This is a genomic window from Paraburkholderia acidicola (assembly GCF_002362315.1).
Classification (GTDB): domain Bacteria; phylum Pseudomonadota; class Gammaproteobacteria; order Burkholderiales; family Burkholderiaceae; genus Paraburkholderia; species Paraburkholderia acidicola.
In genome coordinates this window covers 1254020-1310936 of record NZ_MTZV01000004.1, presented here as the reverse complement: position 1 = coordinate 1310936, position 56917 = coordinate 1254020, and the positions used below count along the sequence as shown (strand labels likewise).

At 63.5% G+C, this 56917-nt stretch carries 54 protein-coding genes and 1 tRNA gene (2 of these 55 cut by a window edge); 23 read left to right on the top strand and 32 right to left on the bottom strand.

The annotated features are described in order from the left end of the window. The 8 genes from BWP39_RS16215 to BWP39_RS16180 all read left to right on the top strand — a co-directional run. A protein-coding gene (locus tag BWP39_RS16215; protein WP_096721779.1) for a sensor histidine kinase crosses the window boundary here: on the top strand, positions 1-677 show its 3' end. The gene continues 1738 nt to the left of window position 1, outside the view; only the last 677 of its 2415 coding nucleotides appear in the window; the start codon falls outside the window, past its left edge; the stop codon is at positions 675-677. Beyond that, positions 678-1370: a response regulator transcription factor EsaR gene (esaR, locus tag BWP39_RS16210; RefSeq protein ID WP_096721777.1), complete on the top strand. Its 693-nt coding sequence runs from the start codon at positions 678-680 to the stop codon at positions 1368-1370. 71 nt (positions 1371-1441) lie between these two features. Continuing rightward, positions 1442-1517 (top strand) — tRNA-Phe (locus tag BWP39_RS16205). Between the two features lie 387 nt (positions 1518-1904). Then, a complete protein-coding gene (gene queC, locus BWP39_RS16200) occupies positions 1905-2636 on the top strand; it encodes a 7-cyano-7-deazaguanine synthase QueC (protein WP_096721775.1) in 732 nt (243 codons plus the stop codon). A gap of 120 nt (positions 2637-2756) precedes the next feature. Then, positions 2757-3389, top strand: a complete 633-nt coding sequence (gene queE, locus BWP39_RS16195; RefSeq protein ID WP_096721773.1) for a 7-carboxy-7-deazaguanine synthase — start codon at positions 2757-2759, stop codon at positions 3387-3389. Positions 3390-3398: 9 nt separating this feature from the next. Further along, on the top strand, positions 3399-3842 hold the full coding sequence (gene queD, locus BWP39_RS16190) for a 6-carboxytetrahydropterin synthase QueD (RefSeq protein WP_096722659.1): 444 nt from the start codon (positions 3399-3401) through the stop codon (positions 3840-3842). Positions 3843-4022: 180 nt separating this feature from the next. Then, positions 4023-4805, top strand: coding sequence for an HpcH/HpaI aldolase family protein (locus BWP39_RS16185; RefSeq protein ID WP_096721771.1), 783 nt, complete (start codon positions 4023-4025; stop codon positions 4803-4805). A 23-nt stretch (positions 4806-4828) separates the two neighbouring features. After that, positions 4829-5530, top strand: a complete 702-nt coding sequence (locus BWP39_RS16180; RefSeq protein WP_407944799.1) for a tetratricopeptide repeat protein — start codon at positions 4829-4831, stop codon at positions 5528-5530. Between the two features lie 46 nt (positions 5531-5576). Here BWP39_RS16180 and rodA read toward each other — a convergent pair whose 3' ends face one another. The 5 genes from rodA to BWP39_RS16155 form a co-directional block, all read right to left on the bottom strand. Then, a complete protein-coding gene (gene rodA, locus BWP39_RS16175; RefSeq protein WP_091019390.1) occupies positions 5577-6725 on the bottom strand; it encodes a rod shape-determining protein RodA in 1149 nt (382 codons plus the stop codon). Positions 6726-6735: 10 nt separating this feature from the next. After that, positions 6736-9060 carry a penicillin-binding protein 2 gene (mrdA, locus tag BWP39_RS16170; protein WP_096721769.1) on the bottom strand — a complete coding sequence of 775 codons (2325 nt, stop codon included), beginning with the start codon at positions 9058-9060 and terminating at the stop codon, positions 6736-6738. 136 nt (positions 9061-9196) lie between these two features. Further along, a complete protein-coding gene (gene mreD, locus BWP39_RS16165) occupies positions 9197-9709 on the bottom strand; it encodes a rod shape-determining protein MreD (RefSeq protein WP_091019395.1) in 513 nt (170 codons plus the stop codon). Next, the gene (gene mreC / locus BWP39_RS16160; protein ID WP_096721767.1) at positions 9706-10827 is read right to left on the bottom strand and encodes a rod shape-determining protein MreC; all 1122 of its coding nucleotides are present in this window, start codon (positions 10825-10827) and stop codon (positions 9706-9708) included. The genes mreD and mreC overlap by 4 nt, the downstream gene beginning before the upstream one ends. 153 nt (positions 10828-10980) lie before the next feature. Beyond that, the gene (locus tag BWP39_RS16155; protein ID WP_004189550.1) at positions 10981-12024 is read right to left on the bottom strand and encodes a rod shape-determining protein; all 1044 of its coding nucleotides are present in this window, start codon (positions 12022-12024) and stop codon (positions 10981-10983) included. A gap of 376 nt (positions 12025-12400) precedes the next feature. Between BWP39_RS16155 and gatC the strand changes: the two genes are divergently transcribed. The 5 genes from gatC (at position 12401) to BWP39_RS16130 (ending at position 17586) form a co-directional block, all read left to right on the top strand. Then, the gene (gene gatC, locus BWP39_RS16150) at positions 12401-12700 is read left to right on the top strand and encodes an Asp-tRNA(Asn)/Glu-tRNA(Gln) amidotransferase subunit GatC (RefSeq protein WP_091019398.1); all 300 of its coding nucleotides are present in this window, start codon (positions 12401-12403) and stop codon (positions 12698-12700) included. A 123-nt stretch (positions 12701-12823) separates the two neighbouring features. Next, on the top strand, positions 12824-14329 hold the full coding sequence (gene gatA, locus BWP39_RS16145) for an Asp-tRNA(Asn)/Glu-tRNA(Gln) amidotransferase subunit GatA (RefSeq protein ID WP_096721765.1): 1506 nt from the start codon (positions 12824-12826) through the stop codon (positions 14327-14329). Beyond that, positions 14326-15804 carry an Asp-tRNA(Asn)/Glu-tRNA(Gln) amidotransferase subunit GatB gene (gene gatB / locus BWP39_RS16140; RefSeq protein WP_096721763.1) on the top strand — a complete coding sequence of 493 codons (1479 nt, stop codon included), beginning with the start codon at positions 14326-14328 and terminating at the stop codon, positions 15802-15804. The genes gatA and gatB overlap by 4 nt, the downstream gene beginning before the upstream one ends. A 93-nt stretch (positions 15805-15897) precedes the next feature. Then, the gene (locus BWP39_RS16135; RefSeq protein ID WP_096721761.1) at positions 15898-16737 is read left to right on the top strand and encodes a PPK2 family polyphosphate kinase; all 840 of its coding nucleotides are present in this window, start codon (positions 15898-15900) and stop codon (positions 16735-16737) included. Between the two features lie 69 nt (positions 16738-16806). Next, the gene (locus tag BWP39_RS16130; RefSeq protein WP_096721759.1) at positions 16807-17586 is read left to right on the top strand and encodes an exodeoxyribonuclease III; all 780 of its coding nucleotides are present in this window, start codon (positions 16807-16809) and stop codon (positions 17584-17586) included. A 30-nt stretch (positions 17587-17616) separates the two neighbouring features. On the opposite strand, the gene BWP39_RS16125 is transcribed toward BWP39_RS16130, so the two are convergent. The 7 genes from BWP39_RS16125 to argB all read right to left on the bottom strand — a co-directional run bounded on the left by BWP39_RS16125 (position 17617) and on the right by argB (position 24601). Then, positions 17617-18801 (bottom strand): M48 family metallopeptidase, encoded by a 1185-nt coding sequence (locus BWP39_RS16125; protein WP_207556846.1) that lies wholly within the window; start codon positions 18799-18801, stop codon positions 17617-17619. After that, on the bottom strand, positions 18798-20192 hold the full coding sequence (locus tag BWP39_RS16120) for an AmpG family muropeptide MFS transporter (RefSeq protein ID WP_096721757.1): 1395 nt from the start codon (positions 20190-20192) through the stop codon (positions 18798-18800). The genes BWP39_RS16125 and BWP39_RS16120 overlap by 4 nt, the downstream gene beginning before the upstream one ends. Positions 20193-20200: 8 nt before the next feature. After that, positions 20201-20815: a methionine biosynthesis protein MetW gene (gene metW / locus BWP39_RS16115; RefSeq protein ID WP_091019414.1), complete on the bottom strand. Its 615-nt coding sequence runs from the start codon at positions 20813-20815 to the stop codon at positions 20201-20203. Beyond that, positions 20812-21957, bottom strand: a complete 1146-nt coding sequence (gene metX / locus BWP39_RS16110) for a homoserine O-succinyltransferase MetX (protein WP_096721755.1) — start codon at positions 21955-21957, stop codon at positions 20812-20814. The genes metW and metX overlap by 4 nt, the downstream gene beginning before the upstream one ends. Positions 21958-22207: 250 nt before the next feature. Beyond that, entirely contained in the window at positions 22208-22903 is a 696-nt protein-coding gene (gene slmA, locus BWP39_RS16105; RefSeq protein ID WP_096721753.1) for a nucleoid occlusion factor SlmA, read from the bottom strand. Beyond that, a complete protein-coding gene (locus BWP39_RS16100; RefSeq protein ID WP_096721751.1) occupies positions 22881-23660 on the bottom strand; it encodes a pyrimidine 5'-nucleotidase in 780 nt (259 codons plus the stop codon). The genes slmA and BWP39_RS16100 overlap by 23 nt, the downstream gene beginning before the upstream one ends. A gap of 41 nt (positions 23661-23701) precedes the next feature. Next, positions 23702-24601 carry an acetylglutamate kinase gene (gene argB / locus BWP39_RS16095; RefSeq protein ID WP_096721750.1) on the bottom strand — a complete coding sequence of 300 codons (900 nt, stop codon included), beginning with the start codon at positions 24599-24601 and terminating at the stop codon, positions 23702-23704. A 275-nt stretch (positions 24602-24876) separates the two neighbouring features. Between argB and BWP39_RS16090 the strand changes: the two genes are divergently transcribed. From BWP39_RS16090 to BWP39_RS16080, 3 genes are read left to right on the top strand one after another with little or no spacing between them, the layout of a single operon-like run. Then, entirely contained in the window at positions 24877-25119 is a 243-nt protein-coding gene (locus tag BWP39_RS16090; RefSeq protein WP_096721748.1) for a cysteine-rich CWC family protein, read from the top strand. Positions 25120-25157: 38 nt separating this feature from the next. Continuing rightward, positions 25158-26477, top strand: coding sequence for an ATP-binding protein (locus BWP39_RS16085; RefSeq protein ID WP_096721746.1), 1320 nt, complete (start codon positions 25158-25160; stop codon positions 26475-26477). After that, entirely contained in the window at positions 26474-27016 is a 543-nt protein-coding gene (locus BWP39_RS16080) for a response regulator transcription factor (protein ID WP_096721744.1), read from the top strand. The genes BWP39_RS16085 and BWP39_RS16080 overlap by 4 nt, the downstream gene beginning before the upstream one ends. Before the next feature lie 150 nt (positions 27017-27166). On the opposite strand, the gene hslU is transcribed toward BWP39_RS16080, so the two are convergent. From hslU to BWP39_RS16035, 9 genes are all read right to left on the bottom strand, one after another. Beyond that, complete coding sequence (gene hslU / locus BWP39_RS16075) at positions 27167-28510, bottom strand: ATP-dependent protease ATPase subunit HslU (RefSeq protein WP_091019430.1); 1344 nt, start codon at positions 28508-28510, stop codon at positions 27167-27169. 9 nt (positions 28511-28519) lie between these two features. Next, a complete protein-coding gene (gene hslV, locus BWP39_RS16070) occupies positions 28520-29056 on the bottom strand; it encodes an ATP-dependent protease subunit HslV (protein WP_091019433.1) in 537 nt (178 codons plus the stop codon). A gap of 360 nt (positions 29057-29416) precedes the next feature. Continuing rightward, positions 29417-29836: an RNA polymerase-binding protein DksA gene (dksA, locus tag BWP39_RS16065; protein WP_091019435.1), complete on the bottom strand. Its 420-nt coding sequence runs from the start codon at positions 29834-29836 to the stop codon at positions 29417-29419. Between the two features lie 542 nt (positions 29837-30378). Then, entirely contained in the window at positions 30379-31485 is a 1107-nt protein-coding gene (locus BWP39_RS16060; RefSeq protein ID WP_096721742.1) for a CobW family GTP-binding protein, read from the bottom strand. Positions 31486-31651: 166 nt separating this feature from the next. Further along, a complete protein-coding gene (locus BWP39_RS16055) occupies positions 31652-32848 on the bottom strand; it encodes a class I SAM-dependent rRNA methyltransferase (RefSeq protein ID WP_096721740.1) in 1197 nt (398 codons plus the stop codon). A gap of 73 nt (positions 32849-32921) precedes the next feature. Continuing rightward, positions 32922-33845, bottom strand: a complete 924-nt coding sequence (gene xerC / locus BWP39_RS16050; protein WP_096721738.1) for a tyrosine recombinase XerC — start codon at positions 33843-33845, stop codon at positions 32922-32924. A 14-nt stretch (positions 33846-33859) separates the two neighbouring features. Then, positions 33860-34573, bottom strand: coding sequence for a DUF484 family protein (locus tag BWP39_RS16045; RefSeq protein WP_096721736.1), 714 nt, complete (start codon positions 34571-34573; stop codon positions 33860-33862). A gap of 51 nt (positions 34574-34624) precedes the next feature. Beyond that, complete coding sequence (gene dapF / locus BWP39_RS16040) at positions 34625-35488, bottom strand: diaminopimelate epimerase (RefSeq protein WP_096721734.1); 864 nt, start codon at positions 35486-35488, stop codon at positions 34625-34627. Positions 35489-35569: 81 nt separating this feature from the next. After that, positions 35570-36454, bottom strand: coding sequence for a lipid A biosynthesis lauroyl acyltransferase (locus BWP39_RS16035; protein WP_096721732.1), 885 nt, complete (start codon positions 36452-36454; stop codon positions 35570-35572). Positions 36455-36729: 275 nt separating this feature from the next. Between BWP39_RS16035 and metK the strand changes: the two genes are divergently transcribed. Further along, positions 36730-37917 (top strand): methionine adenosyltransferase, encoded by a 1188-nt coding sequence (gene metK / locus BWP39_RS16030; protein ID WP_096721730.1) that lies wholly within the window; start codon positions 36730-36732, stop codon positions 37915-37917. A 126-nt stretch (positions 37918-38043) separates the two neighbouring features. On the opposite strand, the gene BWP39_RS16025 is transcribed toward metK, so the two are convergent. After that, a complete protein-coding gene (locus BWP39_RS16025; protein WP_096722653.1) occupies positions 38044-38403 on the bottom strand; it encodes a hypothetical protein in 360 nt (119 codons plus the stop codon). Between the two features lie 418 nt (positions 38404-38821). On the opposite strand from BWP39_RS16025, the gene BWP39_RS16020 reads away from it, so the two are divergent. After that, entirely contained in the window at positions 38822-39583 is a 762-nt protein-coding gene (locus BWP39_RS16020; RefSeq protein WP_096721728.1) for a phytanoyl-CoA dioxygenase family protein, read from the top strand. On the opposite strand, the gene BWP39_RS16015 is transcribed toward BWP39_RS16020, so the two are convergent. Next, the gene (locus BWP39_RS16015) at positions 39580-39783 is read right to left on the bottom strand and encodes a DUF3185 family protein (protein ID WP_091019454.1); all 204 of its coding nucleotides are present in this window, start codon (positions 39781-39783) and stop codon (positions 39580-39582) included. The genes BWP39_RS16020 and BWP39_RS16015 overlap by 4 nt on opposite strands. A 231-nt stretch (positions 39784-40014) precedes the next feature. Between BWP39_RS16015 and mgrA the strand changes: the two genes are divergently transcribed. Continuing rightward, positions 40015-41058, top strand: a complete 1044-nt coding sequence (mgrA, locus tag BWP39_RS16010; protein ID WP_096721726.1) for an L-glyceraldehyde 3-phosphate reductase — start codon at positions 40015-40017, stop codon at positions 41056-41058. Between the two features lie 166 nt (positions 41059-41224). Further along, positions 41225-42247 carry a fatty acid desaturase gene (locus BWP39_RS16005; protein WP_207556844.1) on the top strand — a complete coding sequence of 341 codons (1023 nt, stop codon included), beginning with the start codon at positions 41225-41227 and terminating at the stop codon, positions 42245-42247. A gap of 31 nt (positions 42248-42278) precedes the next feature. Here BWP39_RS16005 and BWP39_RS16000 read toward each other — a convergent pair whose 3' ends face one another. The 5 genes from BWP39_RS16000 to BWP39_RS15980 form a co-directional block, all read right to left on the bottom strand. Further along, positions 42279-42464 (bottom strand): hypothetical protein, encoded by a 186-nt coding sequence (locus BWP39_RS16000; RefSeq protein ID WP_091019462.1) that lies wholly within the window; start codon positions 42462-42464, stop codon positions 42279-42281. 270 nt (positions 42465-42734) lie between these two features. Continuing rightward, positions 42735-44000: an MFS transporter gene (locus BWP39_RS15995; protein WP_096721724.1), complete on the bottom strand. Its 1266-nt coding sequence runs from the start codon at positions 43998-44000 to the stop codon at positions 42735-42737. 217 nt (positions 44001-44217) lie between these two features. Continuing rightward, positions 44218-45744, bottom strand: coding sequence for an efflux transporter outer membrane subunit (locus BWP39_RS15990; protein WP_096721722.1), 1527 nt, complete (start codon positions 45742-45744; stop codon positions 44218-44220). 47 nt (positions 45745-45791) lie between these two features. Beyond that, on the bottom strand, positions 45792-47030 hold the full coding sequence (locus BWP39_RS15985; RefSeq protein ID WP_096721720.1) for an efflux RND transporter periplasmic adaptor subunit: 1239 nt from the start codon (positions 47028-47030) through the stop codon (positions 45792-45794). Positions 47031-47042: 12 nt separating this feature from the next. After that, complete coding sequence (locus tag BWP39_RS15980; RefSeq protein ID WP_096721718.1) at positions 47043-50240, bottom strand: efflux RND transporter permease subunit; 3198 nt, start codon at positions 50238-50240, stop codon at positions 47043-47045. Between the two features lie 384 nt (positions 50241-50624). Between BWP39_RS15980 and BWP39_RS15975 the strand changes: the two genes are divergently transcribed. The 3 genes from BWP39_RS15975 to BWP39_RS15965 all read left to right on the top strand — a co-directional run bounded on the left by BWP39_RS15975 (position 50625) and on the right by BWP39_RS15965 (position 52962). Then, positions 50625-50837, top strand: a complete 213-nt coding sequence (locus tag BWP39_RS15975; RefSeq protein ID WP_091019471.1) for a hypothetical protein — start codon at positions 50625-50627, stop codon at positions 50835-50837. A 73-nt stretch (positions 50838-50910) separates the two neighbouring features. Next, on the top strand, positions 50911-51942 hold the full coding sequence (locus tag BWP39_RS15970) for a serine/threonine protein kinase (protein ID WP_096721716.1): 1032 nt from the start codon (positions 50911-50913) through the stop codon (positions 51940-51942). A 267-nt stretch (positions 51943-52209) separates the two neighbouring features. Next, positions 52210-52962 (top strand): PepSY-associated TM helix domain-containing protein, encoded by a 753-nt coding sequence (locus tag BWP39_RS15965; RefSeq protein ID WP_096721714.1) that lies wholly within the window; start codon positions 52210-52212, stop codon positions 52960-52962. A gap of 74 nt (positions 52963-53036) precedes the next feature. On the opposite strand, the gene BWP39_RS15960 is transcribed toward BWP39_RS15965, so the two are convergent. The 4 genes from BWP39_RS15960 to rqpR all read right to left on the bottom strand — a co-directional run. Then, positions 53037-54059 (bottom strand): XdhC family protein, encoded by a 1023-nt coding sequence (locus tag BWP39_RS15960; RefSeq protein WP_096721712.1) that lies wholly within the window; start codon positions 54057-54059, stop codon positions 53037-53039. Next, positions 54032-54619 (bottom strand): CoxG family protein, encoded by a 588-nt coding sequence (locus BWP39_RS15955; protein WP_096721710.1) that lies wholly within the window; start codon positions 54617-54619, stop codon positions 54032-54034. The genes BWP39_RS15960 and BWP39_RS15955 overlap by 28 nt, the downstream gene beginning before the upstream one ends. Positions 54620-54795: 176 nt before the next feature. Then, entirely contained in the window at positions 54796-56193 is a 1398-nt protein-coding gene (locus BWP39_RS15950; RefSeq protein WP_096721708.1) for an amino acid permease, read from the bottom strand. Positions 56194-56359: 166 nt separating this feature from the next. Then, positions 56360-56917, bottom strand: partial view of a response regulator transcription factor RqpR gene (rqpR, locus tag BWP39_RS15945; RefSeq protein ID WP_096721706.1) — the 3' portion only. It continues 99 nt past the right edge of the window; the window shows 558 of its 657 coding nt (coding positions 100-657); the start codon falls outside the window, past its right edge; the stop codon is at positions 56360-56362.

Genomic DNA, 56917 nt, shown 5'->3' with positions numbered 1-56917 from the left:
TGAAGCGTGGCGCGACCACGATCGTCAACCAGGTCGCGGCGATGAAGCAGATGGTCGACAATTTCCGCGACTACGCACGCACGCCGCCCGCGGTACTGGCGAACCTGCAGCTCAACGATCTGGTCAGCGAAGTGATGACGTTGTACGGGATCGAGGAAGGCAAGAGTGCGATTGCGGTGGAGCTGGCGGAGTTGCCGGTCATTCGCGGCGACGCGACGCAATTGCGGCAGGTGATCCACAATCTGCTGCAGAACGCGCAGGACGCCGTGGCCGAGATTGCGGAGCCGCGCGTGTTGCTGGAGACGAGGACAGTAGAATATGGCGACCCCGACGCGGAAGGAAAGGTGCGCATCGCGGTTCGGCTGACCGTGACGGACAACGGCTCGGGGTTCCCCGCGCGCATACTGACACGCGCATTCGAACCTTACGTGACGACCAAGGCCAAAGGGACAGGGCTCGGTCTCGCGATGGTCAAGAAGATCGTCGATGAACACGGCGCGCGTATCGACATTCGCAACCGGCTCAAGGCAGGCGATGTGATCGAAGGCGCGCAGATCTCGATCCTCTTTCTTCAACTCGCAGACGATACGGCAGCGCCCGACGCAGGACCGCAGACGACGCACGGCGCAGCGTTGCAGGGAACGACAAAAGCAACAGTGCAGACAAGGGCAGCGTAAATGGCAACCATCCTGGTGGTAGACGACGAAATGGGCATCCGGGAATTGCTCTCGGAGATCCTGAGCGATGAAGGGCATGTCGTGGAAGTGGCGGAGAACGCGCAGGAGGCGCGCGAACTGCGGCAGCGTCAGGCGCCCGATCTGGTGCTACTCGATATCTGGATGCCCGATACCGATGGCGTGACGTTGCTGAAAGAGTGGGCCGCGCAAGGGCAACTCACGATGCCGGTCATCATGATGTCCGGCCACGCCACGATCGACACCGCGGTCGAAGCGACGAAGATCGGTGCACTCAATTTTCTTGAGAAGCCGATTGCATTGCAGAAGCTGCTGAAAGCCGTCGAACAGGGTCTCGCACGCGGCGGCAATGCGGTGCCGGCAGCCGGCGGCGCTGCAGCAAAGCCCGTGGCGCCTGCTGGCGGGGCGACGGTGGCCTCGGCGGCGGCGCTGCCTGTGCTCGCGAGCGATGGCATTGGCGGTAGCACCCTGCCGAACCAGACAGCGGCGATTTCGTTCGACATCCCGTTGCGCGATGCACGCGATGCCTTCGAGCGCGCGTACTTCGAGTATCACCTCGCACGCGAAAATGGCAGCATGACGCGCGTCGCGGAAAAGACCGGGCTTGAGCGGACTCACCTGTACAGGAAGCTGAAGCAACTCGGTGTCGATCTCGGCAAGAACAAGGGCGAATAGGGCCCAGCGGGATAAATCATCAAGGGGCTTGAGCTGCGTCGAGTGCTTTGCTATACTCTCGCTTCTTCGTTGGCCCGGTAGCTCAGTTGGTAGAGCAGCGGATTGAAAATCCGCGTGTCGGTGGTTCGATTCCGCCCCAGGCCACCAGAATTTAGCCCCAGGAAATCGCAAGATTCCTGGGGCTTTTCATATGCTGGTCCGAAATGCAGTGCGTTGCTGCCAGCCGGAGTGGCGGCCCGCAAGCACCACTTCGGCCCCGATGATAAAATCACGCGTTTTCAAGGACTTGCTGGCCTTGCCTGAATCGTGCCGCAAGTCCTTTTCGTTTCTGGGTGTCGAGACCACACAACGCACGAATGTCGCGCGAACGTCTCCGTCCAACGATCAGCGGTATAAGCGCCCAGCGACTCTGCGTGCGGAAGGCGCGGCCTATACTGCTTGAGCCGGCGCGGTGCCGGCGCGCGACGCTGCATTGCCGATGGGGTACGGCACAGCAATACAGCGGCGCGGCACCCATCTTCACGGAGTTTCACGGTGACCCGCAAAGACGCGAAAAGCAGCGCACTAGTGCTGTTTTCAGGCGGCCAGGATTCGGCCACATGCCTTGCCTGGGCGCTCGAACGATATGAAACGGTCGAGACGCTAGGCTTCGATTACGGTCAGCGGCACCGGGTCGAACTCGAATGTCGCGAAGGTTTCCGGCAGGCCATGGTGCAGCGCTTTCCCGCGTGGGCAGCGCGCCTCGGCGACGATCACACGATCGATCTGTCGGTGCTCGGTGCGATCAGCGAAACCGCGATGACGCGCGAAATCCAGATCGAGGCCACCGCCAACGGTTTGCCGAACACGTTCGTGCCGGGCCGCAATCTGATGTTCATGACGATCGCTGCGGCGATTGCGTATCGACGGGGTTTGCAGGTCTTGGTCGGCGGGATGTGCGAGACCGATTTTTCGGGCTATCCGGACTGCCGCGACGACACGATGAAAGCGCTGCAGGTGACGCTCAATCTCGGCATGGCTACACGTCTGCTGCTCGAAACACCGTTGATGTGGCTCGACAAGGCCGATACGTGGCGGCTCGCGCACACACTCGGTGGTGATGAGCTGGTCGAGCTGGTGCGGGTCGAGACACACACCTGCTACGTCGGCGAACGTGCGGAGTTGCATGCGTGGGGATTCGGTTGCGGCGAGTGTCCGGCGTGCCGGCTGCGCAAACGCGGTTACGAGGCATATCTCGTGGGCGAGAAGGTGACGGCGCCTGCGTGACGGGCGGTGAGAGCGCGATGACGCGCACGGTTGGGTAGTTCAGTCCATATAAGCGCAGCACCGGCATGGCAGAGGCCACACCGGTCAGACAGTGATCTGGAGTCTTAGGCGAAAAGCAGCATGGCGTACGCAGTCAAGGAAATCTTCTACACGTTGCAGGGCGAGGGCGCGAACGCCGGGCGCCCGGCTGTGTTTTGCCGGTTCGCCGGCTGCAATCTGTGGTCGGGCCGCGAGGAAGATCGCGCGGCTGCCGTGTGCCGCTTCTGCGATACGGACTTCGTCGGTACCGACGGCGAGAACGGCGGCAAGTATCGCAGCGCCGACGAACTCGTTGCAATGATCGCCGCGCAGTGGCCGCAGGGCGAAGCCAACCGCTTTGTTGTGTGCACCGGCGGCGAACCGATGCTGCAGATCGACCCGCCATTCGTCGACGCACTGCATGCCGCAGGCTTCGAGATCGCGATCGAGACCAACGGCTCGCTGCCGGTGCTCGAGACGATCGACTGGATCTGCGTGAGCCCGAAAGCCGATGCGCCGCTCGTCGTGACGAAGGGCAACGAACTGAAGGTCGTCGTGCCGCAGGACAACCAGCGCCTCGCCGATTACGCGAAGCTGGAGTTCGACTATTTCCTCGTCCAGCCGATGGACGGTCCGTCGCGCGACATCAATACGAAACTCGCGATCGACTGGTGCAAACGCCATCCGCAGTGGCGCCTGTCGATGCAGACTCACAAGTACCTGAATATTCCCTGATTTGCCGTGCTGACTATTACCCGAAAACTTGAATTCGATGCGGGCCACCGCATCCCCGATCACCGCAGCCAGTGCCGTAACCTGCACGGGCATCGCTACGTGCTCGAAATCACGCTGCAAGGCGACCTCGTCGAAACCGAAGGCGCGCCCGATCGCGGCATGGTGATGGATTTCGCCGAGGTGAAATCGCTGGCTATCGAGCATCTCGTCGACAAGTGGGATCACGCGTTTCTCGTCTTCGAAGGCGATACGCGCGTGCGCGGGTTTCTCGAATCGATGCCTGATCACAAGACGGTCGTGCTCGATCGCATTCCAACCGTCGAAAACCTCGCGGCAATTGCGTTCGATATTCTTGCCAACGTCTACGACGCACACTACGGCGTGAATCTGCGGCTGCATCACGTGCGCCTGTACGAAACCCCCAACTGCTGGGCCGACGTGGTGCGCGACTAACGCGTTATTGTCACGGTATGATCGCCTCGACAACCACACGGAGCGAGACATGCCGGTTACCACGCTACGCGGCGCACGCCATCTACGCCGGGCCGTTCCTGGCCCGGTTGAGCGCCCATCCCTCCTGCTCACGCATCGTTCCAGCGAAGGCGCCGCAGCGCGCTGGCGAGGAGCGCCGCGATGAGCACGTTCACGAATCCCCTGAAGCAACGTCTGCACGAATCTGAATCACTGATCGGCCTGTGGCTGTCGCTTGGCAGCGATGCCGCGGCGGAAGCGCTCGCGCACGCCGGCTTCGACTGGCTGCTGATCGACATGGAGCATTCGCCGAACGACAGCAGCGATGTCACCGCGCAGTTACGCGCGATCGCCGCCGCGCATCTGCCGAGCGAGCCGGTAGTACGCGTGCCCACGAAGGAAGGATGGCTCGTCAAACGCGTACTCGATGCGGGCGCGCGCACGCTGATGTTTCCGAACATCGAAACCGCGGATGACGCTGCGCATGCGGTGCGCCTGACACGCTATCCCGACGCCAATACACCCGATGGTCTGCGCGGCGTGGCCGGCGCAGTGCGGGCGGCTGCGTACGGAATGCGGCGCGACTACGTGCAGAACGCCAATGCGCAGATCGCGACGATCGTGCAGATCGAGTCGGCGCGTGCAGTGCAGGAAGTCGAGCGGATTGCGGCGACACCGGGTGTCGATTGCCTGTTTATCGGACCGGCCGATCTTTCAGCAAGTCTTGGTCATCTCGGCGATCCGAAGCATCCGGAGGTGCAGGAAGCGATCGCGCACATCTGCGATGCAGCAAACCGCGCCGGCATCGCGACCGGTATCTTCGCGCTCGATGTCGCGGGTGCGCGGCAGTATCGCGCGGACGGTTTTCGCTTTATCGCGCTTGCCGCCGATGTCATGTGGCTGTTGCGCGCGACGCGCCAGGCGCTGCAGGAGGCGCGGTCATGAAGCGCTGCATTCGAGGTCGAGGGATGACACGCGCGGTGCGCATGGCGATCGTCGCAGTGTCGGCCGTGCTACTCGCGGCCGGCCCGGCGCATGCGCAGATCGAAAAACCGAAAGCGACCGATCTCGCTACGCAGACAGCGGTCGCCGACTACAACGCCGGCAACATGAGCGTTGCGCTAGTCGAGTTTCGCAAGGCTGCCGAACACGGTAGCCGCCTCGCCGAATTCAACTACGCGATGATGCTGCTCAATGGCGAAGGCGCTAAAGCGAATGTCGATGAAGGCAAGAAGTGGCTGCGCAAGGCCGCGGACGCCAACATGTCGCATGCGCAGTACGTGTACGGAAAAATGTACGACGACGGGGAGTTCGTCGGCCGCGATCCGGTCGAGGCGCATCGCTGGTTTCTGAAGGCTGCGCACCAGGGGCACGTGCTGGCGGAACTCGCGCTGGCGAACCAGTTCCTCGACGGGCGGGGTACCGCGCGCGACAACCGGCAGGCATTCGTCTGGTACGAGAAGGCCGCTGAGGGTGGCGACATGACCGCGCAGTATGTGGCCGGCTCGTTCTATGAGCGCGGTGGCGACGGTGTCAAACAGAACCTGAACGTGGCGCGCGCGTACTACGCGGCGGCTGCGGCTCAGGGCGATCCGGCGGCGCGTCTGAAGTATCAGCAACTGTCAGCGCAGTTGCTCAACGCCGCGCCGAAATCGCCGAAATCGCCATAGCGCAGGCGCCCGCTGCAACTGCGGGCTTGCCCTGCGCGTTCAACCTTCAACTCTGCATCAAACGCTTCTGGCGCCCCACACTCATGATCAGACCGATCGCGACACCGAGTGTGGTGAGGGCCGTGCCGCCGTAACTCATGAACGGCAACGGCACGCCCACCACCGGCAGGATGCCGCTCACCATGCCGATATTGACGAACGCGTAGGTGAAGAACGCCATCGTCAGTGCGCCGGCCAGTAGCCGCCCGAACAGCGTCGCGCCGTTCGCCGCGATATACAGTCCGCGCGCGATCAGCGCCATGTACAGCACCAGCAGCACGATGCCGCCGGCCAGCCCGAATTCCTCGGAGAACACCGCGAAGATGAAGTCGGTGTGTTTTTCCGGAATGAATTCCAGATGCGCCTGCGTGCCCTTCAGCCAGCCCTTGCCGAGCTCGCCGCCGGAACCGATCGCGATCACGGCCTGGATGGTGTGGAAGCCTTTGCCGAGCGGATCGGAGGTCGGATCGAGCAACGTACAGATGCGGTGCTTCTGATAATCGTGCATCAACGGCCAGGTGACTTCGGGCTGGCAGATCCGGTCCTGGAATGCCGCAATCGATGCCACCGCGATCGTCGCGGCGATCAGCACCGGCACGATCAGCTTGAAGCTCAGGCCCGCGAAATAGATCACGAAGAAGCCCGCGGCGAACACCAGTACGGCGGTACCGAGATCGGGTTGCTTGGCGATCAGTCCAACCGGCACCAGCAGGATCACGAGGCCGACCAGATAGTCCCACCAGCGCACCACGCCTTCGCGTCGCTGGTAATACCAGGCGAGCATCAACGGAGTGGCGATCTTCAGGATCTCCGACGGCTGGATCACGACGCCGACATTGATCCAGCGTTTTGCGCCCTTGCGCGTGAGCCCGAATAGCGCGACCGCCACGAGCATCGCAATGCCGAACGTGTAGAGCGGCACCGCGAAACGCATCAGCGTGGTGGGCGGCACATTGGCGAGCGCCCACATCAGCACGAACGTCAGCATGATGTTGCGCAACTGGTCTTCAACGCGCCCCGGCACATCGAGACTCGCGCTGTACAGCGTGACGATGCCGACGCACAGCAGCAGAAACACGGTCAGCGCGAGCGGGCGGTCGAAGCCCGCAAACATCCGCTTGATGCGGTCGAGCCAGGCGCGCTTGTCGAATTGCATGCCTTTCTCCTTACTCGTCGATGCCGCCGCTAGCCGGCTGGGCCGGCTGCGACTCTTTCCCGTCGTCGCGCGTGGGCGCGACGGCAGCGGGCGTCGTGCCGCTGCCTGGACGGGGGCTGTGAGGACCGCCGGATTTGCGCGGCACGAGGATTTTGGCGCGCGGCGCCGCTGCGATGGCCGCCGATGCAATGCTGGCGGGTTCTGCGGCGGCATCCGGAGTTGCACTTGAAGGGGTAGCTGGCGCTTCCACTGCCGAAGCGGTCACCGCTGTCGATGCCGCACCAGGCGCAGAGGCCGCACCCGGCTCCGGCAAAGCGGTAAAGCCCGTCGCAACAGGAACCGGCAGCGCAGCTTTGACGGGCGCCGATGCGCCGCCTATGACAGGCGCGGAAGCATCTTCAGTGGCCGAGGCCGCCGCTGCGACGGCTGCGGCTTCGGCACCCGGCTTCTGCCGGTCGACCAGATAGAAGTCGAGCACCTTGCGCGCGATCGGACCGGCCGCTTCGGCGCCCCAGCCGCCGTTTTCGACGATCAAGGCTACTGCGATCTTCGGATTGTCCGCCGGCGCGAATGCGGTAAAGAGCGCGTGGTCGCGCAGCCGCTCGGGGATCGCATGGCCCTTGTAGTTCGCGCCCTGCAGCGAATAGACCTGGGCCGTACCGGTCTTGCCCGCTGCCTGATACGGTGCGCCGATAAACAGCTTCGATGCCGTGCCGCCGGTCACCACACCGACCAGCGCGCGCTTGATGATATCGATGTCCGATTGCGGCACGTTGATGCGACCGTCGTCTTTGGGCACGGTCAGATGCGTATCGCGAGTGATCGGATTTTCGATTTCCTTCACGAGGTGAGGCTTCATCAGCACGCCGTTGTTGGCGAGCGTCGCGACCGCATGAGCCAGTTGCAGGATCGTGAACGAGTTGTAGCCCTGACCGATGCCGAGGCTGATCGTTTCGCCTTCGTACCAGCGTTGCTGTTCCGGTTTGCGGTAGGCCTTGCGCTTCCATTCGGTCGACGGCAGGATGCCGCGCGCTTCACCGGCGATGTCGATACCGGTGATTTGCCCAAAACCCCACGGCTTCATGAAATTGGCGATCGCGTTGACGCCGAGGTCGTGCGCGAGCATGTAGAAGTAGGTGTCGTTCGACACGACGATCGCGCGGTTCATGTCGACCCAGCCCTGACCGGAGCGCACGTCGTTGCGGAACGTGTGACCGCCGAACGTGTAGTAGCCCGGATCCTGGAAGCCCCAGCCCGGTGTGCGCTTGTGCAGCGCCAGCGCGGCGAGCGCCATGAACGGCTTGTAGGTCGAACCCGGTGGATAGGTGCCGTGCAGCGGCCGGTTCAGGAGCGGATGGTCGGGCGAGTTGTTGAGGTCGTCCCAGGTCTGCTGGTCGATCCCGTCGACAAACGAGTTTGGATCGAAGCTCGGTGCCGAGACGAACGCGAGCACGTCGCCGGTGGCCGGTTCGATCGCGACGAGCGCGCCGCGCCGGCCGGCGAATGCCTGCTCGGCGACCTGCTGCAAACCGATGTCGATCGACAGCACGAGATTGTTGCCCGGCGTGGCCTGGGTGCGCGACAGCGTGCGTACCGGCCGGCCGCCCGCGGTCACCTCGACTTCCTCGAAACCGGTCTGCCCGTGCAGTTCGGTTTCGTAACTCTGCTCGACGCCGATCTTGCCGATGTAGTCGGTGCCCTTGTAGTTGTTCGCGTCGAGGCGCGCGTCGTAGTGCTCGGGATCGCTGTTGTTCTGATCGCTGGCGTCGTCGATGCGGTCCTGGTCGCGCTGCGAGATCCGGCCGATGTAGCCGATCACGTGCGCGGCGGTCGGCCCGAGCGGGTACTGGCGGAACAGCCGCGCGCGCACCTCGACGCCGGGAAAGCGGAAGCGCTGCGCGGTGAAGCGCGCGACTTCGTCGTCGGTGAGACGGGTGCGGATCGGCAGGCTTTCGAAATTCTTCGAGTCTTCCTGCAGCTTCTTGAAGCGGCGCCGGTCGCGCGCATCGATAGAGATGACGGTGGCGAGACTGTCGATCACGTTGTCGAGCGTGTCGTTGAGCTTCGATGGTGTGATTTCGAGCGTGTACGCCGAGTAGTTCTTCGCGAGTACGACACCGTTGCGGTCGGTGATGATGCCGCGGTTCGGCACGATCGGCGCCACCGAGATGCGGTTTTCGTCGGCCTGCAGCGAGTACTTGCTGTAGTGCCACACCTGCAGGTACAGGAAGCGGAACGTGATCAACCCGAAGCAGACGAACACGAACAGACCCGCCGCCGCGACGCGCAGGCGGAACTTCGAGAGCTGCTGCTGGGTGTCCTTGAATTCGGTCATGCGATGGCAAACAGGGCCGTCTGGCGGCCGTCACGAGGTGCGCGAACCCGCGGGCCGCGAACCGGAAGAGATAACGTGCGCGGACCGGGCCGGCGGGATGCAACGAGGTTCAAGGGCGGTCCCGGTGAGCGCTGGACTAGATAGGACGCGTGTCGTCCGGATCGGCCGGACGGCGTTGCGGCATCAGCAGTATCACGCTGGCGAGCGGCCACAGCACCGCTTCGACGAACCCGTCGATCAGATAGCCCCAGCCCGGAAACGCCGCGCCGGCCAGAAGCCGGATCACGAACGGCACGATCTGCGCGATCACGAACAGCGGCATCACGGCGAATGCCTGCACGCCGAGCGACATCCACAGCACCCGCCGATGGATCGTGATCGCACCATACGACAGCAGCGTATAGGCCAGCGCGTGCTCGCCGAGCAGGCTCGCGTTGTGGACGTCCATCAGCAGGCCGAGCAGGAACGCGATGCCCATGCCGACCTTGCGCGGCTGGTGGACGTTCCAGAACAGCAGCACCAGTGCGACGAAGTCGGGTATGCCGATCAGACGGCCCCAGGGCATCAGGTTCAGCAGGAACGCAGCGGCCAGGCTGAACGCGATGAAATACGGATTGACCGGCTGCAGGATGTATTGCGGGCGGTTCATGGGTTCGCCCCCTGGCCGGCGGCTGGTGTGGCGGGTTTCACGGGGGCGGCGGGCGCAGTGGGCCGGGTGCTATGAGCGGGCTCTTTGCCGGCGGGTTTCGCCGCGGGTTTTTCAGCGGATTTCGCCGCAGGCTTCTCAGCGGGTTTGTCCGCGGTTTTTTCCGAACCCTTTTCAGCAGCCTTGTCCGCGCCCTTCGCGCCTGCCTTGTCCGCCGCAGGCTTCTTCGCCTTCGCCGCTTTCGCGGAATCGGCTGCCGATTCCGCTTCTTCCGGCCGCGGAGGCACATCGTTCTGATAGTGCAGCACGAGCAGCTGGCGCGCACCGCGCACCGGCGCGACCGGCACGCAGACGACGCGTGCGAATGCCGTATCGGCCTGCTTGTCAACCCGCACGACCTTCGCTACCGGCAGCCCCGGCGGATAGACACCGTCGAGACCGCTCGTGACGAGTTCATCGCCGGTCTGCACATCGGCGCTGATTGGCACGAAGCGCAGATCGAGCGAGTCGCCCTTCGGCGTCCCGTAGATCACGCTGCGCAGCCCGGTCCGCACGATCTGCACGGGCACGGCCTGGTCCTTATCGGTGAGCAGGGTGACTTCGGCCTGCAGCGGGAACACGCGCGTGATCTGGCCGATCACGCCGTCTTCGTTGACGACCGGCGAGCCGTTCTGGATGCCCTGCTGCGAACCGCGGCCGATCACGACTTTCTGCGTGAAGGGGTCGCTGGTGTCGTACTGGATTTCGGCGGGAATCGACTGGATGGTCGCGCGCTGCGACAGTTGCAGCAGGCTGCGCAGGTGCGCGTTCTCCGCGCCGAGCAGTGCCGATTGATTGGCTTGTTGCGATAGTTGCAGATTGCGCTCGCGCAGCTTCGTGTTTTCGGCGCGCAACGTGGCGCTCGTGACGGCGAGATCGGCGGCGCCCATGAACAGGTCGCGCGGCACAAGCGCCGCGCGCTGCAGCGGATACAGGCCCGCGCCGAGCACACCGCGGACGATTTCGAGCGTCTTGAAGCGCGCGTCGGAAATGAGCAGTGCGAGCGCGAGCACGACGAAGAAGATCAGCCGGGCGAGTGCCGATGGACCTTGCTTGAATAGGGGCGGCGGACTGTATTCCATGGTCGGCGCCGGGCGCGTGAGCGGGTGAATGAAGCGGTGTGCGGCGCGGCGATCGCGCTCAGCGCGCGGCGGCCGGACGGGCCGCCGGGCAACGCGCCAGCCCTGAGGGAACTGGCCGTGCCGTCCGCGCTGCGGTCATGGAGCAGGACTCGCTTACTCGTAAGAGAAGATACTGCCGAGCTTGTCCATGCGCTCGAGCGCCATGCCCGAACCACGCACGACGCACGTGAGCGGGTCTTCGGCGACCAGCACCGGCAGACCGGTTTCTTCCGCGAGCAGGCGGTCGAGGTCGCGCAGCAGTGCGCCGCCGCCCGTCAGCATCATGCCGCGTTCGGCGATGTCGGCGCCCAGTTCCGGCGGGGTTTGCTCGAGCGCGATCTTGACCGACGACACGATCTGATTGAGCGGATCGGTCAGCGCTTCGAGGATTTCGTTGCTGGAGATCGTGAAGCTGCGCGGAATGCCTTCCGACAGGTTGCGGCCCTTCACTTCCATTTCCTTCACTTCGGAACCCGGGAACGCGGAACCGATTTCCTTCTTGATCGCTTCGGCGGTTTGCTCGCCGATCAGCATGCCGTAGTTGCGGCGGATGTAGTTGACGATTGCCTCGTCGAACTTGTCGCCACCGACACGCACCGAGCCTTTGTACACGATGCCGCCCAGCGAGATCACGCCGACTTCCGTCGTGCCGCCGCCGATATCGACGACCATCGAGCCGGTCGCTTCCGACACCGGCAGACCCGCGCCAATAGCGGCTGCCATCGGTTCTTCGATCAGATAGACCTGCGAGGCGCCTGCGCCGTGCGCGGCTTCCTTGATCGCGCGACGCTCAACCTGAGTCGAGCCGCACGGCACGCAAATGATGATGCGCGGCGACGGCGAGAACATGCGGGATTCGTGAGCGGTCTTGATGAACTGCTTGATCATCTGCTCAGTGACGGTGAAGTCGGCGATCACACCGTCTTTCATCGGGCGGATCGCCTCGATGTTGCCCGGCACCTTGCCGAGCATCTGCTTTGCTTCCTTGCCGACTGCCTGAATCGTCTTCTTGCCGTTCGGGCCGCCTTCCTGGCGGATGGAGACCACCGACGGTTCATCAAGGACGATACCTTTGCCACGCATGTAGATAAGCGTGTTGGCAGTGCCGAGGTCAATCGCCAGATCGTTGGAGAAGTAGCTGCGCAAAAAACCGAACATTCAAAATCCTGTCTCGCTGGGGGCCGGGCCTCGCACCGTATGCGTAGGGCGGCAGCGGAAAAAATAGCAGTTTCAGGCTGGCGGGAGCGGCCACGAGAGCACGAAACTGCGAGGGAATCTACCGGAGGCCGGGGCAGGGCCGCTCAGCGTTTTCTGGGTGCAAGCTGGAAAATGTTCCAGCAGGGCCTTGCCAGCTCGGTCCGGGTTTGGGTCGAACGCGTAATGATACCTTATAATTTTGCTTGTTTTGAAGGAAACGGAGCGCACTTTTTGCCTCTGACGGCCCGCTTTCAAGGGTCGCCTCCAGTGACGTAACCCGCTGTCGCAGCATTGTTTTTCCGCACTGCGGCAGTCCACCTTCCTCTCCGGTGACTGCATGGCTCTGACCCTGACCGATGTTAAACGCATCGCCCACCTCGCGCGGCTCGAACTGGCCGAGGACGAGGCTGGGCACACGCTTGCCCAGCTCAACGACTTCTTCGGGCTCGTCGAGCAGATGCAGGCAGTCGATACGACCGGCATTGCGCCGCTCGCCCATCCGATCGAGCAGATCGAAGACGTCGCGCTGCGTCTGCGTAACGACGCGGTGACGGAAACCGTGCGCCGCGACGACTTCCAGCAGTCCGCGCCCGCTGTGCAGGACGGGCTGTATCTGGTGCCGAGGGTGCTCGAATAGCTGTTTGAATCACCAGCACGACAGCGGCGCAAGACGCCGCCTACAAGGCTTCGGCTAGCCGGCGGGCAGCCGGACCTCCGCCACGGCGCACGGCGCGCCGCAGCGTTCTCCAGGAACAATGCAATGTATGAAAAGAGCTTGACCGAACTGCGCGCAGCGCTCGACGCGAAGGAATGCTCCGCGGTCGAACTGGCGCAGCTGTACCTGAAGCGGATCGACGAGGCACGCGGCCTGAACGCGTTCCTGCACGTCGATGCCGACCTCACGCTGACCCAGGCGAAAGCCGCCGATGCACGGCTTGCCGCCGGCAATGCGGGCCCGCTGACAGGCCTGCCGATCGCGCACAAGGACGTGTTCGTCACGCGCGACTGGCGCGCAACCGCCGGCTCGAAGATGCTCGAGCACTACACGAGCCCTTTCGATGCAACGGTCGTCGAGCGCCTGGCGCAAGCGGGCATGGTGTGCGTCGGCAAGACGAATATGGACGAGTTCGCGATGGGCTCGTCGAATGAGAACTCGCACTTCGGCCCGGTGCAGAACCCGTGGGATCGCAAGGCGGTGCCGGGCGGGTCGTCGGGTGGCTCGGCGGCAGCGGTGGCCGCGCGTCTCGCACCGGTCGCGACCGGTACTGACACCGGCGGCTCGATTCGCCAGCCCGCGTCGTTTACCGGCGTCACGGGTATCAAGCCGACGTATGGCCGCGTGTCGCGCTACGGCATGATCGCGTTCGCGTCGTCGCTCGATCAGGCCGGTCCGTTTGCCCAGAACGCTGCCGATTGCGCAACGCTGCTCAACGCAATGGCCGGTTTCGACGAACGCGATTCGACGAGCCTCGTGCGCGACGACGAGGACTACACGCGCCACCTGGGACAGACATGGCAAAGCGGCGGCGACGCTGCGAAGCCGCTGGCCGGTCTGCGTATCGGCCTGCCGAAGGAATACTTCGGCGCGGGCCTCGCCGATGACGTGCGCGCTGCCATCGATGCCGCGCTGAAGCAGTACGAAGCGCTCGGTGCAACGCTCGTCGACGTCTCGCTGCCGAAAACCGAACTGTCGATCCCCGTGTACTACGTGATCGCGCCCGCAGAAGCCTCGTCCAACCTGTCGCGTTTCGATGGCGTGCGCTACGGCCATCGCGCGGCGGAGTATCGCGATCTGCTCGACATGTACAAGAAAACGCGCGCAGAAGGCTTCGGTCCCGAGGTGAAGCGGCGCATTCTGGTCGGCGCGTATGTGCTCTCGCATGGCTACTACGATGCGTACTACCTGCAAGCGCAAAAAATCCGCCGCATCATCGCGCAGGACTTCCAGGAAGCGTTCCATCAGTGCGATGTGATCATGGGCCCGGTGTCGCCTTCGGTGGCATGGGACCTCGGTGCGAAGGGCGACGATCCGGTGCAGATGTATCTCGCCGATATCTATACGCTGTCGGTGAGTCTCGCCGGCCTGCCCGGTATGAGCGTGCCGTGCGGCTTCGGGGCGGGCGCGAATGCGCAGCGTCCGGTGGGACTGCAGATCATCGGTAACTACTTTAACGAAGCCAGGATGCTGCAGGTGGCGGACGCGTTCCAGCGCGCCACCGACTGGCATCGCAGGACACCGGCCGGCAGCGCCCGGTGGGAGGCATGACTATGCAATGGGAAGTCGTCATCGGTCTCGAGACGCACACACAGCTCTCGACGGTATCGAAAATTTTCTCCGGCACTGCAACGCAGTTTGGTGCCGCGCCGAACACTCAGGCAAGCCCGATCGATCTCGCGCTGCCGGGCGTGCTGCCGGTGATGAACCGCGGCGCTGTCGAACGCGCGATCACCTTCGGTCTCTCGATCGGCGCGACAATCGCGCCGCGCAGCATCTTCGCGCGCAAGAATTATTTCTACCCTGACCTGCCGAAGGGCTATCAGATCAGCCAGTACGAGATTCCGGTCGTGCAGGGCGGACAGGTCACGATCCAGGTGCCCGGCAAGGACAAGGACGGCAACAGCACCACCTACGAAAAAACCGTCAACCTGACGCGCGCGCATCTTGAAGAAGACGCGGGCAAGTCGCTGCACGAAGACTTTGCCGGCATGACCGGTATCGATCTGAATCGCGCCGGTACACCGTTGCTCGAAATCGTCACCGAGCCGGAGATGCGCAGCGCGGCCGAAGCCGTCGCGTACGCGAAGACGCTGCACGCGCTCGTCGTGTGGCTCGGTATCTGCGACGGCAACATGCAGGAAGGCTCGTTCCGTTGCGATGCGAACGTATCGGTGCGGCCGGTCGGTCAGAAGGAATTCGGTACGCGCGCCGAGATCAAGAACCTGAACTCGTTCCGCTTTCTCGAAGAAGCGATCCAGTACGAAGTGCGTCGCCAGATCGAACTGATCGAGGACGGCGGTACCGTCGTGCAGGAAACGCGTCTGTACGATCCGGACAAGCGCGAAACGCGCTCGATGCGCAGCAAGGAAGATGCGCACGATTACCGCTATTTCCCCGACCCCGACCTGATGCCGCTCGTGATCGACGCGGCCTGGGTCGAGCGCGTGCGCAGCGAAATGCCTGAATTGCCCGCGGGCATGCAGAAGCGTTTCGTCGAGCAATACGGATTGACGCCTTACGACGCGAGTGTGCTGACATCGAGCAAGGCGATGGCCGCGTACTACGAAGCCGTGGTCGGCAAGGCCGGCGCCGCGCAGGCCAAGGTCGCCGCAAACTGGTTGATGGGTGAAGTGTCCTCGCAACTGAATCGCGAAGACCTCGACATCGGCGCGTGCCCGGTGTCCGCTGCGCAACTCGCGCTCGTATTGCAACGGATCGCCGACGGCACAATCTCGAACAAGATCGCGAAGGAAATTTTCCAGGCGATCTGGGAAGAAAAAGCCACTGACGAAGCCGCCGCCGATCGCATCATCGAAGCGAAGGGCCTCAAGCAGATCTCGGACAGTGGCGAGCTCGAAGCGATCATCGACGAGGTGCTGGCTGCGAATGCGAAGTCGGTGGAAGAATTCCGCGCTGGCAAGGAAAAGGCATTCAACGCGCTGATCGGGCAAGCGATGAAGGCGACGAAGGGCAAAGCCAACCCGCAGCAGGTCAACGAACTGCTGAAGAAGAAACTGTCCTGAACGATGCGGTGCGAACGGGCGCGTGGTTCGCGCCTGCTCGCTGCGATGACGGGCCGTTGCCGGGTTGCATGCCGGGAAAAAAGGAGACATTGCATGGCAAAGAAGCCCGAGCTGGACGATTTCCGCGTGCCGTTCTTCAACGACGGCAAGAAAGCGGAACAATTCGCGCTCGACGATTTCGATCCGGCGGTAAAGCCATTTTCGACTGGCAGCAAGGAGTCGGATCGTGCGCGCCTTGCCGAGATCGGTGCGCAGCTCGACGCGCTGCAGGAGCGTCTGCACACGCAAACCCGCCAACGTGTGCTGCTCGTGCTGCAGGGTATGGATACCAGTGGCAAGGACGGTACGGTCCGCGCCGTTTTTCACGAAGTCGATCTGCTTGGCCTGCGTATCGTGTCGTTCAAGGCACCGACGCCCGTCGAAGCCGCGCACGATTTTCTCTGGCGCGTGCATGCGCAGGCGCCCGCTGCCGGCGAGCTGACCGTCTTTAACCGTAGCCACTACGAAGACGTGCTGGTACCGGTCGTGCTCGGCACGCTCGACGATGCCGCGCGCGAACTGCGCTACCGGCACATCCGCCAGTTCGAGGCGTTGCTTGCGGAGAGCGGCACGACTATCGTCAAATGCATGCTGCACATTTCGAAGGACGAGCAGCGCGCGCGTCTGCAGGCACGCATCGACGATCCGAACAAGCACTGGAAGTTCGACGTCGCCGATCTCGAAGCGCGCAAGCTGTGGGGCAAGTACCAGACTGCATATGGCGATGCGCTCGCGGCGACTTCGACGGAGATCGCGCCGTGGTACGTGATTCCCGCCGATTCAAAGACGCATCGCAACGTGATGATCGCCGAGTTGCTGTTGCGTGCGCTCGTTGGCATGAAGCTCGAGTATCCCCCGGCGAAAGCATCGCTGAAGGGTTTGAAGGTCGATTAGGGCCTGACGCAGCATCGGTTTGCTCGCGTTGCGCTTCGTTATCCCATCCATTGCCAAGAAAGGAACACCATGTTGCGCGTGATCACCGCCAATCTGAACGGCATCCGCTCCGCAGCCAAAAAGGGCTTCTTCGAATGGTTCGGCACGCAGGATGCCGACGTCATATGCGTGCAGGAAATCAAGTGCTCGCAGGACGACATGACACCCGAATTCCTCGCGCCGCACGGCTACACCGGCTACTTCCAGCACGCGGTCAAGAAGGGCTACAGCGGCGCGGGCGTCTACACGCGTCATAAGCCGGACAAGGTCATCATCGGTTTCGGCAGCGAGGAGTTCGATCCCGAAGGACGCTATGTCGAACTGCGCTTCGGCAAGCTGTCGGTGATCTCGGTGTATGTGCCGTCGGGATCGAGCGGTGAAGAACGGCAGCAGGCCAAGTTCCGCTTCATGGATGAGTTCATGCCGCATCTCGCCGCGCTCAGCAAGAAACGCGAAGTGATCGTGTGCGGCGACGTGAACATCGTTCACAAGGAAATCGATATCAAGAACTGGAAGGGCAACCAGAAGAATTCGGGCTGCCTGCCGGAAGAGCGCGCGTGGCTCACGCAGCTGTTCGACGAGGTCGGCTATGTGGACGTGTTTCGCACGCTCGACCAACGTCCCGAGCAGTACACGTGGTGGAGCAACCGCGGACAGGCGTATGCGAACAACGTCGGGTGGCGGATCGACTATCAGATCGCGACGGCGGAAATTGCCGGCAAGGCGAAGCGCTGCGATGTGTTTCGCGACATCAAGTTCAGCGATCACGCGCCGGTCACCGTCGATTACTCGCACAAGCTTGCGGGTTGATTGACGCCGCTCTAGCCGGGCCGCGCGCCGCTATTTATGCGCCGCGGCCTGGCGCGAGCTACCAGGCAACCCGTCGACGCCCTTGCCGAGCGCCTTCGCATACAGCGGCAGCATGTCCGGCAGACGCTTGACGATGTCCTGGCGGCGCGCGGCGCTATACGGATGCACATAGATGTAGCCGCCATTGCGGCTGCTGTGCGTCGCGGCCGCGAGCTTGTCCCACAGCGTGACGGCTGCGCGCGGATCGTAGCCCGCGCGCGACGCGATTTCACTGCCCATCACGTCGGCTTCCGTTTCGTCGGCGCGGCCGTACTTCATTTCCAGCAGCTGCGAGCCGATGCCGAGCGGTGCGGCGCCGAGGTCTGCCAGACCGAACAACTGCGGGATCGAGCCCGAACCGAACTGCGCCGCCTGTTGCTCGCCGAGCCGCTCACGTGCGTGTTCGCGCAGTGCGTGCGCGATCTCGTGGCCGATCAGCATCCCAAGTTCGTTGTTGTTCAGGCGCACGCGATCGAGTAGCCCGCTATACACGACGATCTTGCCGCCAGGCAGGCAATACATGCGGATATCGGGCGACTGCACGACAGCCACTTCCCATTTCCAGTTCTTCGCGCGCTCGTTCCACTTCAGCGAGTACGGAATCAACCGGTTCGCGATGTCGCGCACGCGCTGCACGCGCACGTCGTTGTTCGGATACAGGCGGTTCGCGTGATCGGCGCCGTGGACGATCTGCTCGAATTCCTCCGCGGCCTGGTTCTCGAGGACCTGCGACGGGATCAGGTTGCGAAACACGGCGCCGTCGCCATAGCGGATCTGCTGGCCGCTCTGGTAGGACGTAGCGGCGGGGACGCTTGCCGCGGCGGTTGGGCTTGACGTCGGGGTGGGCGGCTTCGCGGCGCTAGCTGGCGACGATGCAGCCGCAACTGTCGAAGCGGCTTGTGGTGCCGAGGCGCTGCTGCTTGCGGCGGCAGAAGACGAGGGTGTCGCGCTTGCGGCGTTCGCGGCGTTTGGCACGCTGCGCGCGAGAGGCGCGGTGGCGGTGGCAGATGCAGTATCCGCAGCGAAGGCAGCTGTGGCCGGGATGAAACTGCCTAGGCCGAGTGCCGATCCGGCAAGCGCGATGCACAGCAAGCGCTGTAGCACGCGACCCGACGCGGACGACACAGCACGCACCGCCAGCGCCCCAGTCAATCGCAACGAAACGATCCCGCTCACGACCGCGCTCTCCACGGAGCGATGCGAAACAGCAGCAGCATGCCGGGCAGTGCAAGCGCGGTACACGCGATGAAATAATCGAACCAGCCGATCTGCGCGACCACATAGCCGCTAGCCGCCGAAGCGAGCGTACGCGGCACCGAAGCAAGACTCGTGAAGAGCGCGAACTGGGTAGCGGTATAGCGCGGATCGGTCGTGCTGGCGATATAGGCGGTGAACGCCGCCAGCGTGAGCCCGGTCGAGAAGGTCTCGAAGCCGTAGACGAGTGCGAGCGCAACCGACATCGGATCGAACTGCACAGTCCAGCCGATACCGACCATCGACAGCAGTTTCGTCAGCCCCTGCCCGCCCGCCGAAGCAACCCCATAGAGCGAAGCGAGCACCGGCGACGCCGGCCCGACATGGGCGAGCCACGCAAAGCCGAGCGTCGACACCATCTGCAGCACGCCGAAAATCCACAGCCCGCGACCGATGCCGATGCGCATCAACCAGATCCCGCCGATGATCCCGCCCGCGAGGCTTGCACCGAACGCGGTCGTCTTCGCGATCACACCGATCTGCGTACGCGTAAAACCGATGTCGAGAAAGAACGACGTCGATAGCGTGGTCGCCATCGTATCGCCGAGCTTGTACAGAAAGATGAAGCCGAGCACGAACAGCGCGCCGCGCCAGCCGTCACGCCGCACGAATTCCTGGAACGGTTCGACGATCGCTGCGCGCAGGTTTTTCGGCGGTACGCCATGCACTTCGGGTTCGCGTACGACGAGCGTCATGATCATGCCCGGCAGCATGAACGCGGCCGTCACGGCGAACACCGTGGTCCACGGCAGATGATCGGAAAGAATCAGCGCGAGCGAACCGGGCACGAGCGCCGCGATCTTGTAGGCGTTCACATGCACAGCGTTGCCGAGCCCCTGCTCCGTGTCTCTCAGCAGTTCGCGCCGGTACGCATCGACGGCGATGTCCTGACTTGCACCGAAGAATGCGACCAGTGCGGTCAGCGCGGCGACGGTCCAGATCGATTCGCGTGGCGAGACGAAGCCGAGCGTGCCGATCGCGCCGGCCACGAGAATCTGCGTGACGAGCATCCAGCCGCGTCGCCGGCCTGGCCGCCAGCCCGGTAACCGCGGCAGGTAGCGGTCCATCAGCGGCGCCCAGACGAACTTCCAGGTGTACGGAAACTGGATCAGCGCGAAGAGGCCGATTTCCTTCAGGTTCACACCTTCGGAGCGCAGCCACGCCTGCACCAGATAGACGAGTGTGAAGAGCGGCAATCCCGATGTGAAGCCGAGAAAGACGCAGATCAGCATGCGCGTGTTCAGGAACGCGCGCCAGCCAGGATGTTCTTCGTGTGCGGTAAGTGCGCGCGCCTCGTGCGGCGGGTTCGACATGAAAATGGTCAGCGTGAGCTTTTCTTGACGCGATAGACCGCAAGACTACCACGCCAGTTCACGCCCCAACGCACCGCCTGGCCGCCGTGCAGCACCGCCCGGTCGAGAATTTCGATGCCGACTTCGGGCGCCAGCGCCTCGAAATCGCGGATCGTCAGCACGCGCACGTTCGGCGTGTTGTGCCACTGGAACGGCAGCGTTTTCGACACCGGCATGCGGCCGCGCAAGACCGACAGGCGGTGTGCCCAGTAGCCGAAATTCGGAAACGACACGATGCATTCGCGACCGACCCGCACCGTCTCGCGCAGGATCGCGGCGGTCTGGTGGATGGTCTGCAGCGTCTGCGACAGGATCGCGAAATCGAAACTGCCGTCTTCGAAGAGACGCAGTCCGTCCTCGAGATTCTGCTGGATCACGTTCACGCCGTTTTTCGTCGACGCCAGGACGCCAGCGTCGTTGATCTCGATGCCGTAGCCGGACACTTCGAGTTCTTCGGTCAGCAGCGACAGTAGCGAGCCGTCGCCGCAACCGAGATCGAGTACCGTCGAGCGCGGTTCGACCCAGCGGGCGATAGCGCGGAAGTCGGGGCGTGTCGCAAGATAATCGAGTGCGCGCTGGTTCATGCGTTCACCTCGGTGGCAATCCGTTCATAGTAGGCGCGCATCAGGTTGTGATAGCGGGCATCGTCGAGCAGGAACGCGTCGTGGCCGTGCGGCGCGTCGATCTCGGCATAGGTGATCTGGCGTTTGTGATCGAGCAGCGCCTTGGCCAGCTCGCGCGAGCGCGTGGGCGCGAAGCGCCAGTCGGTCGAGAAGCTCGCAATCAGATACTTCGCGGTGGTGTGCGCGAGCGCGGCGGTGAGATCGCCGTCGAAGGCTTTGGCCGGATCGAAGTAATCGAGCGCCCGGGTGATCAGCAGGTAGGTGTTCGCGTCGAAGTAGTCGGCGAACTTGTCGCCTTGATAGCGCAGATACGATTCCACTTCGAATTCGACGTCGAAGTTGAAGTTGTAGGCGTCTTCGGCACCTTCTGCGCGACGCAGCGCGCGGCCGAATTTGGCGGCCATGTCGTCGTCGGACAGATAGGTGATGTGGCCGATCATCCGCGCGACACGCAGGCCGCGCTTCGGCTTCACGTTATGCGCGTAGTAGTTGCCGCCGTGGAAGTCGGGGTCCGACAGGATCGCCGAGCGCGCCACTTCGTTGAATGCGATGTTCTGCGCGGACAGCTTCGGCGTCGACGCGACCACGACGCAGTGCGCGACGCGCTCCGGATACATCAAGCTCCACGCAAGCGCCTGCATGCCGCCGAGACTACCGCCCATCACCGCTGCAAAGCGTTCGATGCCGAACGTGTCGGCGACGCGCGCCTGCGCGTTGACCCAGTCTTCGACGGTCACGACCGGAAAGCGCGCGCCGTACGGCTCACCGGTTGCGGGATCGATACTCATCGGACCGGTCGAGCCGAAGCACGAACCGAGATTGTTCACGCCGATGACGAAGAAGCGGTTGGTGTCGAGCGGCTTGCCGGGGCCGACCATGTTGTCCCACCAGCCGACTTCCTTCGGCTCGCCTTCATAGATCCCCGCCACATGATGCGACGCGTTGAGCGCATGACAGACGAGCACGGCATTGCTGCGCGCAGCGTTGAGCGTGCCGTAGGTTTCGACCATCAGGTCGAAACCGGCTAGCGAGCTGCCGTTCTGCATGAGCAGCGGCTCGGAGAAATGCATTTTCTGGGGAACGACGATTCCGATCGATTCCATTCAATCCGCCTTCTGACAGGAGCGGCTAAACGGCGTCGGCGATGCGCGGGAAGGAAGCGGGATGCGCGGCTGACGACCTCTTTAGCCGCATTTATAGTGAACCGCAGGGCCAGGCAAGCAACACAGGCCGGGAGGTTCGCGCGCCCGCAATCGAGTCAGCAAATCGGCGCGCTGCTGTATGACGCCGACAGGGCCGACGAACAGCAAAGGAGCGCAAAGTATAGCGGAAAAATCCGCGCGACAGCGCCGGCTACTGCAGGATCAGCCGCAGCTGGGCGTCGGCATGTTCGTCCGGCATCCGCACGAAGCCGCTGCGCGCATAGCGATGCCAGCGCCCCACGATATAGCTGACGAGCAGGCTCGCCCGCACGGCAGGATCGTAGTCCGCGGGCAGCGGAACGGCCGCGGCGCTGTCGGCTCGCGCGTTCGAGTCCATCAGCCCGAGCCGCAGACATTGCTTGAGCGACGCCTCGACACGCTCGAGCATCTGGTTGACGCGCTCGGTGAGTCGTTCGTGTTCGCCGACGAGTGCCTCGCCGGTCAGCACGCGCGTCATGCCGGGGTTCTTCGCGGAGAAATTGAGCAACATCAGGGCGATCGAACGGGCCTGCAACACACCGTTCTGCTCTTTCGCGACGATCTGGTTGATCAGCCCGAAGATGGTCTGCTCGATGAATTCGATCAGTCCTTCGAACATTTGCGCCTTGCTGGCGAAATGCCGGTACAACGCCGCTTCCGACACACCGAGCCGCGCGGCGAGCGCCGCGGTGGTGATTTTTTCGCTTTTCGGCGCCTCGAGCATCGTGGCGAGCATCTGCAGGATGTGGACCCGCCGCTCGCCCGGTTTCAGGCGCACGGCGCGCCCGCTGCTGGCTGCGGCGCCGGTTGAGCCGGTTGTGTGCGGGTCTTCGGTTACGGCTTCGTCATGCTTGTGAGTCGGTTGCATGTGTGTCGCCCCTCAATCGCCCGTGGCGGGTGCCCCATCGTAACGATTTTAGCGAACGGATGCGCCAGTCGATATAGTGCGGCCGGCCCGTGCCCGGCAGCGGCGCGGTTACGCCGTCGCGGCGCGACTGCCTCGGCAGGTGACCGGTGATCCAGATCGTACGGATACCGAGGTGCCGGTAGTTCTTCAGGTGGCTGCGCGTATCTTCGACGAGGATCGTGTCGGCGAGCGACACATGCGCGTCGCGCATCGCACGGCGCAGCATCGAAGCATCGGGTTTGGCGCGCCAGATGCCGCCGTGCTGCATGTGTTCGATGGCGATCACGCGTTCGAACAGCCGCTCGATGCCGAGCTCCTGCAATACCGCATGCGCATACGCTTCGGGCGCGTTCGTGATGATGATCTTGCGGCCAGGCAGCGCAGCGACGAGCCGCGCGAGGCCGCGCTCGCTGCGCACCATCGAAGGCAGATCTTGGAACGTGTGCACGACCTTCAGGAAGTCGTGCGGGTCGATCGGGTGATGGCGCGTTAGACCGAGCAGCGTTGCGCCGTAGCGCTTCGTGTAGCCGGTGCGCAGACGGTTTGCTTCGTCGAGGTCGACCTGCAGCGTGTCGATGATGTACTGCGTCATCCCCTGATTGATAACGGGGAAGATCGCGTGCGACGCGTGATGCAGCGTGTTGTCAAGGTCGAACAGCCAGACCGGTTTGCCGGATTCGACGCGGGGGCGCCGGCGTCGTGGGCGGGAAATGCGCATCGATTGCCGGGGCCGATCCAGTGTGTCGTTCAGTTGCCGGCTCAATGCGAGCGGATCATCGTGCCGAACGGCTGTTCGGTGAGAATTTCGAGCAGCACCGAGTGTTCGATGCGGCCGTCGATGATGTGCACCGAGCGCACACCGCTCTTCGCGGCGTCGAGTGCCGACGAGATTTTCGGCAGCATGCCGCCGGAAATCGTGCCGTCGGCAAAAAGCGCGTCGATTTCGCGCGCCGACAGATCGGTGAGCAGGTTGCCTTCCTTGTCCATCACGCCGGGGATGTTGGTCATCATCACGAGCTTCTCGGCGTTCAGCACGACGGCAAGCTTGCCCGCGACCAGATCGGCGTTGATGTTGTACGACAGGCCGTCTTCGCCGAAACCGATCGGCGAGATGACCGGAATGAATGCGTCGTCCTGCAATGCCTTCACCACCGCCGGGTTGATCGCCTCGACTTCGCCGACCTGGCCGATATCGACGTACTGACCGGGGTTGTCGCGATCCGGCATCATCAGCTTGCGCGCGTGAATCAGGCCGCCGTCCTTGCCCGTGAGCCCCACCGCGTGGCCGCCAAAGTGGTTGATCAGCGTGACGATGTCCTGCTGCACTTCGCCGCCGAGCACCCATTCGACAACTTCCATCGTCTCTTCGTCAGTGACGCGCATGCCCTGGATGAAGGTGCCCTGCTTGCCGATCTTCTTCAGCGCCTGGTCGATCTGCGGGCCGCCGCCGTGCACGATGACCGGGTTGATGCCGACGAGTTTCAGCAGGATCACGTCGCGCGCGAAGCCCTGCTTGAGACGCTCTTCGGTCATGGCGTTGCCGCCGTATTTGATCACCACGGTCTTGCCGTGATACTGGCGGATATAGGGCAGTGCCTCGGCGAGGATTTCAGCCTTCAGGCGGGGCGCGATCTGCGAAAGGTCGGGAAGTTCGGACATGGCGGCTGGCTCAGGCACGGAACAGTTGAAACAAGCGCGAATTGTACAGGACTGGCGCGCTGCAACAGCGTTTTCCACGTGGGTGTTGGAGGCGCGCCGCAGACTTTTTCCGCACTGCGCCACGTGCGGTGTTTGCGGCTGCCGCCGGTCGCCCCTTGCAACGGGCCGGACGGCGCTGGAGCGCTGTTTTGTCGCTGGCGGAGGGCATGTGGCCGGCGGGCGGACGTGGCATCATGTCCGGGTCGCCCTCGTCGGTGTCATATTTTCGACTTCTTATGAATCCGTCGGCCCATCGTCCGCGCAGTGCCGCCAGCGGCCGCTGTCCGCGCTGCGGCCACGCATTCGATTGCGGCATGCGGGCCGATCCGGCTGCCGGCGCGCCCGACTGCTGGTGCCGCTCGATGCCCGCGCTGCCGGCCAACCGGCTCAGGGCCGGCCGCGCCTGCCTGTGCCCCGAGTGTCTCGCCGACGAAATCGCGCGCGCCCGGGTGGTGCCTGAGGCGCCCGAGGCGCAATGAACGGCTGCCCGCGCGGCACCACTACGTAAACTGACTGCATGCATCGCTTCACCAACACCGGCCGCGTCAATCTCGGCCACCTCTTCTGGCTGCGCTGCTTTGCCATCATCGGGCAGCTCGGCACTATCGCCTTCGTGCAGATCTTCATCGGCGTGCATCTGCCGTTGCCGGCGATGCTGCTCGTCATCGGCCTCGAGGCCGCTTTCAATGCGCTGACCTGGCTGCGCGTCGCGCGCGAGCGGCCCGAATCGAATCTCGAGCTGTTCGGCCAGATCTGGGTCGACCTCGGCGCGTTGTCGGCGCTGCTGTTCCTGTCGGGCGGCACGACCAATCCATTCGTGTCGCTGTATCTGCCGTCGCTGGCGATCGCGGCCGCTGTGCTGCCGTGGCATCTGATGATCTGGCTCGCGGTGTTCGCCGCGGCCTGCTATGCGGTGCTCGGCTTCGACTCGGTGCCGCTGAATCTCGACAATCCGGCCAACCTGTTCGACTACTACCGCGCCGGCATGTGGGTGAACTTCATGGTGAGCGTCGGGCTGATCGCGTGGTTCGTCGCGCGCATGTCGCGTGCGCTGCGGCAGCGCGAAGCGGCGCTCGGCGACGCGCAGCAACGCCTGTTGCGCGACGAGCGCGCGGTCGCTCTCGGCGTGCAAGCGGCGACCGTCGCGCACGAGATCGGCACACCGCTATCGACGATCGCGATGCTCACCGAAGAACTGCGCGACGCCGCACGCACCGACGGCGGCCTCGCGCCCTACGCCACCGACCTCGACCTGCTCGAACAGCAACTGACGCTGTGTACCTCGGCGCTCGCGCGCCTGCGCAGCCGCGCGGCGACCAGCGAGTTGCCGGGCAGCCGGCAGACCGTCGCGGAATGGCTCGATTCGTTTGCGGAGCAATGGCGGCTGCGCCATCCGCATGTGAAGTTCCAGCTGCTCGGCACCCCCCCCGACGACGCCACGCTCGGCGACATCGTCGCCGTCGGCCAGATCCTGACGATCCTGCTCGACAACGCGGCGCGCGCAAGCCGCGACAGCGTGACGCTGGCCGCGGTGACGACGGCGCGTGGCGATTTCGTCGAATTCGAAGTGTGCGACGCGGGACCTGGCATTCCGTCGTCGCTACGCGGGTCGCTCGGTGCGACACCGGTCGACAGCACGCAAGGTGGGCATGGCGTCGGTCTTTATCTGGCGTTTTCGGCGGCGGTGCGGCTCGGTGGATCGATCGAGCTGACCGACGCCCGCGATACGAAGCCGCGCGGTACGCGCGCGACGCTGCGGCTGCCGGTGGCGGCACGCGATTCATTGGGTGCGAGCCGAACGGGCTCTGCGCCGATCCCTGTGGAGAAAGAAGGATGAGCGACAACAATTTTCTGGTGATCGACGACGACGAGGTGTTTTCCGGCATCCTCGCGCGCGGATTGACGCGGCGCGGTTTCATCGTCGCCGAAGCACACAACGCCGACGAAGCAATCCGGCTCGCGAACCGGCAGAAGTTCGGCCAGATCACCGTCGACCTGCATCTCGGTGACGATTCCGGTCTCAATCTGGTTGCGCCGTTGCGCGAGTTGCAACCCGATGCGCGGATGCTGGTGCTGACCGGCTACGCAAGCATCGCGACCGCGGTGCAGGCGGTGAAGGACGGCGCGGACAACTATCTCGCGAAGCCGGCTAACGTCGAAACGATTCTGGCGGCGCTGCAAAGCGAAGCGAGTGCGCTGCAGGCGGAAGAGGCGATTGAGAACCCGGTGCTGCTGTCGGTGGCGCGTCTGGAGTGGGAGCACATTCAGCGCGTGCTGGCGGAGAACGGCAACAATGTTTCGGCGACGGCGCGCGCATTGAACATGCATCGGCGCACGCTGCAGCGCAAGCTTGCGAAGCGGCCGGTCAAGCAGTGAACGTAATGGATGCGGCCGCTTTGCGTACCTTCCGATAAGGCCGCCGAATAAAAAACGGGCGGTTCCGCGAATGTCGCGGGGCCGCCCGTTCTGTTTCTTGCTTCCAGCAACGCAACGTACGTGCGCAATCGCCCGTACGTTGTGCAGCGCCTAGAGCACGTAGCGCGACAGGTCTTCGTCTCCGGCAACTTCGTTTAGCGCACGGTCCACGTAAGCCGCGTCGATCATGACGCTCGTGCCCGCATGATTGCCCGCCGAGAACGACACTTCTTCAAGCAGCTTCTCGATCACCGTATAAAGCCGGCGCGCACCGATGTTCTCCGTTTTCTCGTTGACCGAGAACGCGATCTCCGCGAGACGGCGGATGCCGTCGTCGGCGAATTCCAGGTGGACGTCTTCGGTGGCAAGCAGCGCCTGATACTGCTTGACGAGGCTCGCGTCGGTGGCGACCAGAATCGATTCGAAATCGCCCACCGACAGCGAATCGAGTTCGACGCGAATCGGAAAGCGGCCCTGCAGCTCGGGAATCAGATCGCTAGGCTTTGCAAGATGAAACGCACCGCTCGCGATAAACAGGATGTGATCGGTCTTCACCATCCCGTACTTCGTGTTGATCGTCGTCCCTTCGACGAGTGGCAGCAGATCGCGCTGCACACCCTGGCGCGACACTTCGCCGCCGCCTGCTTCGTTGCGCGATGCGATCTTGTCGATTTCGTCGAGAAACACGATGCCGTTCTGTTCGACGTTCTGCACGGCTTTCGTCTTCACTTCCTCGTCGTTGAGCATCTTCGACGCTTCTTCATCGCTGAGCAGCTTCAGCGCTTCCTTCACCTTCAGCTTGCGGCGCGCCTTCTTGCCGCCACCGATGTTCGCGAACATCGTGCGGATCTGCTCGGTCATGTCTTCCATGCCCGGCGGCCCCATGATGTCCATGCCCGGTTGCGGCATCTCGATGTCGAGTTCGACTTCCTTGTCGTCGAGCTGGCCTTCGCGCAGGCGTTTGCGGAAGGTCTGGCGTGTGGCGTTGTCTTCGCTGCCGGCGGATTCCTGCGAACCCGAGCCGAAACCGACCGGACGCGCGCCCGGCAGCAGGATGTCGAGGATGCGGTCTTCGGCCTGATCCTGTGCCTTCGTGCGGACCTTGCGCATTTCGGTTTCGCGGGTCTGCTTCACCGAGATCTCGATCAGGTCGCGCACGATACTGTCGACATCGCGGCCCACATAACCGACTTCGGTGAACTTCGTCGCTTCGATCTTGATGAACGGCGCATCGGCGAGCCGCGCGAGTCGCCTGGCGATTTCGGTCTTGCCGACGCCGGTTGGTCCGATCATCAGAATGTTCTTCGGCGTGATTTCCTGACGCAGCGGGTCACCGACCTGCTGACGGCGCCAGCGGTTGCGCAGCGCCACCGCAACAGCCTTCTTCGCGCGGCCTTGGCCGATGATGTGCTTGTCGAGTTCCGAGACGATCTCGGCAGGGGTCATGGTGCTCATCGTGGGTCCTTACTCGATCGTCTCGATGACGCGGTTGTGATTCGTATAGATGCACATGTTGCCGGCAATCTCGAGCGATTTCTCGACGATCTCGCGCGGATCGAGCGCGGTGTTGTCGGTGAGCGCCTGCGCTGCGGCCTGGGCATAAGCGCCGCCCGAACCGATCGCGCAGATGCCGCCTTCCGGATCGAGCACGTCGCCGTTACCGGTGATGACCAGCGTGGTTTGTGCGTCGGCGGCAATCAGCATCGCTTCGAGCCGACGCAGCATACGGTCGGTGCGCCAGTCCTTGGCGAGTTCGACGGCGGCGCGCGTGAGGTTGCCCTGATGCTTTTCGAGCTTCCCTTCGAAACGGTCGAGCAGCGAGAAGGCATCCGCTGTGCCGCCGGCAAAGCCGACCAGCACCTGGCCGTTATAGATGCGCCGGACCTTTTTCGCGCCGCCTTTCATGACGATGTTGCCGAGCGTCACCTGGCCATCGCCGCCGAGTGCGACCTTGTTGCCGCGGCGCACGGAGACGATCGTCGTGCCGTGAAATTGCTCCATATGCGTTCCTTTTGCAAAACGGGGAAAACGGGTGGCGCACTGCGCCACCGCGAAATGCGGGAGAGCGGACGGCGCGGCGCAAGGCGCGCGCACGTGCGACGCATGTCGAATCAATTTTAGGGCGTGCGCCGCCATATCAAGGGCTGGCGATGCGGATCCGGTGGAAAAAGGCCGTGGAGGTAGCGGTGGCGCAGCACGGCATGCCAGGCTTTGTACATACGGGCAGGGGCGCAGGCAGGCGGTAAAACCTGCTGCTGGCACCTGCGACGATCCGGCGCCCAAAGAAAAAAGCGCACGGAACACCGTGCGCCTTTCGACGAAGCAATGTAGCAGGGCGCGGGAGCGGCCGCGCCGTGGCGGTCAGTCGCCGAACAGCTTCTGGCGCAGTTCGCGGCGCTCCTGCGCCTCGAGCGACAGCGTTGCCGTCGGGCGCGCGAGCAGACGTGGCACGCCGATCGGTTCGCCGGTTTCTTCGCACCAGCCGTAGTCGCCCGATTCGATCCGCGCCAGCGACTGCTGAACCTTCTTCAGCAGCTTGCGTTCGCGGTCGCGCGTGCGCAGTTCGAGCGCATGCTCTTCCTCGATCGTCGCGCGGTCGGCCGGATCCGGCACGATCACGGTTTCGCGCAGGTTTTCGGTCGTCTGGCCGGCATTGCGGAGGATGTCCGCCTGCAACTGTTCGAGCCGGTCCTTGAAGAAAGCGAGCTGAGCCTCATTCATGTAATCCTTGTCGCTCATCTTCAGGATTTCGGCTTCGGTCAAGAGTCGTTTCGTCGTCATCTGGCTTGCTTCTTCAATGTGAGGCAAAACTCATACATATTGCCCGCACTTTCGTGTAGCCCGCAGCGGCGTCTCGATGACGCTCACGGAGCGCTGGCGAACACGGACGGTGGGCTGTCGTGACGCCGAAGCGCCGATGCGGGGCCGAACTCCTCTGGAAACCGATTCGGATCCTCCCGAGGTGGTGCTGACCGGTTGCGCGCTTACCAGGCCGCCTGGCTAGCCGGTCGTGTCGGCATACTTTCCGGACGAGATTTTCCGGTGCCGTTTGCGGGCCCGGCACAAGATGCACGCTGGCCGGGCAATTCGTTGTCATTCTCCAGTGGGCACGTATTGTAACTGAATCACAATGCGGCACCGCAACTAGGAGGAATCTGAGCCTCCTGCCCCCGATTTCTCGAAATATAACGCGCCAACCATCAAAAAGCGATGATCGTGCGAGGTTTCCGGTTGCAGGGTTTTCATGGGCGCCGCGGAGGGGCCTCGCAGCGAGGTGGCGCATGCCGGACCAGCGGCCCGGCATGCTGCAGAAACCCGGCCGCTCAGGCGAGACAGGCGTCGAGACCGTCGGTGATCAGATCCTGCGGCAGTTCGATCCCGATGAAGACCATCTTGTTGGTCTTCTTTTCGACCGGCTGCCATTTCGAGGCCAGATCGCTGCCCATCATCTGGTGGACGCCCTGGAACACGACCTTGCGGTCGACGCCCTTCATATACAGCACGCCCTTGTAGCGCAATAGCCGCTCGCCGTAGATCTGCAGGATGCCGCCGAGGAAATCTTCGAGCTTGTTCGCGTCGAACGGGCGGTCGCTGCGGTAGACGAACGACTTGATCTTGTCGTCGTGGTGCGCGTGATGATGATGGCCATGCGCATGGTCGTGGCCTTCATGGCCTTCATGATCGCAGTGCCCATGATCGTGATCGCAGTTCGCGTGGTCGTGATCATGATCGTGGTCATGATGCGCGTGATCGTGGCCGTGATCATGATCATGGTCGTCCTCAGCGAGGAAATCCGGATCAATCTCGAGCTTCGCGTTCAGGTTGAAGCCGCGCAGGTCGAAGATTTCCTTGATGTCCGCTTCGCCGAAGTTGACGATCTTGATCGCCGCCCGCGGGTTCATGTGCAGCAGCCGGTGGCGCAGGTCGCCCAGCGTGGTTTCGTCGACGAGATCGGACTTCGTGATGAACAGCCGGTCGGCAAAACCGACCTGACGCTGCACGACTTCGTGCTCGTCGAGCTGGTGGTTCGCGTGCTTGGCGTCGACCAGCGTGATGATCGCATCGAGCAGGAATTCGTCGGCGATGTCGTTATCCATGAAGAACGTCTGCGCGACCGGGCCCGGGTTCGCGAGGCCGGTCGTTTCGATCACGATGCGCTCGAAATCGAGCTTGCCGTCGCGCTTCTGCGCGGCGAGGTCGGCGAGCACACGGGCCAGATCGCCGCGGATCGTGCAGCAGATGCAGCCGTTGCTCATCTGGATGATCTGCTCGTTTGTATCCTGCACGAGGATTTCGTTATCGATGTTTTCTTCGCCGAACTCGTTCTCGATCACGGCGATCTTCATGCCGTGTTTCTCGTTCAGGATGCGTTTGAGCAGCGTCGTTTTGCCGCTGCCCAGAAAGCCGGTCAGGATGGTGACGGGAATCATGTGGTCGCCTGTCTGGATGCGTGAATCGGTGAATCGGGGGCGCGAACTGCTGGCGAGCGTCGCGTCGGCCTGGTCGGATATTGAAACATACCTGTCAAGCCCCTGCTTGGCGGCTAGCCCACACAGGACGGCCGCGTGCCGGGCGATCTGCCCAAAATAAGGGCGATCAGGCGATTTGCAATAGCAGGCCCTTCAGATACTCGCCTTCCGGGAATGCTGTCAGCAGCGGATGATCGACGCCCGCGCCAAGGCGCTTCAGGATGCGTGCGTCGACCCGGGCATCGGTCGCCGCACCGGCGACGATCTTCTGGAACAGCTCGGCATCGATCGCGCCCGAGCACGAGTAGGTGAACAGCAGGCCGCCCGGGCGCAGCAGCCGGAAGCCGGTCAGGTTGATGTCCTTGTAGGCGCGTGCGGCACGATCCACGTGCTCGCGCGAAGGCGCGAACTTCGGCGGATCGAGCACGACGAGATCGAAGCGCTCGCCGTCGTCATAGAGGCGCCGTAACGTCTTGAACGCATCCGCGTCGAGCCACGCGGCGCGCGCCGCATCGAAGGCGTTGGCCGTGACGTTCTGCTGCGCGAGCGCCAGCGCTTCGCCGGACGAATCGATCGAGACGACCCGTTTCGCGCCGCCTTTGAGCGCAGCCAGCGAAAAGCCGCCGGTGTAGCAGAAGCAGTTCAGTACGTCGCGGTCCTGGGCGAACTGCTGCACGAGTGCGCGGTTATCGCGCTGGTCGATGTAGAAGCCGGTCTTGTGGCCGTTGCGCACGTCGACGTGATAACGCACGCCGTTTTCGCTGGCGATCAGTGTTTCGGGCGGTTCGTCGCCGGCCAGCACGCCGGTGATCTGCTCAAGCCCTTCCTTCTCGCGGATCGACACGTCCGAGCGCTCGTAGACGTTTGGGCAGCCCGTCACGCCGGTCAGCGCGTCGACGATCGCCTCTTTCCATGCTTCGACGCCGGCAGCCATGAACTGGCAGACGAGCTGGCCTCGTCCATCATCGGCGGTGTAGTGGTCGACGATCAGGCCGGGCAGCCCATCGGCCTCGCCGAAGATCAGCCGGACAGCGCCGGTATTGCGCACCATCGTTTGCCGGTGCGCGAGCGCGCGTTGAACGCGGCGCTTGAAGAACGCGTGATCGATCGGTTCGGCTTCGTCGAAGCTCCACACCCGCGCGCGGATCTGCGAATGCGGGCTATACGCGGCGCGCGCGAGAAAGCGGCCGTCGTGTGCGCGCACGAGCACGGTTGCGCCCTGCGCCGGCTTGCCCTCGACACGATCGATCGCATTCGCGTAGACCCACGGATGGCGGCGCTGCAGCGATTTTTCTTTCGACGGTTTCAGCGTAACGATATTCATGACTTCATTTCTTGGAGGGATTCAGCACGGCAGTGCGCCGGCTGTGAGCGCGTGAGCACGCATGCGGAAGGCGTCAGCCGCGCTTCTTGGCGCGCGGGTGCGCCTGGTCGTAAATGCGCGCGAGATGCTGGAAATCGAGGCCGGTGTAGACCTGTGTGGCGGCGATGCTGGCGTGGCCGAGCAGTTCCTGTACGGCACGCAGATCGCCGCTCGACTGCAGCACGTGCGTTGCGAACGAGTGACGCAGCACGTGCGGATGCACGTTGGCCGGAATACCCGCCACGAGCGCCGCGCGCTTCACGCGATCGCGCACGACGTTCGGCGACATCCGGTTGCCGCGCGCGGACAGGAACAGCGGATGCGGATCGTGCTTGATGAATTCGCCGCGCACCGCGAGCCACGCGCGCAATGCGTCGAGTGCCTTGCTGCCCACCGGCACGATGCGTCGCCGGTTGCCCTTGCCGAGCACTTCGACTTCGGCGGAGTCGAGCTTGAGCCAGCCCGCCGATTGATAGCCGTCGACACTTGCATACTGCGCATCGAGCCCGACGAGTTCGGCGAGCCGCAGCCCCGACGAATAGAACAGCTCGAGAATCGCGTGATCGCGCAGACCTTCGGTGCCCTCTGCGGGGGGCGCTTCCATCAGACGGTGCGTATCGTCGACGGAGAGCGCCTTGGGCAGCGTCTTCGCACGCTTCGGCGCACGCACGGTCGCGACCGGGTTGGCCGGCAGATCGACTCGCCCCGCGAACCAGCGATAAAACGCGCGCCATGCGGACAGCCGGTGGCTGATCGAGCGTGCCGACAGCCCGCCCGCGTGTGAGCGTGAGACAGCGCCGCGGATATCGATGACCGTGAGGCTTTCGAGCGCTCTGCCATTCGCGAGCTTCTTCAGTTCGTCGAGTTCGTGGGTGTAGCCGCGCAGTGTGTGCACCGACAGCCGCCGCTCGTGTTCGAGGTGGGCGAGGTAGTCGGCGACGGGATCGGCGAGGGTCACGATGGCGGCGCGCTTCAGCGCGGCAGTAGACGGCTCAGCGCCGCGCTGGCGAGCGCGCCGATGTGCGTGAGGAAGTCGGTGGCCATGCCGTCGTGGAAGCGCCGCGCATCGGGCGAGCCCATCACCAGCAGGCCGAAGGCGGTGGCATCTTCGCTGCCTTCGGGATCGCGTAGTGCCAGCAGCGCAATCGATTCGATCGTGTCGGGCGCCGCAGCGTCGCCGGTCGAGTCGTCCGGCACTGCGGCGACGGACGGCGCGAGCCACTGTGCCGCTTCGAAGCCCGAGTTCGCGCCGCAATACGGCGTAGCGAGGCTGTTCGCGAAGATCCGCACCTCTTCGCCGACCTGCCGCGTGAAATCGGCGTGCGCATACGGCTCGGCGACATCCCATACGCGCAGCGCGGCTTGCGGGACATCGAATACCTCGCGCAGACCATGCGCGATCACGCGCGGCAGCGCATACGGATCGCGCTCGGCGATCACACGCTCGGTCCAGCGATTGAACTTCGACGCGATGCTGTCGTTCTCGTGCCCGTAGCGCACGAGTTCGGCAAGACGGCGTTCGAGGTGCTTGTTCTTGTCACGCAGCATGTCCATCTGCCGCTCCTGCAGCGACACAGCAGCTTTGCCGTGCGGGTTCGCAAGCCGGATGGTCGCGAGCATCTCCGCGTGTTCGGCGAAGAATTCGGGGTTGGCTAGCAGGTATTCGGCGACTTCGCGATCGTTCATGGTTTCGGCGGATAAGCGCCCGTTGCCGGACGCTGCGTTAAATGAGAAAAATCAGTCGGCCAGCTCGATCTCGCCTGCGAAGACGGTGACGGCGGGACCCGCCATCAGGAGCGGCGCGCCGTTCTGCGTACGGTCCCACGAAATGGTCAATGTGCCGCCGTGCGTGTGCACTGTAACCGGCGAGTCGAGCAGTCCGCGCCGGATGCCAGCCGCGACCGCGGCGCATGCGCCGGTGCCGCATGCGAGCGTCTCGCCTGCGCCGCGCTCGTACACACGCAATTTGATCTCGTGGCGTCCGACGATCTGCATGAAACCTGCGTTGACGCGTTGAGGAAAGCGCGGATGTCGTTCGATGACTGGACCGTCGGTGGCGACCGCGAATGCTTCGGTGTCGTCAACGACCTGCACCGCATGCGGATTGCCCATCGATACCGTCGAGATCCAGCGCGTCGTGCCATTCACATCGAGCGGCCAGAGCGTGTCGTCGCCTTCGCGGCGGCCGTCGAGACCGCTCGCATTGAACGGTACACGTGCCGGTTCGAAGATGGGGCTGCCCATATCGACGACGACTTCACCATTGGCCTGCATTGTCAGCGTGATGATGCCGTTCTGCACTTGGACGCGCACGCTGCTTTTGTCGGTCAAACCCGCGTCGCGCACGAACTTCACGAAGCAACGCGCACCGTTGCCGCAATGTTCGACTTCGCCGCCGTCGCAGTTGTAGATGCGATATCTGAAATCGACACCGTCGATGGTCGGCTTCTCGACCAGCAGCAACTGGTCCGCGCCGATGCCGAAATGCCGGTCGGCGAGCGCGCGCACCTGCACGGATGTCAGGTTGAGCGGCTGCGTGAAGCCGTCGAGCACGACGAAGTCGTTGCCCGCGCCGTGCATTTTGGTGAATTTCAGTTTCATCCCGCTATTGTAAGGGACGCGCGGGGGCGTTTATGCGTTTGTTGTCGGGGTGCCGCTAGCCGCTCGCAGCACCGCAACGCTTCAGTAAAAACCGGGCTCGCCCGGCGGGCGCGTCTTGAAGCGCTTGTGTACCCAGTAGTACTGCTCCGGCATGCGCAGAATCTGCTCTTCGAGGAACGCGTTCATGTAGCGCGCATCCGCCTCGTCGTCGCCGGTCGGATAGTTTTCCCACGGCTTGAATACGCGCAGACGGTAGCCCTTGTAGTTCGGCAGCACCTCGCCGATGAACGGCAGGACCTGCGCGCGCCCCACCTTCGCGAACCGGCCGACGGCGGTCAGTGTGCACGCCGGCACGCCGAAGAACGGCACGAACGTCGAATTGCGCATGCCGTAGTCCATGTCCGCGCCGAGCATCACCGGCTTGCGCTCGCGCAGCCAGCGCAGCACGATGCGCGCGCTGTCGGCGCGACTTGCCAGCTCTGCATCGAAGCGGCCGCGCGCCGCCTTGGCGACGGCTTCGAGTTCGGGGTTCGACATCGGCTGGTATAGCGAACCGCATGGCCGGTGCAGCGAATAGTTGATGAAGACCGAGCCGGCCTCGATGCCGACAAAATGAAAGCCAAGCAGCAGCGTGGGCGGCATATCGGGGTCGAGGAGATCGACGTCGCTATCCACTTCGATCAGCTTTTCGAGCTTCTTCGCCGAGCCGAACCACTGCACGCTACGTTCGACGTAACTGCGGATCGCATGGCGAAAGTGCTTTTGCGCAATCTCTTCGCGGCGCTCGTCGCTCCATTCCGGGAAGCACAGCTTCAGATTGATGTGGACGATGCGCCTGCGTCGGCTCGGGATCTGATAGAGCAGCCAGCCGAGCCCGTCGCCGAGACGGGCGACGAAGCCGTACGGCAGCAGCGCAAACAGTTTCAGCAGGCCAACGGCGAGCTTCACGCCAATCCGGCTCAGCATGAAAGTGCTCCGGGCGCGACGTTGTGCGGTGCGGGGCCGCTAAACGCGGCGGACGAATGGATATACGACACGCGTGGGTACTCTGCGACAAATTGAAGAAGTCGCTATAATAAAGGCTTCGCCGAGTTAATAGACAACTTGCGGGGCGAAGCCGGTATGCACAGTGCGTAATGCGCGTGCGAGCCGGTCTGGAAATCCGCTAAAGCGTCGCCGCTTCAGACACCGGAGCTGGCTACGTGAAACTCAACCGTAACCACTCATCAGGAGTCTGCAACGTGGCAAACGATTATTTCTTCACTTCCGAATCCGTTTCCGAAGGCCATCCCGACAAAGTCGCGGACCAGATTTCGGACGCGATTCTCGATGCAATCCTGACGCAGGACAAATACTCGCGTGTTGCAGCGGAAACGCTGTGCAACACCGGTCTCGTCGTGCTCGCAGGTGAAATCACTACGACCGCTAACGTCGACTACATCCAGGTTGCGCGCGAAACGATCAAGCGCATCGGCTACGACAACACTGAGTTCGGCATCGACTACCGCGGTTGCGCGGTGCTCGTCGCGTACGACAAGCAGTCGCCGGACATCGCGCAGGGCGTCGACCGTGCGCACGACAACAACCTCGATCAGGGCGCTGGCGACCAGGGCTTGATGTTCGGTTATGCATGTGAAGAAACCCCCGAACTGATGCCGTTGCCGATCCACCTGTCGCACCGCCTCGTCGAGCGTCAGGCGAACCTGCGTCGCGACGGCCGTCTGCCCTGGCTGCGTCCCGATGCGAAGTCGCAGGTCACCGTGCGCTACGTCGACGGCAAGCCGCATGCAATCGACACCGTCGTGTTGTCCACTCAACATTCTCCGGACATCGAACTGTCCGTGTTGCGCGAAGCGGTGATCGAAGAGATCATCAAGCCGACGCTACCGGCCGAGCTCATCAAGGGGGACATCAAGTTCCTGGTGAACCCGACGGGCCGGTTCGTGATCGGTGGTCCGCAAGGCGACTGCGGTCTGACGGGCCGCAAGATCATCGTCGATACGTACGGCGGCGCAGCTCCGCACGGCGGCGGCGCGTTCTCGGGCAAGGATCCGTCGAAGGTGGATCGTTCGGCTGCTTACGCAGGCCGTTATGTCGCGAAGAACATCGTGGCCGCGGGCCTCGCGTCGCGTTGCCTGATCCAGGTGTCGTATGCGATCGGCGTGGCGCAACCTACTTCGGTGATGGTCAACACGTTCGGCACTGGCCGCGTGTCGGATGCGACGATCACGCGCCTCGTGCAGGAACATTTCGATCTGCGTCCGAAGGGCATCATCCAGATGCTCGACCTGCTGCGCCCGGTCTACGAAAAGACCGCAGCTTATGGTCACTTCGGCCGCGAAGAGCCGGAATTCTCGTGGGAAGCTACTGATAAGGCGCTGTTGCTCGCCGAAGCTGCTGGCACGGAGCCGGTTGCTGCGCTCGCGTAAGTAAGCGTCGGCTCTGGCGGTAGGTATCGAAAAAACCCCGTACGGCATGTGGCCGTACGGGGTTTTTTCATGCATTTCGGTCTGATAAATCGAGGGCGAAAGGGTAACGCCGCGACGCGGCGAGCTTTACCGCGTAGCGAAAGCGAACGCAAACCACCCAGCACTGCTCGCACCGAGCCGACGTGGCCGACGGCTTGTACTGTGCGGCGCGGGGATGCGCAACGTAGACGGTGCACGCAAGGGCGCCGGTTTGCGCAGCAGCGTACGCAGCGACAGGCGATGCGACGCACGCCGCGACCGCAGCGTCGAGAAGAACGCATAGAACCACGTGCGAATGCCGTCGACCGGCCGTGCATCGCGCAATTGCTCGGCAAGTGCGCGCGTGCGCGCGGAGTGATGACGCAGCGCGCGCATGACATGGCGCCGCGCCGGACGCGCCGCGGTGAGCGCGGCGCGTGTGAGTCGGGTGCTTAAAAAATTGTGCATGGCTTTGGAAATGGGCGGCGGCGCGCTCGTCGGGAGATGCTGCTGCAACACGCAGCAAGCATGCCAACCGGGACGCCACGTGCGATATCAATCGCAACATGGCGGGCGCGTCGGAAAAGCCGGGAGGGCGATCGGAGCATATCGACGCTTGTGGCACGGGCCCCGGAAGGCTGCACACACAGCGGAAAGGCGGAAATTACAGACGACATGGATGCAGGCTACACGCGATTCATGACCATCGAAAGTCGGTTTTTACCCTCGCGACCGTCCGCCCGATCATGCCCTTTGGGATCAATGCCCGTGCACGCTTGCCCTCGCATCGTGCAGTGCGCCCCATTGACGCAGGAATCCCGACGCAGCGCGATCCCGCACGATTTACAATCGAGCCTCCAGACAGTCCAAAGAAGCGGAACACCCCATGTCAGGCCATTCGAAGAAAGAGCAGATCCAGACGCTGCGGGAGCAGGGTTTTGTCGTCGTTTCGGGGCTGGTGTCGCCCGAGCGCTGTGCGCAACTGAAGCAGGTTGCACAGCAGCAATTGCAGGAAGCGGCGATGCCGACCGAATTCGAGGCGGATCTACGTTATCCGGGCGCACCGGAATCGAGGCACGCGCCCGGTGGCCATACCGTGCGACGCCTGCTCGACGCGTACGGACGTCACCCGAGCTTTCACGAATGGGCGACCGCGCCAGAGATTCGCGGCTGGATGGAGCTGTACTTCGGCGAGGAGCCGCGCCTGTCGCGCGCACATCACAACTGCATGATGACCAAGCATCCGGCCTACGGCAGCCTGACCGGCTGGCATCGCGATGTGCGTTACTGGTCGTTCGAGCGGGACGATCTGGTGTCGGTGTGGCTTGCGCTCGGTCCGGAAACGGTCGGCAATGGCGGGCTCTGGTTCGTGCCGGGTTCGCACAGCAAGACTTTCACGTCGGACCGGTTCGACGACGCCAAATTTTTCCGCTCGGATCTGCCGGAAAATCAGGCGTTGATCCAGACCGCGTTCTCCCCCGAACTGAAAGCCGGCGACGTCGTGTTCTTCCACTGCAACACGCTGCATTCGGCGGGCAAGAACGTGTCCGACGACGTGAAGTTTTCGCTGGTGTTCACGTATCACGGCGCGAGCAACGTGCCGCTGCCGGGCTCGCGCTCTGCATCAATACCCGAAGTCGCGTTCTAGCGCTTGCCCGACACGACCAGCCCGGTCAATCCAGCGAGCGTCGCGACCACACCGCCCACGATCAGATACATCGTGCGGTTCGTCGGCGCACCGGTGAACACCCGCGATACCTCGTTGCTGAACGAGTGGAACGATTGCCCACCGAAATACAGCAGCACCACGCCGCCCGCCAGCAATGCGAGCGAAATTACCTTACCCATGAAACGCCTCGTCGATGAAATCGTGGGCCGCAGTGTAGAAGACGCGCGCTGCAACGTCCATCCCGTTGCTCATGCAACGGCCCGCTCCCGCGCGTTGCATGCCGGTCTGCAAGACGCGTCACGATTCGCTAACATAATGCGTTCGGCATCCCCGCTCTGACCGCGCATCGCCGTATAGCGTTGCCGGGCATTCTTTCTCCGCTTGTCACTTTCTCACCAAGGACTTCACCCATGGCCTACGAAGCAGCTTCCGCGCGCTATTCGGAAATGCAGTACCGCGTTTGCGGCAAATCGGGTCTCAAACTGCCTGCGCTGTCGCTGGGCCTGTGGCACAACTTCGGCGATACGACGCCGCTGTCGACGCAACGCGACATCCTGCGCACGTCGTTCGATCTCGGCATTACCCACTTCGATCTCGCGAACAACTACGGGCCGCCGTACGGTAGCGCTGAAACGAATTTCGGCCGGCTGTTCAAGGACGATTTCAAGCCGTACCGCGATGAACTGCTGATCTCATCGAAGGCAGGTTGGGACATGTGGCCGGGGCCGTATGGCCAGGGCGGCGGCTCGCGCAAGTACATACTCGCGAGTCTTGACCAGAGCCTGCAGCGCATGGGTCTCGATTACGTCGATATTTTCTACTCGCATCGCTTCGATGCCGATACACCGCTCGAAGAAACGGCTGGCGCGCTGGCGAGCGCGGTGCAGCAGGGCAAGGCGCTGTACATCGGCATTTCGTCGTACTCGGCGACGAAGACCCGCGAAATCGCGAAGCTGCTCGGTGAATACAAGGTGCCGCTGCTGATCCATCAGCCCGCGTACAACCTGCTCAACCGCTGGATGGAGCGCGAGCTGCTCGGCGCGCTCGATGACGTTGGTGCAGGCAGCATCGCTTTCACGCCGCTCGCGCAAGGCCTGCTGACGAACAAGTATCTGAACGGCGTGCCCGCGGATGCGCGCGTCAACAAGCCGGGTGGCGGCTCGCTGAAGCAGGACCACCTGAGCGCCGAAAACATCGAGCACGTGCGCAAGCTGAACGACATTGCGCAGCGCCGTGGCCAGAGCCTCGCGCAGATGGCGCTTGCATGGGTGCTGCGCGATGCGCGCGTGACGTCGGCGCTGATCGGTGCGAGCAAGCCGGAACAGGTGCGTGAGAACGTCGGTGCGCTGAAGAACCTCGCGTTTTCGACGGAAGAACTCGCGGAGATCGACCGTTACGCAACTGAGGGCGGCGTGAATCTGTGGGAGAAGCCGTCGACGGATCAGGCCATCTGACGTCGCAGACCGCTTGTTCGTGCGTAATCGAAGGGCCGCCGTAAGGCGGCTTTTTGCTGCGCTGCTGTTGCGTTGCTTACTGGATGTCACCGGAGCAGCGGCGATTCTTCCAGTTGTCATGTGGCATTGCTAAGTTCTCCGGCGACATCGTGTCGACGGAGCGAAGATGGACGCACAGGCTGCGGGGAAACCGGACGGACCTTCGGCGGCGGGCGTGGATCATGTGAACCGCATGGATCGCGAGGCGCCCACGCGCCCGCGTGTCGCCATCGTTGTACGCGCAAACCTCGCATTGCTCGCCGTCGTGACATGCGCCGTGTTGCTGCAACTGTTTGGAATCCCGCTGCTGCTGCAACAGGCTGGTCCGGCGGTGCTGTGGCTCGTCATCCCGCTGGTGGTACTCGCACCGATGCACTGGGGTTTGATACACGAGGCGATTCATGGGCAACTGCTGCCGCAACGTCGCCTGAATGAATCAGTAGCGCGCATGCTCGCCATCGCTTTCATGCTGCCTTTCGATGCCGTGCGCTTTGGCCACCTGATGCATCATCGCTTCACACGCGAACCGTTCGATCGTCCGGACGTGCATGACGGAACGACACAGCGTCTGCGCGCGCGGCTTCGCTATTACGCTCGGCTGCTCGGCGGTCTGTATGCAGGCGAACTCGCTATGCCGCTGCTTGCTTTCGTGCCGCACCGATATGCACATCGACTGGTGGCGTACGCAGTGGGCAGCGAAGGGCCGGTTGGGGCGGACGTACAGCGGCTGTTCGTCGGATTTGCCCTCGATCCGGCACGACGTGCGCGCATCCGGCGCGACTGGCTGCTGTCGCTCGGGCTGCATGCGGTTGCGTTCTATCTATACGGCGCGTGGTGGCCGGTGCTGCTCGTCACGATGTATTTGCGCGGCGTGTGGCTGTCGCTCGCGGACAACCTGCCGCATTACGATGTCCGGCTCGACGAACCCGGACGGGCGCGCAATTTTCGCGTGCCGTCCTTCTGGCAACCGATGCTGATGAATCATCATCTGCACCAGCTGCATCATCGACACCCAACCTTGCCGTGGACAGCGCTCCCCGCGCTCGCGCACGACACCGCGGCGACCGCATCAAACGCATCGGATGCCGCAGACGCCCCCTACTTCCGTGCCGCGCTCAAACAGTTCGGGCGGTTCGGCAAGGTGCGTTGAGCGAATCGGTTGGGAGTGACGCGTTCGAGCGTCACATCAGCGCCGGTAGACCTTCGACGAGCACCACCGCAAACGCGACACCGAGTAGTGCACCGAGCACGCGCAGGATGTTGTGCTTGAATTCCGTCGCACACGGCAACGCGCCAAGAAACAGCGCGCCAGCCAACGCCATCGGAATCACCAGGATGAAGTCGCTGATCGTAAAGTAGGTCGTCATGCTCGTCTCCTTATAGGATCCTCGCTGCATACGCCGCGTCTGATTTTTCTATGGCGGGCGTCGGGCTTGTTTCGAGTATAGGCGACGGTTTACTGGCCGTTACGCGTCAAGATGCTGTTAGAGCGACGCTTCGTACGCGATAAGAGCCAGACGGGGCGCGGTTTTGCACGATTTTCAGGGGCTCTGGAAATGTGTAGCGGATACTTACAACTCGCTTTCCGATTATGCGGATTCGAGGTTAAAAGGAGATCGCATCCGCATTCCCGCGCTTCAGGCTTCCCCATTGCGTTCGCGTATGCGCAGCGACCAGGCATCGGCGATGCCGATTGCGAGCAGCACGCACACCAGGCCCGCGACACCGTTCCAGCCATGCCCGGTCCAGAACCGCCCGCCATACGAACCGACGATGCTGGAGCCGAGATAGTAGGCAAGCAGATAGAGTGCGGCGGCCTGCCCCTTCGCTTCTTTTGCCAGCCGCCCAACCCAGCCGCTCGCGACCGCATGGCCCGCAAAGAAGCCGAACGTCACGCACGCGATGCCGGCGGCGATCGCCGCGACCGGATCCAGCATCGTGAGTCCGAGCCCGACGAGCATCAGTACGAGGCTCGCGATCAGCACGCGGCCGCGGCCAAACGAATCGGCCAGCCGCCCGGACCACGGCGACGCCACCACGCCGGTCAGATACACGACGAAGATCGCGCCGATGGTCGCCTGATTCATCCGGTACGGTGGTGCAAGCAGCCGGTAGCCGATGTAGTTGTAGAGCGTGACGAAACTGCCCATCAGGACGAAACCCATCGCGAACAGCCTGCTCAGACCGGGATGCTGGAGGTGCTTCGCGAGTGCGCGACCGCGCTGCGCGAAACCGAGCCCGCGTCGCGGCACGAAGTGACGCGACGGTGGCAGCAGCGCGCGGAACGCGAGCATCGATAGCAGACCGAGCACACCGATCGTGCCGATCGCCACGCGCCACGAGAACAGGTCCGCGACGATGCCGGTGATCACCCGCCCGGCCATCCCGCCGATCGCCGTGCCGCCGACGTAGAGACCCATCGCGAGACCGAGGCCGTCCGGATGCACTTCTTCCGCGAGGTATGCCATCGCGACGGCCGGCACACCGCCGAGCGCGAGCCCTTCGAGCGTGCGCAATACGAGCAGCGGATGCCAGTGCGGTGTGAAGGCGACGGCGACCGTGAGCGCAGCCGATAGCGTCAGCGACGCCGTCATCAAGCGATGACGACTCCAGCCCTCCGACACGAAACCCGCGACGAACACGGCGACCGCGAGCGCAGCAGTGGTTAGCGAGAGCGACAGGCTGCTTTGTGCCGGGCTTACGCCGAACGCTTCGGAAAACGCGGGTAGCAGCGGTTGCACGCAGTAGAGCAACGAGAACGTCGCATAGCCCGCGAACAGCAGCGCGACGCTCGCGCGCCAGTAGGCCGGTGTGCCGCGTTCGAGGTAGGGCTCGGTGTGCTGCGACGTGGATGAAGGCGTGGCTGTGGAAGCAGTCCGGTGAGGGTCCGGCGATGCAGTCAAGAAGCGGTCTCCCGGGCGGTGAAGGTGGGCGGTGCTATGGACGGAACGGCGCAAGGGTTTCAACGATACGCCGATCGGGACGTGTACGGCGCCGTGATGCGCAACCGCGTCAAGGCACAAGACTGGCGCAAGCACCGGGCTGTATACGCTTGGCCATTCGCCGCGGCAGGCGTAGGTGTCGTCACGCACAGCCAGCGCAGCCGTTGCGCGCTTGCGCTCAGCCGTTCGCCGCGGCAGGCACTGCAGCCGGCACGCTGGGATGAACGAGCTGATCGCCCGTAGGCAGCTTGGACACGTCCCACCCACCCCCAAGCGCCTTGATCAACGCGACACTCGCAGCCATCCGCCGCCGCGCGATCGATACAGCCTGCCGCTCGTTCGTGAGCGCGGTGGTTTGCGCGACGACGACGTCGAGATAGGTGATCGCGCCGTTCTTGTAGCGATCGGAGACGATCGCAAGCGCCCGCTCCGCCGCGGCGACGGCCTGGTCCTGCGCGCGGGCTTCCTGCTCGAGTACGCGCAACGCGGCGAGATTGTCTTCGACCTGGCCGAACGCGGTCAGCACCGTTTGCCGGTACTGCGCGACGCTTTCGTCGTAGTGTGCTTCGGCCTGCGCTTTCACCGCAGCACGCCCGCCGAAGTCGAGCAGCGTACCGGCCAGCGACGGACCCAGCGACCAGAAACGCGCGGGCGCCATCAGCCACTGGCTGTAGTTGGTCGCTTCGAGGCCGCCGGTCACCGACAGGATCAGGTTCGGAAAGAACGCAGCAGTCGCCACGCCGATCTGCGCATTCATATCGACGATATGACGTTCCGCCGATGCAATGTCGGGCCGCCGTTCCAGCAGCGCCGACGGCACGCCGGCAGGAGCGACGACCGGCACCACCGCAAGCGGCGCGACCGGCAGCGCAAACGTGGATGGCGACTGGCCGGTGAGGATCGCGATCGCGTGTTCGAGTTGCGCGCGCTGCACATCGAGATCGATGGCCTGGGCTTCGGTGGTTTGCAGTTGTGTTTGCGCCTGGGCGACGTCGGCGTCGGTGGCGATGCCACCCGTCAGACGATGCTGCGTCAGATCGAGCGCTTCGCGATAGGCCTTGATCGTGTCGTCGAGCAGACGGCGCTCGCTGTCGATGCCGCGCAGTTCGAAATAATCGGTGGCGAGTTCGGCCTGCATCGACAGCAGCGCGGACTGCACGTCGGCGGCGCTGGCCTGGGCATTGGCCTTCGCTCCTTCGACGCTGCGCGACACCCGGCCCCACAGATCGGGCTCCCACGACGCGTCGCCCTGCACGACGTAGTCGTTGATCGTGTAACCGGCCGTCGACTTGTACATCACGTTGTCCGACGTTCGCGTGCGCGAAAAATCGCCGCCCGCGCCCACAACCGGAAAGAAGTTCGAGCGGAACTGCGCGACCGCCGCGCGGGCTGCGCGAAAACGCGCCTGCGCTGCCTGGACGTTCTGGTTCGCACTGCCGGCCTGCTGTTCGAGCGCGTTCAGCGAGGCGTCGCCGTAGATCTCCCACCATGTGCCGCGCAGGGCGGTGTCGGCGGGTTGTGCGGGTTGCCAGCCGGTGTTTTCGAGTTCCTTGTAGGTGGCAGCGGTGGTGGCCGTCGGTCGCACGTAGTCCGGGCCGACTGCACATCCGCCGAGCACGCCGGCGATGATCAGCGCGGCGAGAGGAACGCTGAGAGGTGCAGCAAGAGGCGCTACGTGAGGCACAACAACGGGCACGACGCGCATGATCGTACGCGCCCGCTGTAGTTTGCTCGAAGAGAGATTCACCGGCTTCACTCGGCAGCCTTCGGCGTTTCGCCGCTTGTGTCGCTACCGGCGTTTGGACTTGCAGCGGGCTTCGCCGCAGCAACCCGCACCGGCGCACCATCGACGATCGAATCCTGCGGATTCACGATCACCCGCTCGTTGCCCTGCAGCCCCGACACGATCGCAACCCGCGTGCCGAAATCGGTACCGAGCGACACGCACACGAGCTTGACGTGTTGTTGCGCGTCGACGGTCGCGACCGTTACGCCGCCAGGGCGAAACAGCAGCGTATTGCCGGGCAGCGTATAAGGCGCCGCACCCGCACCGAGTGCGAAATGCACCTGCGCATACGCACCCGGCAACAAGGCGCCGCTACGGTTGTCGACGTCCACTTCGACGAGCATCGTGCGCTGGATCGGATCGACGGCACCGGATGTGCGCGCGACGGTACCCGGATAGCGCTTCGACGGCGCTTCAGTCAGCGTCAGATAAGCGCTCTGCTGGGCACGCACTTCCTGCGCGTACGCCTGCGGCACGTTGACATAGACGCGCAGCCGGTCGGCGGCTGCGACATGGAACAGCTCCTTCGCCGGACCACCGGCACTGCCCGCGTCGATCAGCGCACCGACATCGACGTTACGCGCAGTCACGATGCCGTCGAACGGCGCATAGACTTTCTGGAACGACTGGGTCTTTTCGAGTCGCGCGACGTTAAAGCGCGCGGCGTCGAGCGTGCCCTTCTTCGCGAGCATGTCGCCGACCTTCTCGTCGGTTTCCTGTTTCGATACCGACTTGCTCTTCAGCATCTCGGTCCAGCGGTCGGCGGTGCTTTTCGCGAGTGCGTAGTTCGCGTCCGCGTTCACGAGATCCGCGCGCGCCGAGCGCAACTGGTCGTCGACTTCGGGGGTTTCGATATCGGCGAGCAGTTGCCCAGCCTTCACGTGCGCACCGATGTCCGCGTACCACTGCTTCAGATACCCGTTAGTGCGCGCGTAGATGGGCGTATCGAGAAACGCCTGCACATTGCCCGGCAGCGTGAGATCGAGTGCTGCCGACGATTTCTGCGGCAGCACGACAGCAACGCTAAGTGCACTCGCGTGCTCGGCATCGCGTTCGAGCGCGGCGTGCGCGCTGTGCCGCGACCAGATGCCCTGCAGCGCAAGCGCGAGCACGACGACGATTGCCAGCACAGTCAGCCAGCGCGTGCGTCGCTTGCTCGCGGCCGTGCCGCCAGGCTGGGATTCGTCAGGACGTTGACCTTCCATCGATGCTTTGCCTCAGGATGACTTGTGAACCACATGCTCCGCCGAGCGCCGCCGCCGGTCGGCGAGCCGCCGGTAGATCATCGAGAACACTACCGGTACGAACACCAGTGTCGCGAGTGTGCCGATCGTGAGCCCGCCGATCACCGCGCGTCCGAGCGGCGCGTTCTGTTCGCCGCCTTCGCCGAGGCCGATCGCCATCGGCACCATGCCGATCACCATCGCGAGCGCCGTCATCAGCACCGGACGAAAGCGCGTGAAGCCCGCTTCGATCGCCGCGCGCGTCGCGTCGCCGTGTTCGAGCAACTGCTCGCGCGCGAAGCTGATTACGAGGATCGAGTTCGCGGTGGCGATGCCGATGCACATGATCGCACCGGTGAGCGCCGGGATCGATAGCGTGGTGTGCGTGAGGAACAGCATCCAGACGATACCCGCTAGCGCGCCCGGCAACGCGGTAATGATGATGAACGGATCGAGCCACGACTGGAAGTTCACGACAATCAGCAAATACACCAGCACGATCGCAAACAGCAGACCGGTGAAGAGCCCGGAGAACGAATCGTTCATCGTCTGCACCTGGCCACGCACGGTGATCGTCGGGCCCTTCGGCAGATCGACGTTTGCTGCGGCGATCACCTTGTCGATGTCGTCGGAGACAGCGCCGAGGTCGCGATTGTCGGCGGTGCCGTAGATGTCGACCGTCGATTGCGCGTTGTAGTGCGTAGCTACGGCGTGGCCCGCTTCGCGGCGCATCGTCGATAGCGCGCCGAGAATATTGCTGTGGCCGTTTGCGTTCAGCGGAATGTTGGCGAGTGCCTGCAGCGAGTCGATCGTGTATTGCGGCGCTTCGGTGATCACGTTGTAGCTGACGCCGTTGCGCGGATTCAGCCAGAACGTCGGTGTGGTTTGCTGGCTGCCTGAGAGCGTGATGAGCAGGTCGCTGGCGATGTCCTTCTGCGTGAAGCCCGCCTGCTGCGCACGCGTGCGGTCGACGTCGATGAAGATACGCGGCAGGTCGGCGGGCTGCTGGATGCGCGTGTCGGCAAGACCCGGCACACTGCGCAGCCGGTTCAGCAGCGTTGCGGCGAACGCGCGATTGGCGTCGACGTCGCGGCCGACGATCTGGATGTCGATCGGCGACGGCATGCCGAAGTTGAGCGTCTGGCTAACGATGTCGGCGGGCAGAAACGCGAACTGCACGCCGGGAAATTCGTCGGTGAGCGTGCGGCGCAGGGTACGGACGTATTCGGCGGTCGGATGATGATCGGGGTTGAGCGTGATCAGCACGTCGGCATCTGAAGTGCCGATCGTGCCGGTGTTGCTGTACGACAGGTTGATACCGGACACCGGTAGCCCGATGTTGTCGATCAGCGAATGGAGTTCGCCCGGCGGAATCAGCTGTCGAATACGTGCGTCTACGCGGTCGGTGACAACTGCGGTTTCCTCGACACGCATGCCGGTTTTCGCGCGCAGATGCAGCGCGATCGTGCCAGCATCGACCTGCGGGAAAAAGTCGCGGCCGAGAAACGGAATCAGCAGTAACGACAGCCCGCAGCACAGCAGAAACACCACGACGAATACGCCCGGCCGCTCGACGCGAGCCACGAGGAACACCCGATAACGCTCGCGCAACCGCGCAAAACCGCCCTCGAACGCGAGATGTACGCGCATGAACGGATTACGGCTTGCGACCGCGCCTGTTGCGCCGGTGTGGTGCGGATCAGTGGCCCGGTGATGGTGACGCAGCAGATACTTCGCAAGCGTCGGCACGAGCGTGCGCGAGAAGAAGTACGACGCGAGCATTGCGAACACGACCGCTTCGGCGAGCGGGATGAACAGGTAGTGCGCGACGCCGGAAAGCAAAAACATCGGCACGAACACAATACAGATCGACAGCGTCGACACCAGTGTCGGAATCGCGATCTGGTGCGCGCCGTCGAGAATGGCTTGCTCGAGATTCTTGCCCTGCTCAAGCTGATGGCTGACGTTTTCGATCGCCACCGTTGCGTCGTCGACGAGAATCCCCACCGCGAGCGCGAGACCACCGAGTGTCATGATGTTGATCGTCTCGCCGAGTGCGGACAGCGCGATGATGGAAGTGATCATCGACAGCGGAATCGACACGGCGATGATCAACGTTGCGCGCCAGTTGCCGAGAAACAGCAGGATCATCAAGCCGGTCAGGCACGCGGCGATCAGCGCTTCGCGCAGCACGCCCTGCACCGAGGCGCGCACGAACAACGACTGGTCGGCGACCGGGTCGATGTTCAGCGACGCAGGCACGAGGTTGTGCAGCACCGGCATCATCTGCTTGATGCGATCGACGATTTCGAGCGTCGACGTGTTGCCACTCTTGTTGATGGTCAGGAGCGCAGCCCGTTGACCGTTCACACGAACGATATTGGTCTGCGGCTGGAAGCCGTCACGCACGTGTGCGACGTCGCGGATATAGACGGTGCCCGCGTCCGTGGTCCTGATCGGAATGTCGTTCAGACCCGCGAGCGTATCGGGACTCGCATTCATTTCCACCGAATACTCGGTTGAACCGATTTTCGCCGTGCCCGACGGCAGGATCAGATTTTGCGCACTGATTGCGTTGACGACGTCCATCGGCGACAGGTTGCGCTCCTGCAACTTGCGCGAATCGATGTCGACCATGATCTGCCGCTGCTTGCCGCCATAGGGCAACGGTGCCGACGCACCGGGCACGGTGGCGAGCTGCGTCTTCAGAAAGTTGTTACCGAAGTCGAACAGTTCCTGTTCGGTGAGCGCCACCGACGACAACGACAGCCGCAAGATCGGTACCGTCGATGCGTTGTAGCGCAGGATGTTCGGCGGCGTGATGCCGGGTGGCAGCGAGCGCAACTGCGTTTGCGACAACGCAGTGACTTCCGCGAGCGCTTCTTCGATGTTCGCGTGCGGCTGGAAGAAAATCTTCACGACCGCGATGCCGTTCAGCGAGGTGGATTCGGTGTGTTCGATGTCGTTGACCGCCACCGACAGACCGCGCTCGTAGTTGAGTACGATGCGCTTTTCCATCTCGTCGGCGGGTAGACCGTTATACGTCCAGATCACCGACAGCACGGGGATGTCGATATTCGGGAAGATATCGGTCGGCGTGCGCAGGATCGTCAACGGACCGACGATCAGCAGCAGCAACGCGAGCACGATAAACGTATACGGGCGCCGCAGCGCCAGGCGAACGATCCACATGAGCGGTGCGGTCGAAGTGAGGGTAAACAGCCACGCTGAAGCCGCGTGAGCGTCGGCTTGCCCGCGCGCCTGGACTATAGCGCGTATCGTATTCTGGAGGCCTGATTTTGAGGAGAGCCGGTAGCCGCCGTAATAATGGATTCGTTACCATGCGTTACAGTTAGCATTTCGTAAGACTGATGGCATGGAAAGAGGGGACATCCACTGTTACTTTTTACTTTCCCCGTTTCAACAAAACGGGAACAATGAGCTGAACGTAGCAGAGTCATAGCGTCACGCAGTGCGAATCAGGTGCGCGCGCAACGTTTCAACGTTGCCGTGTTTTTGTCACACATTGACCGGCATGAATTTTTAACAGCCGGCATGGGAGAGCGGGGAAACATCATGCAAGTCGGTTCTATCGTCCGGTCCGTGCATATCGCCGTGCCTGCGGGCGCGCGCGGGATAGTCATGCGCCTGCTCGGCGACATGGCAATGGTGGCGTGGTACGCCGGTGAGCCCGGTACATCGTTGCAACTGAATACGGAACCCTTTTTCCTTGAAGACCTGATCGATACCGGCGACTTCGTTCGACCGGCCGGCGCGCAGATACATTGAGCGGTCGCGCGGTCTGACCGCGCACTGTTGAACCGCGCTCGTCATTCATGACGGCGCGGGGCACAATGCCGGCATGAACCACGACACCCAGGACCTGCAGGGCGGCGCCGATGGCGCTGTGCCCTTCGCCCGGCTCACGCCGGAATGCGTGCTGGACGCGCTTGACGGCGTGCTCAGCACGGTCGGCGTGCGCACGGACGGCCGCATGCTGCCGCTCAACAGCTACGAGAACCGCGTTTATCAGATCGGCGTCGAAGACGGCCCACCGGTGATCGCGAAGTTTTATCGGCCGGCGCGCTGGACCGATGAGGCGATTCTCGAAGAACACGCCTTCGTCGACGAACTCGTCGCACACGAGATTCCCGCCGTGCCGGCGCGCGCATTCGAAGGCCGCACGCTGCACACATTCGACGACTATCGCTTCGCGATCTTCGAGCGACGCGGCGGCCGTGCTCCCGATCTCGATCGACGCGACACGCTCGAATGGCTCGGCCGTTTTATCGGCCGGATTCATGCCGTGGGGCAGACCCGGAACTACGCGGCGCGCCCAGTACTCGACATCCAGACCTTCGGTCGCGAACCGCGCGAGTTTCTACTGACGCACGGCTTCGTGCCGGACAACGTTCGCACTGCGTGGACGACGGTGGTGGATCTTGCGCTCGAAGGCGTCGAACAGGCATTCGAGCGCGCCGGCGAGATTCGCGCGCTGCGCATGCACGGCGATTGCCATCCGAGCAACGTGCTGTGGACCGATGCGGGCCCGCACTTCGTCGATTTCGATGACAGTCGAATGGGCCCCGCAGTGCAGGACCTGTGGCTGCTGCTACCTGGCGAACGTGAGGAGGCGTCCCGTGCGCTTGCCGATCTGCTGGCGGGCTATGAGGACTTCTGCGAATTCGAGCAGCGCGAGCTGTATCTGATCGAAGCGCTGCGCACGTTGCGGCTGATTCACTACTCCGCGTGGCTTGCGCGCCGCTGGAACGATCCGGCGTTTCCGGCTGCATTTCCGTGGTTCAACACGCAGCGCTATTGGGAAGACCGCATCCTCGAATTGCGCGAGCAGGTCGGCGCGATGCAGGAAGGGCCGCTGTGGCCGGTGTTCTGAACCCCACCCGCCGCGATTGAGAAAATCGTAAGCCTGTGTAATGATAGCCATTCGCATTTGAGGCGTAGCCAGCCACTCATCGTTTCGCGGTGAGCGCCAGCCAGTACCTTGCCGGACCCCGCAGCCGTTCAGACAGTTCATCGGTATTTGTCTGCTTAAACGCGCTGCGACCAGTCCGATCTACCCGTTTATTCCACTGAAAGCCGGCCCGGCTGCGCGATATCGCGCGTCGGGGCCGTGCGCCGAAGCCGCTGTGCCTGGAGTTCCGTGAACGCGCCCGAACCAATCGATGTCCCTTCCGCTACGCGTGCCGGCACGACGTATCACCCTGTGCCGACGCCGCAGCCGGGTGCACATGGCCATCATCTCGTCGACGATGTACAACGGCTTGCGCGGCAACGTCGTACGCGGCGCGCGACATTCATCAAGTGGCTACGCAAGGTGCACGGCTGGGTCGGATTGTGGGGCGCCGTGCTGGGGCTGCTGTTCGGTGTGACCGGCTTCCTGCTGAACCACCGTGCCGGTCCGCTCAAGGTGTCGTCGGGCGAGCCGCAGGTCGAACAGCTGCAAATTCCACTACCGGCCCGCAAGCTCCAGTCGCCGCTCGATATGGCGCACTGGCTGCAGGGCGAACTGCATCTCGACGGCAAACCGAGCAAGCCGCGTCGCGAGGCGTCGCATCCGGTGGCCTGGGGCGATCACAGTGCCGTGCAGCCCGAATTCTGGCAGGTCGGTATTTTCGGCACCAAGCAGAACGTGCAGGCCGAGTACTGGGTCGGCAATGGCTATGTGTCGGTCAAGCGCACACAGAATTCGTTCCTCACGACGATGAATAACCTGCACCGCGGTGTTGGGCTCAGTATCGGCTGGGTGCTGCTCGTCGATACGCTCGCGGGCGGGATGATCCTGCTTTCGTTGACCGGTGTATTGCTGTGGACCGAGCTGAACAAGCGCCGTACGGTCGGCGTCGTGCTGGTGCTTGGGTCGCTGGGTGCCGCGGTGGCGCTTGGGTTGCTGTGATGAAGCGGACTCGTTTCTGCGTGGCGTGACGAGTCTGCGTTGTAAAGCCTCGCGGTGAAGCCGCGATGTAAAGATCAAACGCTGCAGGCCGTCCCGCCGCTAGCCGCAACTTCGCGGGCCGCTTTCGCGCCTTCCACCTGCAGCAGCGTCGGTAGCGACACACCGTTCTTCGCCGCCGTCACCTCCGCAAGAATCGACACCGCGATCTCCGGCGGCGTACGGCTGCCGATATAAATACCGACCGGTCCATGCAACCGGGCCAGTTCGGTGTCGTTCAGATCGAATTCCTTCAGACGCTCGCGCCGCGCCGCGTTATTGCGCCGCGAACCGAGCGCGCCGACGTAGAACGCGGGCGTCTTCAACGCTTCCATCAGCGCGAGATCGTCGAGCTTCGGATCGTGTGTGAGCGCAATCACCGCGCAGCGTTCATCGAGCCGCATGTCGAGCACGGTGTCGTCGGGCATCGTGCGAACGATCTTCGTGCCTGGTATGTCCCACTCGTCCGTGTACTCTTCGCGCGGATCGCAGACGGTTACCTGGTAGTCGAGACCGACAGCGATATTGCACAGGTAGCGCGACAGCTGCCCCGCGCCGATCACGAGCATGCGGTAGCGCGGGCCGTGAATGGTCAAGAGACGTGTGCCGTCGAAGTCGATGCCGTCGGTGGCCTGCGCGGATTCGAGCCGCACCGTGCCGCTCGCCATATCGACGGTGCGCGCAACCAGCCGGCCTTCTTCCACTGAACGACATAGCGTGGCGATGCCGCTCGCCTGCGTCAGCGGTTCGAGCACGAGCTGGATCGTGCCGCCGCACGGCAGGCCGAAACGATGCGCTTCTTCGGCGGTGATGCCGTACTTCACCGCTTCCGGCAAAGTCTGCTCGATGCCGCGCTGGCGCACGCGATCGATCAGATCGTCTTCGATGCAGCCACCCGATACCGAGCCCACCACCAGGCCGTCGTCGCGTACCGCGAGCATGGCGCCTTCCGGACGCGGCGACGAACCCCACGTCTTCACGACCGTCACCAGCAGTGCGCGGTGTCCCTGCTCGAGCCAGCGCTCACTGGACTTCAGGACTTCGAGATCCACGCTGTCCATGATTTCTTCCCCTCCGGTTGAGGCTCGTCCACCGGGTCGCCGTTGGCGGACCGGTTCGCGGAATCGTGCAATTGTGCCGCAGCATCGGCTGTCGTGTCGGCCACCGGCGCAGTACGCGCGCCGCTCACCTGTTCACCGAAGCGGCGAAAAAATTCGCCCACGATCTTGCGGACTGCACCGCCGAGGATCCGCGAGCCGATCTGCGCGAGCTTACCGCCCATGTGCGCGCTGGCTGTGTATGAGAGCTTCGTGGCGCCGTTATCTGCGGGTTCGAGGGTGATATGCGCGGCGCCGCTACCGAAGCCGGCGGTCCCGCCCTGACCTTCGAAAACGATCGTATAGGCGCGCGGCGCGTCGATATCGGTGAGGCGCAAGCGGCCTTTGAAGTGCACTTTCACCGGGCCGACTGTGAGGCTCATCGACAGGGCGAACACGTTTTCCTGTTCCACTTCGATGTGGTCGCAGCCGGGAATCGAGGCACGCAGGATCGTCGTGTCGTTGAGCGCTTCCCAGGCGCGCTGCTGGGAGACGGGCAGCGTGTAGCTCTCAGTCAGTTCCATGACGGGGTTCCTCCGGATGGCGTGGTTCGAACGACGGTGCGAGAAACACGCGGCACCTGCGCGAGCGGCGCGAGAGCGCGGCCGGACGCGGTGGGACTGTGGCGATTATGAACCGGCCGGTGCAAGTCGACATGCACCGGCACTGCCGGGACCGCGTCTGTGAAGCGCGCTGAGCCTTAGCGATTGCCCTCGGCCAGCTTCGAATGGCGTCGCGAATAACCGAAGTAAATCACCATGCCGATCACGAGCCACGCGACGAACGCGATCCACGTGATCAGTTGCAGGTTGAGCATCAGGAACAGGCACGACGCGACGGCCAGCACCGGCACGACCGGTACACCGGGGCAACGGAATGCGCGCGGCAGTTCCGGATGCGTCTTGCGCAAAATCAGCACAGCGATCGACACCATCGAGAATGCCGCAAGCGTGCCGATGTTGATCAGCTCGGCCAGCACGTTCAGCGGCACCAGTGCGCCGATCAGGCCGAAGAAGATGCCGACCAGCCACGTCGTGAAGAACGGCGTCGCAAAGCGCGGGTGCACGCGCGACAGCACCGCGGGCAGCAACCCGTCGCGCGACATCGCGAAGATCACGCGGGTCTGGCCGTAGGCCATCACGAGAATCACGGTCAGCATGCCGAGCACGGCGCCGAGATCGATAAAGCCCGCCACCCAGGGCTGGCCGGCCACCTGCAGCGCGTACGACACCGGGTGCGAGATGTTGGCGAACTGCGCGTACGGCACGATGCCGGTCACCACGGCCGCGACCGCCACGTACAGCACTGCGCACACGCCCAGCGACGCGATGATGCCGACCGGCAGATCGCGCTTCGGATTCTTCACTTCCTCTGCCGCCGACGAGACCGCATCGAAGCCGATAAACGCGAAGAACATCACGGCAGCGGCGCCGAACACGCCATTCCAGCCGTTCGGCATGAACGGATGCCAGTTCGCGGGCGTGACGTGGAAGACGCCTACCGCGATGACCAGCAGCACGACGACGACCTTGATCGAGACCATGATGTTGTTCACACGCGTCGATTCACGCACGCCGACCGACAGCAGCGCGGTAATCGCCATCATCACGAGGAAGGCTGGCAGGTTGAACAGCGTGTGGGTGCCCGGTACTGCGCCGGGCGCGGCGGTCAGCACAGCGGGCAGCGAGATGCCGAAGCCATGCAGCAGCGACTGCAGATAGCCCGACCAGCCCACCGATACCGCAGAAGTGGCGAGCCCATATTCGAGCATCAGATCCCAACCGATGATCCACGCGGCCAGTTCGCCGAGCGTCGCATACGAATATGTATAGATCGAGCCGGCCACCGGAATCGTCGAGGCGAATTCCGCGTAGGCCAGCGCGGCGAAACCGCACGCCACTGCCGCGATGAGGAACGACAGCATCAGCGCCGGGCCGGCCTGCACGGCGCCCGTGCCGGTCAGCACGAAAATGCCGGTACCGATGATCGCGCCGACACCGAGGAAGGTCAGATCGAGTGCGCCGAGCGCTTTCTTGAGTCCGGCGCTCTGGGCGCCGGCGAGCATCTGCTCGACGTTCTTCTTGCGGAAGAGGGACATTGGCGAGGTCTCCTGTAAAGCACGCTTATTGCGCGCCGAATGTCGGGAAACCGTCAATTCTAGCGGATGTAGGGCCGCGCGCTTGCGCGGGAACGCGTATCGCGGTGTGGGCTTTGCGAGACCGGAGGCGCAGCGGCATTGCCGCGCGAGGTTAGGGAAGACTCACTCAGGCGGTCATCGCTGGATTCAGATCGACGAGGCGGTTGCTCATCACATAGAAGGTGAGTTCGGCGTTATTGCTGAGACGCATCTTCTCCAGCAGCCGCGTGCGGTACACGCTGACCGTCTTGACCGACAGCGACAGCGTCTGCGCGATGTCGGTCAGCCGCTGGCCCGAGGCGAGCATGCACAGCGTCTGGTATTCGCGGTCGGAGAGCTTTTCATGCGGCAGCTGTTCGCCGTCGAACGACACATAGTTCGCGAGCGCCTCGGCCATCGCGGGGCTCACGTACTTGCGGCCGGCGGCGACCTGCTGGATCGCGCCGATCATCTGGGCGGCATCGACGGTTTTCGACAGATAGCCCGCCGCGCCGGCCTTCAGCGCCCGCACCGCGTACTGATCCTCGCGATACATCGAGAACATCAGCACCGGCACGCGCGGTGCCTTGCGCTTGATCCGCTTGAGCACCTCGACGCCGTTCATGTCGGGCAGCGAGATGTCCAGCAGGATCACGTCGTAGATCTGCTTCGCGGCGCTCGTGACGGCTTCGGCGCCGGTTTGCGC

Coding starts and splice junctions, on each gene's coding strand:
- esaR (WP_096721777.1), top strand. CDS start 678: ATGGCAACCATCCTGGTGGTAGACGACGAAATGGGCATCCGGGAATTG.
- queE (WP_096721773.1), top strand. CDS start 2,757: ATGGCGTACGCAGTCAAGGAAATCTTCTACACGTTGCAGGGCGAGGGC.
- BWP39_RS16185 (WP_096721771.1), top strand. CDS start 4,023: ATGAGCACGTTCACGAATCCCCTGAAGCAACGTCTGCACGAATCTGAA.
- BWP39_RS16180 (WP_407944799.1), top strand. CDS start 4,829: ATGACACGCGCGGTGCGCATGGCGATCGTCGCAGTGTCGGCCGTGCTA.
- rodA (WP_091019390.1), bottom strand. CDS start 6,725: ATGCAATTCGACAAGCGCGCCTGGCTCGACCGCATCAAGCGGATGTTT.
- mrdA (WP_096721769.1), bottom strand. CDS start 9,060: ATGACCGAATTCAAGGACACCCAGCAGCAGCTCTCGAAGTTCCGCCTG.
- mreD (WP_091019395.1), bottom strand. CDS start 9,709: ATGAACCGCCCGCAATACATCCTGCAGCCGGTCAATCCGTATTTCATC.
- mreC (WP_096721767.1), bottom strand. CDS start 10,827: ATGGAATACAGTCCGCCGCCCCTATTCAAGCAAGGTCCATCGGCACTC.
- BWP39_RS16155 (WP_004189550.1), bottom strand. CDS start 12,024: ATGTTCGGTTTTTTGCGCAGCTACTTCTCCAACGATCTGGCGATTGAC.
- gatC (WP_091019398.1), top strand. CDS start 12,401: ATGGCTCTGACCCTGACCGATGTTAAACGCATCGCCCACCTCGCGCGG.
- gatA (WP_096721765.1), top strand. CDS start 12,824: ATGTATGAAAAGAGCTTGACCGAACTGCGCGCAGCGCTCGACGCGAAG.
- gatB (WP_096721763.1), top strand. CDS start 14,326: ATGACTATGCAATGGGAAGTCGTCATCGGTCTCGAGACGCACACACAG.
- BWP39_RS16135 (WP_096721761.1), top strand. CDS start 15,898: ATGGCAAAGAAGCCCGAGCTGGACGATTTCCGCGTGCCGTTCTTCAAC.
- BWP39_RS16130 (WP_096721759.1), top strand. CDS start 16,807: ATGTTGCGCGTGATCACCGCCAATCTGAACGGCATCCGCTCCGCAGCC.
- BWP39_RS16120 (WP_096721757.1), bottom strand. CDS start 20,192: ATGTCGAACCCGCCGCACGAGGCGCGCGCACTTACCGCACACGAAGAA.
- metW (WP_091019414.1), bottom strand. CDS start 20,815: ATGAACCAGCGCGCACTCGATTATCTTGCGACACGCCCCGACTTCCGC.
- metX (WP_096721755.1), bottom strand. CDS start 21,957: ATGGAATCGATCGGAATCGTCGTTCCCCAGAAAATGCATTTCTCCGAG.
- slmA (WP_096721753.1), bottom strand. CDS start 22,903: ATGCAACCGACTCACAAGCATGACGAAGCCGTAACCGAAGACCCGCAC.
- BWP39_RS16100 (WP_096721751.1), bottom strand. CDS start 23,660: ATGCGCATTTCCCGCCCACGACGCCGGCGCCCCCGCGTCGAATCCGGC.
- argB (WP_096721750.1), bottom strand. CDS start 24,601: ATGTCCGAACTTCCCGACCTTTCGCAGATCGCGCCCCGCCTGAAGGCT.
- BWP39_RS16090 (WP_096721748.1), top strand. CDS start 24,877: ATGAATCCGTCGGCCCATCGTCCGCGCAGTGCCGCCAGCGGCCGCTGT.
- BWP39_RS16085 (WP_096721746.1), top strand. CDS start 25,158: ATGCATCGCTTCACCAACACCGGCCGCGTCAATCTCGGCCACCTCTTC.
- BWP39_RS16080 (WP_096721744.1), top strand. CDS start 26,474: ATGAGCGACAACAATTTTCTGGTGATCGACGACGACGAGGTGTTTTCC.
- hslU (WP_091019430.1), bottom strand. CDS start 28,510: ATGAGCACCATGACCCCTGCCGAGATCGTCTCGGAACTCGACAAGCAC.
- hslV (WP_091019433.1), bottom strand. CDS start 29,056: ATGGAGCAATTTCACGGCACGACGATCGTCTCCGTGCGCCGCGGCAAC.
- dksA (WP_091019435.1), bottom strand. CDS start 29,836: ATGACGACGAAACGACTCTTGACCGAAGCCGAAATCCTGAAGATGAGC.
- BWP39_RS16060 (WP_096721742.1), bottom strand. CDS start 31,485: ATGATTCCCGTCACCATCCTGACCGGCTTTCTGGGCAGCGGCAAAACG.
- BWP39_RS16055 (WP_096721740.1), bottom strand. CDS start 32,848: ATGAATATCGTTACGCTGAAACCGTCGAAAGAAAAATCGCTGCAGCGC.
- BWP39_RS16045 (WP_096721736.1), bottom strand. CDS start 34,573: ATGAACGATCGCGAAGTCGCCGAATACCTGCTAGCCAACCCCGAATTC.
- dapF (WP_096721734.1), bottom strand. CDS start 35,488: ATGAAACTGAAATTCACCAAAATGCACGGCGCGGGCAACGACTTCGTC.
- BWP39_RS16035 (WP_096721732.1), bottom strand. CDS start 36,454: ATGCTGAGCCGGATTGGCGTGAAGCTCGCCGTTGGCCTGCTGAAACTG.
- BWP39_RS16025 (WP_096722653.1), bottom strand. CDS start 38,403: ATGCACAATTTTTTAAGCACCCGACTCACACGCGCCGCGCTCACCGCG.
- BWP39_RS16020 (WP_096721728.1), top strand. CDS start 38,822: ATGTCAGGCCATTCGAAGAAAGAGCAGATCCAGACGCTGCGGGAGCAG.
- BWP39_RS16015 (WP_091019454.1), bottom strand. CDS start 39,783: ATGGGTAAGGTAATTTCGCTCGCATTGCTGGCGGGCGGCGTGGTGCTG.
- mgrA (WP_096721726.1), top strand. CDS start 40,015: ATGGCCTACGAAGCAGCTTCCGCGCGCTATTCGGAAATGCAGTACCGC.
- BWP39_RS16005 (WP_207556844.1), top strand. CDS start 41,225: ATGGACGCACAGGCTGCGGGGAAACCGGACGGACCTTCGGCGGCGGGC.
- BWP39_RS16000 (WP_091019462.1), bottom strand. CDS start 42,464: ATGACGACCTACTTTACGATCAGCGACTTCATCCTGGTGATTCCGATG.
- BWP39_RS15990 (WP_096721722.1), bottom strand. CDS start 45,744: ATGCGCGTCGTGCCCGTTGTTGTGCCTCACGTAGCGCCTCTTGCTGCA.
- BWP39_RS15985 (WP_096721720.1), bottom strand. CDS start 47,030: ATGGAAGGTCAACGTCCTGACGAATCCCAGCCTGGCGGCACGGCCGCG.
- BWP39_RS15980 (WP_096721718.1), bottom strand. CDS start 50,240: ATGTGGATCGTTCGCCTGGCGCTGCGGCGCCCGTATACGTTTATCGTG.
- BWP39_RS15975 (WP_091019471.1), top strand. CDS start 50,625: ATGCAAGTCGGTTCTATCGTCCGGTCCGTGCATATCGCCGTGCCTGCG.
- BWP39_RS15970 (WP_096721716.1), top strand. CDS start 50,911: ATGAACCACGACACCCAGGACCTGCAGGGCGGCGCCGATGGCGCTGTG.
- BWP39_RS15960 (WP_096721712.1), bottom strand. CDS start 54,059: ATGGACAGCGTGGATCTCGAAGTCCTGAAGTCCAGTGAGCGCTGGCTC.
- BWP39_RS15955 (WP_096721710.1), bottom strand. CDS start 54,619: ATGGAACTGACTGAGAGCTACACGCTGCCCGTCTCCCAGCAGCGCGCC.
- BWP39_RS15950 (WP_096721708.1), bottom strand. CDS start 56,193: ATGTCCCTCTTCCGCAAGAAGAACGTCGAGCAGATGCTCGCCGGCGCC.